Source organism: methanotrophic endosymbiont of Bathymodiolus puteoserpentis (Logatchev) (genome assembly GCF_900128525.1).
Classification (GTDB): Bacteria; Pseudomonadota; Gammaproteobacteria; order Methylococcales; family Methylomonadaceae; genus Methyloprofundus.
This window is the reverse complement of record NZ_FQTQ01000108.1, coordinates 56,022-111,875: the sequence shown is the minus strand read 5'-3', so window position 1 is coordinate 111,875 and position 55,854 is coordinate 56,022. Positions and strand designations below refer to the sequence as shown.

General features: G+C 39.6%; 62 protein-coding genes and 1 pseudogene (1 of these 63 cut by a window edge). 40 read left to right on the top strand and 23 right to left on the bottom strand.

Annotated features, from left to right (window positions below):
* From infB to BQ7314_RS09250, 11 genes are all read left to right on the top strand, one after another.
* Positions 1 to 2,566 carry the 3' portion of a translation initiation factor IF-2 gene (infB, locus tag BQ7314_RS09300; protein ID WP_174483420.1) on the top strand. 83 nt of this gene lie to the left of the window's left edge, so 2,566 of the gene's 2,649 nt are visible here — the last part of the coding sequence; the start codon falls outside the window, past its left edge; it ends in the stop codon at positions 2,564 to 2,566.
* Positions 2,566 to 2,943: a 30S ribosome-binding factor RbfA gene (gene rbfA / locus BQ7314_RS09295; protein WP_174483419.1), complete on the top strand. Its 378-nt coding sequence runs from the start codon at positions 2,566 to 2,568 to the stop codon at positions 2,941 to 2,943. Before infB ends, rbfA begins: the two co-directional genes overlap by 1 nt.
* 3 nt (positions 2,944 to 2,946) lie before the next feature.
* Positions 2,947 to 3,855 carry a tRNA pseudouridine(55) synthase TruB gene (truB, locus tag BQ7314_RS09290; RefSeq protein WP_174483418.1) on the top strand — a complete coding sequence of 303 codons (909 nt, stop codon included), beginning with the start codon at positions 2,947 to 2,949 and terminating at the stop codon, positions 3,853 to 3,855.
* An 82-nt stretch (positions 3,856 to 3,937) separates the two neighbouring features.
* Positions 3,938 to 4,207 (top strand): 30S ribosomal protein S15, encoded by a 270-nt coding sequence (gene rpsO, locus BQ7314_RS09285; RefSeq protein WP_174483417.1) that lies wholly within the window; start codon positions 3,938 to 3,940, stop codon positions 4,205 to 4,207.
* Between the two features lie 111 nt (positions 4,208 to 4,318).
* Positions 4,319 to 6,403 carry a polyribonucleotide nucleotidyltransferase gene (gene pnp / locus BQ7314_RS09280; protein WP_174483457.1) on the top strand — a complete coding sequence of 695 codons (2,085 nt, stop codon included), beginning with the start codon at positions 4,319 to 4,321 and terminating at the stop codon, positions 6,401 to 6,403.
* A 116-nt stretch (positions 6,404 to 6,519) separates the two neighbouring features.
* Positions 6,520 to 7,116: a Uma2 family endonuclease gene (locus tag BQ7314_RS09275; protein ID WP_174483456.1), complete on the top strand. Its 597-nt coding sequence runs from the start codon at positions 6,520 to 6,522 to the stop codon at positions 7,114 to 7,116.
* A gap of 20 nt (positions 7,117 to 7,136) precedes the next feature.
* Entirely contained in the window at positions 7,137 to 8,987 is a 1,851-nt protein-coding gene (gene uvrC, locus BQ7314_RS09270) for an excinuclease ABC subunit UvrC (protein ID WP_174483416.1), read from the top strand.
* Positions 8,980 to 9,540, top strand: coding sequence for a CDP-diacylglycerol--glycerol-3-phosphate 3-phosphatidyltransferase (gene pgsA / locus BQ7314_RS09265; protein WP_174483415.1), 561 nt, complete (start codon positions 8,980 to 8,982; stop codon positions 9,538 to 9,540). Before uvrC ends, pgsA begins: the two co-directional genes overlap by 8 nt.
* Before the next feature lie 50 nt (positions 9,541 to 9,590).
* Positions 9,591 to 10,184, top strand: a complete 594-nt coding sequence (locus tag BQ7314_RS09260) for a TetR/AcrR family transcriptional regulator (RefSeq protein WP_174483414.1) — start codon at positions 9,591 to 9,593, stop codon at positions 10,182 to 10,184.
* Positions 10,185 to 10,291: 107 nt separating this feature from the next.
* Positions 10,292 to 10,567, top strand: a complete 276-nt coding sequence (locus tag BQ7314_RS09255) for a hypothetical protein (protein ID WP_174483413.1) — start codon at positions 10,292 to 10,294, stop codon at positions 10,565 to 10,567.
* Complete coding sequence (locus tag BQ7314_RS09250; protein ID WP_174483412.1) at positions 10,560 to 10,790, top strand: DUF2283 domain-containing protein; 231 nt, start codon at positions 10,560 to 10,562, stop codon at positions 10,788 to 10,790. Before BQ7314_RS09255 ends, BQ7314_RS09250 begins: the two co-directional genes overlap by 8 nt.
* A 226-nt stretch (positions 10,791 to 11,016) precedes the next feature.
* On the opposite strand, the gene BQ7314_RS09245 is transcribed toward BQ7314_RS09250, so the two are convergent.
* From BQ7314_RS09245 to mobB, 3 genes are read right to left on the bottom strand one after another with little or no spacing between them, the layout of a single operon-like run.
* Positions 11,017 to 11,487 (bottom strand): peroxiredoxin, encoded by a 471-nt coding sequence (locus tag BQ7314_RS09245; protein WP_174483411.1) that lies wholly within the window; start codon positions 11,485 to 11,487, stop codon positions 11,017 to 11,019.
* Positions 11,488 to 11,504: 17 nt separating this feature from the next.
* Complete coding sequence (gene moeA / locus BQ7314_RS09240; RefSeq protein ID WP_174483410.1) at positions 11,505 to 12,740, bottom strand: molybdopterin molybdotransferase MoeA; 1,236 nt, start codon at positions 12,738 to 12,740, stop codon at positions 11,505 to 11,507.
* Positions 12,733 to 13,260, bottom strand: a complete 528-nt coding sequence (mobB, locus tag BQ7314_RS09235; protein WP_174483409.1) for a molybdopterin-guanine dinucleotide biosynthesis protein B — start codon at positions 13,258 to 13,260, stop codon at positions 12,733 to 12,735. Before mobB ends, moeA begins: the two co-directional genes overlap by 8 nt.
* Positions 13,261 to 13,368: 108 nt before the next feature.
* Here mobB and BQ7314_RS09230 point away from each other — a divergent pair, with 108 nt between their 5' ends.
* The 3 genes from BQ7314_RS09230 to BQ7314_RS09220 all read left to right on the top strand — a co-directional run bounded on the left by BQ7314_RS09230 (position 13,369) and on the right by BQ7314_RS09220 (position 15,183).
* Complete coding sequence (locus BQ7314_RS09230; protein ID WP_174483408.1) at positions 13,369 to 13,899, top strand: hypothetical protein; 531 nt, start codon at positions 13,369 to 13,371, stop codon at positions 13,897 to 13,899.
* On the top strand, positions 13,896 to 14,783 hold the full coding sequence (locus BQ7314_RS09225; protein WP_174483407.1) for a DUF5718 family protein: 888 nt from the start codon (positions 13,896 to 13,898) through the stop codon (positions 14,781 to 14,783). Before BQ7314_RS09230 ends, BQ7314_RS09225 begins: the two co-directional genes overlap by 4 nt.
* Before the next feature lie 64 nt (positions 14,784 to 14,847).
* Entirely contained in the window at positions 14,848 to 15,183 is a 336-nt protein-coding gene (locus tag BQ7314_RS09220; RefSeq protein ID WP_174483406.1) for a hypothetical protein, read from the top strand.
* Between the two features lie 64 nt (positions 15,184 to 15,247).
* Here the strand turns inward: BQ7314_RS09220 and hemJ are convergent, their stop codons facing one another.
* From hemJ to BQ7314_RS09205, 3 genes are read right to left on the bottom strand one after another with little or no spacing between them, the layout of a single operon-like run.
* Entirely contained in the window at positions 15,248 to 15,673 is a 426-nt protein-coding gene (gene hemJ, locus BQ7314_RS09215; protein ID WP_174483405.1) for a protoporphyrinogen oxidase HemJ, read from the bottom strand.
* Positions 15,673 to 16,200: a TlpA disulfide reductase family protein gene (locus BQ7314_RS09210; RefSeq protein WP_174483404.1), complete on the bottom strand. Its 528-nt coding sequence runs from the start codon at positions 16,198 to 16,200 to the stop codon at positions 15,673 to 15,675. The genes hemJ and BQ7314_RS09210 overlap by 1 nt, the downstream gene beginning before the upstream one ends.
* Positions 16,178 to 17,386 (bottom strand): chloride channel protein, encoded by a 1,209-nt coding sequence (locus tag BQ7314_RS09205; RefSeq protein WP_245394958.1) that lies wholly within the window; start codon positions 17,384 to 17,386, stop codon positions 16,178 to 16,180. The genes BQ7314_RS09210 and BQ7314_RS09205 overlap by 23 nt, the downstream gene beginning before the upstream one ends.
* Positions 17,387 to 17,829: 443 nt before the next feature.
* On the opposite strand from BQ7314_RS09205, the gene BQ7314_RS09200 reads away from it, so the two are divergent.
* Positions 17,830 to 18,471 (top strand): HAD-IB family phosphatase, encoded by a 642-nt coding sequence (locus tag BQ7314_RS09200; protein ID WP_174483402.1) that lies wholly within the window; start codon positions 17,830 to 17,832, stop codon positions 18,469 to 18,471.
* A gap of 52 nt (positions 18,472 to 18,523) precedes the next feature.
* On the opposite strand, the gene BQ7314_RS09195 is transcribed toward BQ7314_RS09200, so the two are convergent.
* A complete protein-coding gene (locus tag BQ7314_RS09195; RefSeq protein WP_174483401.1) occupies positions 18,524 to 18,730 on the bottom strand; it encodes a hypothetical protein in 207 nt (68 codons plus the stop codon).
* 283 nt (positions 18,731 to 19,013) lie between these two features.
* Here BQ7314_RS09195 and ruvC point away from each other — a divergent pair, with 283 nt between their 5' ends.
* From ruvC to hrpA, 15 genes are all read left to right on the top strand, one after another.
* Positions 19,014 to 19,514: a crossover junction endodeoxyribonuclease RuvC gene (gene ruvC / locus BQ7314_RS09190; protein WP_174483400.1), complete on the top strand. Its 501-nt coding sequence runs from the start codon at positions 19,014 to 19,016 to the stop codon at positions 19,512 to 19,514.
* Positions 19,511 to 20,122 carry a Holliday junction branch migration protein RuvA gene (ruvA, locus tag BQ7314_RS09185; protein ID WP_174483399.1) on the top strand — a complete coding sequence of 204 codons (612 nt, stop codon included), beginning with the start codon at positions 19,511 to 19,513 and terminating at the stop codon, positions 20,120 to 20,122. Before ruvC ends, ruvA begins: the two co-directional genes overlap by 4 nt.
* Before the next feature lie 104 nt (positions 20,123 to 20,226).
* Positions 20,227 to 20,478, top strand: coding sequence for an AbrB/MazE/SpoVT family DNA-binding domain-containing protein (locus tag BQ7314_RS09180; protein WP_174483398.1), 252 nt, complete (start codon positions 20,227 to 20,229; stop codon positions 20,476 to 20,478).
* A complete protein-coding gene (locus tag BQ7314_RS09175; protein ID WP_174483397.1) occupies positions 20,475 to 20,861 on the top strand; it encodes a type II toxin-antitoxin system VapC family toxin in 387 nt (128 codons plus the stop codon). Before BQ7314_RS09180 ends, BQ7314_RS09175 begins: the two co-directional genes overlap by 4 nt.
* An 82-nt stretch (positions 20,862 to 20,943) precedes the next feature.
* Entirely contained in the window at positions 20,944 to 21,978 is a 1,035-nt protein-coding gene (ruvB, locus tag BQ7314_RS09170) for a Holliday junction branch migration DNA helicase RuvB (RefSeq protein ID WP_174483396.1), read from the top strand.
* Positions 21,979 to 22,098: 120 nt separating this feature from the next.
* Positions 22,099 to 22,503, top strand: a complete 405-nt coding sequence (ybgC, locus tag BQ7314_RS09165) for a tol-pal system-associated acyl-CoA thioesterase (RefSeq protein ID WP_174483395.1) — start codon at positions 22,099 to 22,101, stop codon at positions 22,501 to 22,503.
* Positions 22,496 to 23,170 (top strand): protein TolQ, encoded by a 675-nt coding sequence (tolQ, locus tag BQ7314_RS09160; RefSeq protein WP_174483394.1) that lies wholly within the window; start codon positions 22,496 to 22,498, stop codon positions 23,168 to 23,170. Before ybgC ends, tolQ begins: the two co-directional genes overlap by 8 nt.
* On the top strand, positions 23,170 to 23,601 hold the full coding sequence (gene tolR / locus BQ7314_RS09155) for a protein TolR (RefSeq protein ID WP_217423838.1): 432 nt from the start codon (positions 23,170 to 23,172) through the stop codon (positions 23,599 to 23,601). Before tolQ ends, tolR begins: the two co-directional genes overlap by 1 nt.
* Positions 23,598 to 24,515, top strand: coding sequence for a cell envelope integrity protein TolA (tolA, locus tag BQ7314_RS09150; RefSeq protein WP_174483393.1), 918 nt, complete (start codon positions 23,598 to 23,600; stop codon positions 24,513 to 24,515). The genes tolR and tolA overlap by 4 nt, the downstream gene beginning before the upstream one ends.
* A 180-nt stretch (positions 24,516 to 24,695) precedes the next feature.
* Positions 24,696 to 25,952: a Tol-Pal system beta propeller repeat protein TolB gene (gene tolB / locus BQ7314_RS09145; protein ID WP_217423839.1), complete on the top strand. Its 1,257-nt coding sequence runs from the start codon at positions 24,696 to 24,698 to the stop codon at positions 25,950 to 25,952.
* 42 nt (positions 25,953 to 25,994) lie between these two features.
* Positions 25,995 to 26,585, top strand: coding sequence for a peptidoglycan-associated lipoprotein Pal (pal, locus tag BQ7314_RS09140; protein ID WP_174483392.1), 591 nt, complete (start codon positions 25,995 to 25,997; stop codon positions 26,583 to 26,585).
* A complete protein-coding gene (gene ybgF / locus BQ7314_RS09135; protein WP_174483391.1) occupies positions 26,585 to 27,379 on the top strand; it encodes a tol-pal system protein YbgF in 795 nt (264 codons plus the stop codon). The genes pal and ybgF overlap by 1 nt, the downstream gene beginning before the upstream one ends.
* 5 nt (positions 27,380 to 27,384) lie before the next feature.
* On the top strand, positions 27,385 to 28,032 hold the full coding sequence (queE, locus tag BQ7314_RS09130) for a 7-carboxy-7-deazaguanine synthase QueE (RefSeq protein WP_174483390.1): 648 nt from the start codon (positions 27,385 to 27,387) through the stop codon (positions 28,030 to 28,032).
* Positions 28,033 to 28,286: 254 nt separating this feature from the next.
* Positions 28,287 to 29,195 (top strand): 23S rRNA pseudouridine(2605) synthase RluB, encoded by a 909-nt coding sequence (gene rluB, locus BQ7314_RS09125; RefSeq protein ID WP_245394962.1) that lies wholly within the window; start codon positions 28,287 to 28,289, stop codon positions 29,193 to 29,195.
* Positions 29,196 to 29,558: 363 nt separating this feature from the next.
* Complete coding sequence (hrpA, locus tag BQ7314_RS09120; protein WP_174483389.1) at positions 29,559 to 33,461, top strand: ATP-dependent RNA helicase HrpA; 3,903 nt, start codon at positions 29,559 to 29,561, stop codon at positions 33,459 to 33,461.
* 95 nt (positions 33,462 to 33,556) lie between these two features.
* Here hrpA and BQ7314_RS09115 read toward each other — a convergent pair whose 3' ends face one another.
* Together BQ7314_RS09115 and BQ7314_RS09110 are read right to left on the bottom strand one after the other, a co-directional pair.
* The gene (locus BQ7314_RS09115) at positions 33,557 to 34,294 is read right to left on the bottom strand and encodes a response regulator transcription factor (RefSeq protein ID WP_174483388.1); all 738 of its coding nucleotides are present in this window, start codon (positions 34,292 to 34,294) and stop codon (positions 33,557 to 33,559) included.
* Positions 34,255 to 36,186 (bottom strand): sensor histidine kinase, encoded by a 1,932-nt coding sequence (locus BQ7314_RS09110; RefSeq protein ID WP_174483387.1) that lies wholly within the window; start codon positions 36,184 to 36,186, stop codon positions 34,255 to 34,257. The genes BQ7314_RS09115 and BQ7314_RS09110 overlap by 40 nt, the downstream gene beginning before the upstream one ends.
* An 889-nt stretch (positions 36,187 to 37,075) precedes the next feature.
* On the opposite strand from BQ7314_RS09110, the gene BQ7314_RS09105 reads away from it, so the two are divergent.
* The gene (locus tag BQ7314_RS09105; RefSeq protein ID WP_174483386.1) at positions 37,076 to 37,750 is read left to right on the top strand and encodes a PEP-CTERM sorting domain-containing protein; all 675 of its coding nucleotides are present in this window, start codon (positions 37,076 to 37,078) and stop codon (positions 37,748 to 37,750) included.
* Positions 37,751 to 37,911: 161 nt separating this feature from the next.
* On the top strand, positions 37,912 to 38,322 hold the full coding sequence (locus BQ7314_RS09100; protein WP_174483385.1) for a rhodanese-like domain-containing protein: 411 nt from the start codon (positions 37,912 to 37,914) through the stop codon (positions 38,320 to 38,322).
* A gap of 234 nt (positions 38,323 to 38,556) precedes the next feature.
* On the opposite strand, the gene BQ7314_RS09095 is transcribed toward BQ7314_RS09100, so the two are convergent.
* Together BQ7314_RS09095 and BQ7314_RS09090 are read right to left on the bottom strand one after the other, a co-directional pair.
* Positions 38,557 to 39,150, bottom strand: a complete 594-nt coding sequence (locus BQ7314_RS09095) for a DUF4136 domain-containing protein (protein WP_174483384.1) — start codon at positions 39,148 to 39,150, stop codon at positions 38,557 to 38,559.
* A 379-nt stretch (positions 39,151 to 39,529) separates the two neighbouring features.
* Positions 39,530 to 39,766, bottom strand: coding sequence for a TIGR02647 family protein (locus BQ7314_RS09090; RefSeq protein ID WP_090717828.1), 237 nt, complete (start codon positions 39,764 to 39,766; stop codon positions 39,530 to 39,532).
* Between the two features lie 134 nt (positions 39,767 to 39,900).
* Between BQ7314_RS09090 and ftsH the strand changes: the two genes are divergently transcribed.
* Positions 39,901 to 41,826 (top strand): ATP-dependent zinc metalloprotease FtsH, encoded by a 1,926-nt coding sequence (gene ftsH / locus BQ7314_RS09085; protein WP_174483383.1) that lies wholly within the window; start codon positions 39,901 to 39,903, stop codon positions 41,824 to 41,826.
* Between the two features lie 145 nt (positions 41,827 to 41,971).
* Positions 41,972 to 42,730 carry a uracil-DNA glycosylase gene (gene ung, locus BQ7314_RS09080; protein WP_174483382.1) on the top strand — a complete coding sequence of 253 codons (759 nt, stop codon included), beginning with the start codon at positions 41,972 to 41,974 and terminating at the stop codon, positions 42,728 to 42,730.
* Positions 42,731 to 42,809: 79 nt separating this feature from the next.
* Here ung and BQ7314_RS09075 read toward each other — a convergent pair whose 3' ends face one another.
* Positions 42,810 to 43,571 carry a GGDEF domain-containing protein gene (locus tag BQ7314_RS09075; protein WP_174483381.1) on the bottom strand — a complete coding sequence of 254 codons (762 nt, stop codon included), beginning with the start codon at positions 43,569 to 43,571 and terminating at the stop codon, positions 42,810 to 42,812.
* A gap of 126 nt (positions 43,572 to 43,697) precedes the next feature.
* Here BQ7314_RS09075 and tnpA point away from each other — a divergent pair, with 126 nt between their 5' ends.
* Positions 43,698 to 44,126 (top strand): IS200/IS605 family transposase, encoded by a 429-nt coding sequence (tnpA, locus tag BQ7314_RS09070; RefSeq protein WP_174482603.1) that lies wholly within the window; start codon positions 43,698 to 43,700, stop codon positions 44,124 to 44,126.
* Positions 44,127 to 44,139: 13 nt separating this feature from the next.
* On the opposite strand, the gene BQ7314_RS15820 is transcribed toward tnpA, so the two are convergent.
* The 8 genes from BQ7314_RS15820 to ubiG all read right to left on the bottom strand — a co-directional run bounded on the left by BQ7314_RS15820 (position 44,140) and on the right by ubiG (position 50,105).
* On the bottom strand, positions 44,140 to 44,337 hold the full coding sequence (locus BQ7314_RS15820) for a hypothetical protein (RefSeq protein ID WP_245394957.1): 198 nt from the start codon (positions 44,335 to 44,337) through the stop codon (positions 44,140 to 44,142).
* A gap of 157 nt (positions 44,338 to 44,494) precedes the next feature.
* Positions 44,495 to 45,796 carry a dicarboxylate/amino acid:cation symporter gene (locus BQ7314_RS09060; protein WP_174483380.1) on the bottom strand — a complete coding sequence of 434 codons (1,302 nt, stop codon included), beginning with the start codon at positions 45,794 to 45,796 and terminating at the stop codon, positions 44,495 to 44,497.
* Positions 45,797 to 45,945: 149 nt separating this feature from the next.
* Positions 45,946 to 46,269, bottom strand: a complete 324-nt coding sequence (locus tag BQ7314_RS09055) for a hypothetical protein (RefSeq protein WP_174483379.1) — start codon at positions 46,267 to 46,269, stop codon at positions 45,946 to 45,948.
* A 227-nt stretch (positions 46,270 to 46,496) separates the two neighbouring features.
* Positions 46,497 to 47,285: a pentapeptide repeat-containing protein gene (locus tag BQ7314_RS09050; protein ID WP_174483378.1), complete on the bottom strand. Its 789-nt coding sequence runs from the start codon at positions 47,283 to 47,285 to the stop codon at positions 46,497 to 46,499.
* A 146-nt stretch (positions 47,286 to 47,431) separates the two neighbouring features.
* Entirely contained in the window at positions 47,432 to 47,980 is a 549-nt protein-coding gene (gene sufT, locus BQ7314_RS09045) for a putative Fe-S cluster assembly protein SufT (protein ID WP_174483377.1), read from the bottom strand.
* Positions 47,981 to 47,991: 11 nt separating this feature from the next.
* Complete coding sequence (locus tag BQ7314_RS09040) at positions 47,992 to 48,720, bottom strand: SDR family NAD(P)-dependent oxidoreductase (protein WP_174483376.1); 729 nt, start codon at positions 48,718 to 48,720, stop codon at positions 47,992 to 47,994.
* Positions 48,707 to 49,393, bottom strand: a complete 687-nt coding sequence (locus tag BQ7314_RS09035; protein ID WP_174483375.1) for an HAD family hydrolase — start codon at positions 49,391 to 49,393, stop codon at positions 48,707 to 48,709. The genes BQ7314_RS09040 and BQ7314_RS09035 overlap by 14 nt, the downstream gene beginning before the upstream one ends.
* 4 nt (positions 49,394 to 49,397) lie before the next feature.
* On the bottom strand, positions 49,398 to 50,105 hold the full coding sequence (ubiG, locus tag BQ7314_RS09030; RefSeq protein ID WP_174483374.1) for a bifunctional 2-polyprenyl-6-hydroxyphenol methylase/3-demethylubiquinol 3-O-methyltransferase UbiG: 708 nt from the start codon (positions 50,103 to 50,105) through the stop codon (positions 49,398 to 49,400).
* A gap of 153 nt (positions 50,106 to 50,258) precedes the next feature.
* Here ubiG and BQ7314_RS09025 point away from each other — a divergent pair, with 153 nt between their 5' ends.
* The 3 genes from BQ7314_RS09025 to fae all read left to right on the top strand — a co-directional run bounded on the left by BQ7314_RS09025 (position 50,259) and on the right by fae (position 52,650).
* Positions 50,259 to 51,173: an ATP-grasp domain-containing protein gene (locus tag BQ7314_RS09025; RefSeq protein WP_174483452.1), complete on the top strand. Its 915-nt coding sequence runs from the start codon at positions 50,259 to 50,261 to the stop codon at positions 51,171 to 51,173.
* On the top strand, positions 51,167 to 52,015 hold the full coding sequence (locus BQ7314_RS09020) for a triphosphoribosyl-dephospho-CoA synthase (RefSeq protein WP_174483373.1): 849 nt from the start codon (positions 51,167 to 51,169) through the stop codon (positions 52,013 to 52,015). The genes BQ7314_RS09025 and BQ7314_RS09020 overlap by 7 nt, the downstream gene beginning before the upstream one ends.
* A 119-nt stretch (positions 52,016 to 52,134) precedes the next feature.
* Positions 52,135 to 52,650 carry a formaldehyde-activating enzyme gene (gene fae, locus BQ7314_RS09015; RefSeq protein WP_174483451.1) on the top strand — a complete coding sequence of 172 codons (516 nt, stop codon included), beginning with the start codon at positions 52,135 to 52,137 and terminating at the stop codon, positions 52,648 to 52,650.
* 67 nt (positions 52,651 to 52,717) lie between these two features.
* Here fae and BQ7314_RS09010 read toward each other — a convergent pair whose 3' ends face one another.
* The 3 genes and pseudogenes from BQ7314_RS09010 to BQ7314_RS16100 form a co-directional block, all read right to left on the bottom strand.
* Positions 52,718 to 53,389 (bottom strand): DUF3047 domain-containing protein, encoded by a 672-nt coding sequence (locus BQ7314_RS09010; RefSeq protein WP_174483372.1) that lies wholly within the window; start codon positions 53,387 to 53,389, stop codon positions 52,718 to 52,720.
* Positions 53,386 to 53,766 (bottom strand): CZB domain-containing protein, encoded by a 381-nt coding sequence (locus BQ7314_RS16105; RefSeq protein ID WP_425356641.1) that lies wholly within the window; start codon positions 53,764 to 53,766, stop codon positions 53,386 to 53,388. Before BQ7314_RS16105 ends, BQ7314_RS09010 begins: the two co-directional genes overlap by 4 nt.
* Before the next feature lie 45 nt (positions 53,767 to 53,811).
* Positions 53,812 to 54,144 (bottom strand): annotated as a pseudogene (locus BQ7314_RS16100) (methyl-accepting chemotaxis protein); the annotation flags it as partial.
* A 590-nt stretch (positions 54,145 to 54,734) separates the two neighbouring features.
* Between BQ7314_RS16100 and BQ7314_RS09000 the strand changes: the two are divergent.
* Together BQ7314_RS09000 and BQ7314_RS08995 are read left to right on the top strand one after the other, a co-directional pair.
* Entirely contained in the window at positions 54,735 to 55,337 is a 603-nt protein-coding gene (locus tag BQ7314_RS09000; protein ID WP_342590403.1) for a rhomboid family intramembrane serine protease, read from the top strand.
* Between the two features lie 100 nt (positions 55,338 to 55,437).
* On the top strand, positions 55,438 to 55,761 hold the full coding sequence (locus tag BQ7314_RS08995) for a hypothetical protein (protein ID WP_174483369.1): 324 nt from the start codon (positions 55,438 to 55,440) through the stop codon (positions 55,759 to 55,761).
* Positions 55,762 to 55,854: the final 93 nt, after the last annotated feature.

Here is a 55,854-nt window from a genome sequence, read left to right as displayed (position 1 = left end):
TATTTCGGTGCATAATGAGGTAGATACCGTTACTGAAGATGAAAAAATGGCTTTATTAGCGCATTTACGTAAGCGACATGGTAAAGGTGAGGGGGCTGATACAGCAGTTACGAAGAAGGTAACGTTAAAGCGTCGTACGGTGACTTCACTTAAGCAAGGAACTACGCCTGGAAAAGACACTAAAACGATTAATATTCAAGTTAAAAAGGAAAAAACGTATATTAAGCGTGAAGATGCAATAACGGAGGAGGCGCGAGTTGAACTGGCTCGTGTAAAAAAAGATCTTGATGAGCATGCACAAAAGCAAGAAGCTGCAGAAGAGTTGCATCGAGAAGCATCGGCAAGAGAAAAAGCTGAGGCAGATGCAAAAATAGCGGCTCAGAAAAAAGTGGATGATGACGCTCGTGCTGAGCTGGAAAAGAAGAATAAAGTTTCTGATGAGGAGCGTCTTGCTGCTGAAAAAGCAAAAAGACTGGAAGAGTCTGTTGAGCGTAATGCAGCAAAAGTAAGAAAACAAGCGGCAGCTAAAAAAGCAGCAGCTGAAAGAAAGGCAGGCGGTGGTGCGGCACGAAAGCCGACGGCTGGCGGTGCAGCAAGAAAATCTGGAGTGGCAGCGGTACCCGGTGGTGGCCGAAATGCAGCTAAGCCTGCGACAACTGTACACAGAAGAGCAGATAAACCGGCAGGCGGTACTAAAACGTCCTACGGTAAGAAAGGGCGTAAAAGAACAGGTCGTGGAAAAGGTGGAAATGAGCACCAATTCGTTGCTGAGGCTAAGCATGCTTTTGCAATGCCGACTGAAGTTGTTGCTAAAGACATTAAGATTCCAGAAAATATTGTTGTTTCAGAGCTAGCTCTGAAAATGAGCGTTAAGGCTGCTGAGGTAATTAAGCACTTAATGAAGTTAGGCATTATGTCTACTATCAATCAAAGTATAGACCAAGAAACTGCGGTCATTTTGGTAGAAGAAATGGGCCATAATCCGATTATGACAAGTGAAGATGATCATGAGACTGGAATGCTGGCTGAGCATACTGAGGCTGATGAGCGTGAAGAATTTGCTAGAGCGCCTATTGTTACGATTATGGGACATGTTGATCATGGTAAGACTTCATTGTTAGATTACATTCGTAAAACGCGTGTTGCTGATGCTGAAGCTGGAGGGATTACCCAGCATATTGGTGCTTATCAGGTGGTTACCGACCATGGTTCAGTTACTTTTTTGGATACGCCAGGACATGCCGCCTTTACAGCAATGCGTGCGCGTGGTGCTGATGTAACTGACGTTGTTATTGTGGTCGTCGCGGCTGATGATGGTGTGATGCCGCAAACAAAAGAAGCGGTTGAGCATGCGCGTGCAGCAGGTGTGCCTATTATTGTGGCGATGAATAAAATGGATAAGCCTGAAGCCAACCCTGACAAAGTAATGCAAGAGTTAGCGGCACTGAATGTTGTGCCTGAAGAATGGGGTGGCGATGTACAATTTATTAAGGTTTCTGCTAAAACAGGTGAGGGCGTTGATAATTTAATTGAATCATTGATTTTACAAACTGAAATTCTTGAATTAAAAGCGCCTAAAGAAGGTAAGGCATCTGGTTTAGTCGTTGAATCAAGACTTGATAAAGGTCGAGGTGCAGTGGCTACTGTTATGGTGCAAAAAGGTACTTTGGAACAAGGCCAAATTATTTTATGTGGTCATGAATACGGGCGTGTTCGAGCGATGTTTAATGAGTTGGGAAAAAGTGTGAAGGTTGCAGGCCCTTCTACTCCAGTTGAAATTCTTGGCTTATCAGGCACACCTAATGCAGGGGATGATTTTATTGTTGTTACCAATGAAAAAGCAGCCAGAGAACTTGCTGAACATAGAGAAGATAAAAGCAAATTGATGCGTAATGCCGCTCAGCAAGCTTCTAAATTAGATGAGGTATTCTCTAAGATGGCAGCGGGTGAAACCTCCAACTTAAATATTATTATTAAAACGGATGTGCAGGGTAGTTTAGAAGCTTTACGTGCCTCATTAGTTGGTTTGTCGCATGAAGAAGTTGAGGTTAAAGTTGTTTATGGTGGTGTCGGTGGTATTAATGAAGGGGATGCTAATTTAGCATTGGCTTCAGGTGCTATTTTAATTGGTTTTAATGTGCGTGCCGATGCAACAGCGAGGAAATTGATTGCTGAAAAAGAACTTGATGTGCATTATTACAGTGTCATTTATGATGCAATTGATGAAGTTAAGAAGTCGATTAACGGCATGTTAGCTCCTGAGATTAAAGAGAAAATTGTTGGTCTGGCTGAGGTGCGTGATGTATTTCGCTCGCCAAAATTTGGTGCGATTGCTGGTTGTATGGTCGTTGATGGCTTTGTTAAGCGTAGCCTACCTATTCGTGTTTTACGCGATAACGTGGTGATTTATGAAGGGCAACTAGAGTCATTGAGACGCTTTAAAGATGAGGCTAGCGAAGTCAAAATGGGTATGGAATGTGGTATCGGTGTGAAGAATTACAACGATGTTAAAGCCGGTGATCAGATTGAGGTTTTTGAACGCATTGAAGTGAAGCGTGAAATATAATGGCTAGAGAGTTTAAGCGTAGTTCGAGAGTTGCAGCGCAAATGCAAAAAGAATTGGCTATTATTTTGCAGCAAGGCATTAAAGATCCGCGTATTGGGTTTATCACGGTTAACGAGGTTGAGTTAAGTAAGGACTTAAGTTCTGCGAAAGTTTTTATTACCGCTTTAGGTGCGGATGAGCAAGGCCAAAAAGATAACTTGAAGCTTTTGAATGAAGCGGCACCTTATATACGTTCAGAAGTGGGTAAGCGTATGCGTTTGCGTAGTGTGCCTTATATCAAGTTTCATTATGATACTTCTTTTGAAAATGGCATGCGGGTATCGGAGTTATTGGCTCAATTTCCTGCTGTTTCTGATGCAGAAGAGGATAAAGATTAAGTTATGGCTAGGCGTAAAAAAGGACTTGATATACATGGTATTGTCTTATTAGATAAGCGGCAGGGCATTTCGTCGAATAAAGCAATGCAAGAAGTTAAGCGCCTCTATAATGCTAATAAAGCAGGTCATACCGGTAGTCTAGATCCTTTAGCAACAGGTTTATTACCCATTTGTCTGGGCGAAGGCACTAAAGTGTCAGCTTATATGTTGGCAGATGATAAGCGATACCAAACCGTTATTCAGCTAGGTGTGATGACTGATACGGGTGATGTTGATGGTACAGTTTTAGAAAACAAACCTGTTCCTGTAATAAGTGACCAGCAATTAGCAGAGTGTTTGGCCAGCTTTGTTGGTGAGATTGAGCAAGTTCCACCTATGTATTCGGCATTAAAGCACCACGGTAAGAAATTGTACGAACTTGCTCGTGAGGGCATTACTGTGGAGCGTAAGGCGCGTAAAATTACAATTTATGCACTTGAATGTCTTGCTTCTACGGGTAATACATTAACACTGGATGTGCGCTGCTCTAAAGGTACATATATTCGTACCTTAGCTGAGGATATTGGCCATTATTTAGGCTGTGGCGGTACTGTAAAAGAGTTGCGCCGCACTGCCGCAGGGCAGTTCTTATTGGCAGATGCACGTACTATTGAGCAATTACAGGCAATAGAGGCTGGCGAACCATTATACTCTATATTAATACCTGTTGATCAGCCTTTACAGGCTATGCCCGCTATTCATGTCTCACAGTTGGAGGCGGATTTAATTCAGCAAGGACAGCAAATATCTTGCTCCCTAGATATAGCAGAGTCAGAGATATGCAGAATATATCATGATAAGCAATTTTTAGGCTTGGGAGAAATGTTAATGAATGCTAAAATACAGCCTAGAAAAATATTTAATTTGAATTAACTATTTCATGTTTCTACACCCTATCGTGGAAACATATTTAACCTGAGTGAAAGCTCTTAATACATTAATCATAGGGATTAAAATGCCATTTACAGCAGAACAGAAAAAAGCAGTTATTGAAGAATATCGTTTAACTGAAACAGATACGGGGTCATCTGAAGTACAAGTTGCTTTGTTAACCGCTCATATTCTTCATTTAACTCCGCATTTTGCAGCGCACAAAAAAGATAACCATTCACGTCGTGGGCTATTAAGAATGGTTAACCAGCGCCGTAAATTATTAGATTATTTAAAAAGAACTGACGTAGAGCGTTATAAGTCTCTAATCTCACGTCTAGGCTTACGTAAATAAGATTAAGAGTAGGTAAAAAAGCGGTGTAATGACCGCTTTTTTATTGCCTTATTCATGGACTGAATACCTAATTAAACCCAATTTTTAACACGTAGGAAAACAATAGTGAATCTGAAACCAATCAGAAAAGAATTTCAATACGGTCAACAATTAGTCAGCATTGAAACAGGTGAAATTGCCCGTCAAGCTAGCGGTGCAGTCATGATTGATATTGAAGGTACATCGCTTTTAGTTTCTGTTGTTGGTAAAAAAGAAGCCAGTCAAGGTGATTTTTTCCCACTAACAGTGAACTATCAAGAAAAAGCGTATGCGGCAGGAAAAATCCCCGGTGGTTTTTTTAAACGAGAAGGGCGTCCTACAGAAACAGAAACGTTAACGTGCCGTCTTATTGATAGACCGATTCGTCCTTTATTTCCGAAAGGCTATACGAATGAAGTTCAAATTATCATCACTGTTGTTTCATTGAACCCTGATGTAGACCCAGAAATTCCAGCGCTATTAGGTGCATCGGCAGCTTTAGCTGTTTCAGGACTGCCTTTTAATGGTCCTGTTGGTGCTGCTCGTGTTGGTTATATTGATGGCGAATATATTTTAAATCCAAATAAGGAACGTTTAGTTGATTCATTATTAGATTTAGTCGTTGCAGGTACAAGCCAAGCGGTATTAATGGTGGAATCTGAAGCGGATAATTTAAGCGAAGAAATCATGCTGGGTTCAGTGTTATTTGGTCATGAACAGATGCAAGTAGCAATTACTGCAATAAATGAGTTTGCTGCAGAAGTTAATACGCCTTTATATAACTGGGTTGCTCCTGTTGTCAATACAGAATTAGAAGCGCTTGTTGTGGCTGAAGTAGAAGCATCTATTGTTACTGCTTATCAAATTGCAGAAAAATTAGTACGCCAAGATACATTGAGTGATATTAGAGCCGCCGCTGTTGAAAAATTAACAGCTGATGAGCAATATGTTGAAGCAGATATACGCGATATTATTGAAGAGATCGAAAAACGTGTTGTCCGTTCAGCGATTTTAAGCGATAGAAAACGTATTGATGGTCGTGATTTAGATGTTGTTCGCCCTATTGCTGTACGTACAGGTGTTTTACCGCGTACTCATGGCTCAGCATTATTTACGCGTGGCGAAACGCAAGCTTTAGTGGTTGCAACCTTAGGTACAGAGCGCGATGCGCAAATTATTGATGCATTGGCTGGTGAATATAAAGAGCCATTTATGTTGCACTACAATTTTCCTCCATACAGTGTAGGCGAAACAGGTTTTGTTGGTTCTCCAAAACGTCGTGAGATTGGTCATGGTCGTTTAGCAAAGCGTGGTGTTGCTGCTGTTATGCCAGATATGGCTGAATTTCCATACACGATTCGTGTGGTTTCTGAAATTACTGAATCAAATGGTTCAAGCTCAATGGCTTCTGTTTGTGGCACAAGCTTAGCATTGATGGATGCGGGCGTGCCTCTTAAAGCACCTGTAGCAGGTATTGCCATGGGTTTAATTAAAGAAGGCGATGCATTTGCAGTGCTTTCTGATATCGTGGGCGATGAAGATCATTTAGGTGATATGGATTTCAAAGTAGCAGGTTCTGAAAAAGGAATTACTGCTTTGCAAATGGATATTAAAATTGATGGTATTACCTCAGAGATTATGAGCAATGCCTTGGATCAAGCGAAAGCAGGTCGTTTACATATTTTAGGTGAAATGAATAAAGCATTATCGACAACTCGTGAAGAGATGTCTGACTTTGCACCTAGAATTATTACTTTTAAAATTGACCCAAGCAAAATTCGTGAAGTTATTGGTAAAGGCGGGGCAACAATTCGTGGCATTACTGAGCAAACCGGTGCGACAGTTGATTTAACAGATGAAGGCGTGGTTAATGTTGCTTCTGTTGATAAAGCAGCGGGTGAAGCAGCTAGAAAAATTATTGAAGAAATCACTGCTGAAGTTGAAGTGGGTAAAACTTACGAAGGTAAAGTAGCTCGTTTGATGGACTTCGGTGCTTTCGTTACTATTCTTCCAGGTAAAGATGGCTTAGTGCATATCTCGCAGATTACTGATGAGCATGTTGATAAAGTGAGTGATAAGTTGAAAGAAGGCGATGTTGTCAAGGTTAAAGTTCTAGAAATTGACCGCCAAGGTCGTGTAAGGTTAAGTATGAAAGAAGTAGGTAAGGCAGAAAGTTAAGTTTTAGCTTCCTAAAGCGACATAGAAAGGGCCGAAAGGCCCTTTTTTTATGGTTCATTTTTATAGAAAGGATTACAATTTACTTATCTATAAATTTGTTAATTGAGGTTAATGAGATGGGGTTAGCACTAAAAGATACAGAACATCATTGTTATGGTGATTATTTACATTGGTCAGATAATAACTATGAATTAATTGATGGCGAGGCTTATTTTATGGCGCCGGCACCAAACTTAGAACATCAAGAAGTTGCTGGTGATGTTTATTTTCAGTTACGTTCAGCTTTAGCCGGTAAAAAATGTCGTGCATTTATAGCACCAATTGATGTGCGTTTACCCAAAAAAGATGAGGCCGACGAGTCTATTGATACAGTCGTTCAGCCTGATGTACTTGTTGTTTGTGATAGTCATAAATTAGATCGGCGTGGTATTCGTGGCGCACCTGATTGGATATTAGAGGTTTTATCACCTTCTACAGCAAGCCATGATCAAATTAAAAAACGCGAATTATATGAGCATCATGGCGTGCGTGAATATTGGCTTATTCACCCTATTGACCGAGTATTAACTATTTATCGTTTACAAAATGGGGAATATGGGAAAGCCGAAATTTTAGAATTAAGGGGTAGTACACCTATTTCTATCTTAGATAATGTGCAAATTGAATGGGATGATTTACTGACGCGTCTACCCTCTGTGGAAGAGTGTTTGTAAAGGTTAATGAGGTATTGTAAATGACGGAAGTGGAGGCTACGAAGTCAGATAAGCAGCATTTTGATAGTGATGAGTTTTTAAAAAATCTGACGCGTTTACCAGGGGTCTATAAAATGTTAAATGATAAAGGCGATATCATTTACATTGGTAAGGCTAAAAATATAAAGAATCGCGTTACCAGTTATTTTAGAAAAGGTGCTGCATCACCTAAGCAACAAGTGATGGTTGCTAAAATTGCGCATATAGAAGTTACTGTAACGCATACAGAAGGCGAAGCGTTGCTTTTGGAAAGTCAGCTGATTAAGCGACATAAACCTCGTTATAATATTTGCTTAAGGGATGACCGTTCCTATCCTTATATTTTTATATCTACTGAACAAGACTTTCCGCAAATTACTGCGCATCGTGGTGCTAAAAAGAAAAAAGGTAGTTACTATGGGCCGTACCCTAGCGCAGGAGCCGTGCGCGAAACCTTAAAGTTATTACAAAAAATATTTCCTATTAGGCAGTGTGAAGATTCTTATTATAAAAATCGTTCTAGACCTTGTTTGCAGCATCAAATAGAGCGCTGTACAGCGCCTTGTGTGGATTTAATTAGCCAAGAAAAATATGCAGAAGATGTGCAAAATACCACGCTATTTTTAGAGGGTAAGGGCAGTTTATTGATCGATAAGCTTATTGTACGTATGGATACTTTAGCGCAGCATTTGGCGTTTGAGCAAGCTGCGTTAGTTAGAGATCAAATTAGCCAATTACGTACTATATTGGAGAAAAATTATGTTTCAGGTGAGTCTGGGGATGTGGATATTGTTGCTTGTGCCACTAAGGCGGGTATTGCCTGTGTACAGGTATTTTTTATTCGTAATGGGCAAAATTTGGGCAATAAAACTTTTTTTCCTAAAATAAGCAATGAATATACACCTGAAAATATTTTGCAGGCTTTTATTCCGCAATATTACCTAGATAAAAATATCCCACATGAATTAATTGTTAGTCATAGACCCGAAGAGATCGAGCTATTGGCAGCAGTGTTAACTGAGCATGCTGGGCATAGTGTGAGTATTTCACCTAACGTACGCAGTGATAGAGCTAAATGGCTACAAATAGCCAGTGTTAATGTAGAAAATTCATTAATGACTAAATTAGCTGATAAACAGGGTATTTATGCGCGCTTTTTAAGCTTACAGGAGGAATTAGGCTGTCAGGAAGTACCTAAGCGCTTAGAGTGTTTTGATATCAGCCATACGCAGGGAGACTATACGGTTGCCTCGTGTGTCGTTTTTGATCGTGAAGGTCCAGTAAAGTCAGCTTATAGACGCTTTAATATCGAAGGTATAACACCTGGAGATGATTATGCTGCTATTTATCAAGCAGTTTCTAGGCGTTTCAAGCGTTTAGTCAAAGGAGAGCATGAAACACCGGATATTTTATTTATTGATGGTGGCAAAGGACAGGTGCATCAAGCTGAAAAGGCATTAGCTGAATTAGCCGTAAATAGTGTTATGATAGTCGGTGTTGCAAAAGGGCCTGATAGGAAAGCAGGCATGGAAAAGTTGATTTTACCGGGGCAAGAATGTCCCCTTGATGTCACGCCTAATGCGAGTGCTTTATTATTAATTCAGCATATTCGAGATGAGGCGCATCGTTTTGCTATTACTGGGCATCGGGCACGTAGAGGTAAGGCAACAAAAAAATCCGTGCTAGAAACAATAGCTGGGCTAGGGCCTAAAAGGCGACAGATTTTATTAAAGCAGTTTGGCGGCATGCAAGGAATTTCTCGCGCAGGTGTTGATGCACTTTGCAGCATAGAGGGAATTAGCCGACAATTGGCACAACGAATATACGATACATTCCATCATCAAGATGATTGATACAATAAATTTACCGACATTATTAACGCTGCTACGCATTGCATTAATCCCCGTGTTAGCTATTTTTTTCTATACGCCTTGGGAGTATTCCAATATAGCAACGACCGTAATTTTCTTTATTGCCGCTATTACAGATTGGTTAGATGGCTATTTAGCCAGAAAAATGCAGGTAGAAACAAAATTTGGTGCTTTTTTAGATCCTGTTGCTGACAAGATTATGGTGGCTTTTGTTTTGGTTTTATTAGTCGAAGCAGAGTCTAGTATTTGGATGACTTTACCGGCTGCGGTCATTATTGGTCGAGAGATTACTATTTCATCGTTACGCGAATGGATGGCCGAGTTAGGTCAACGCGCTGCGGTGCAAGTTTCACAAATAGGAAAATGGAAAACGACAGCGCAAATGTTGGCCATAGGCTGTTTGTTATACCACGATGACATCGCTGGCATGTCAATGAGTTTATTTGGTTTGGTAATGATGTATATTGCAGCAATTTTAACTTTATGGTCAATGATGAGTTATTTAAAAGCGGCATTTACTTCGATAACTGAATAATTTCATTAATAAAGCATAGCGTTAACGAAGAGCTAGGATAAAAGAGCAACATGGATCAGGAATTACAAAAAGATAAAGAAGAGCTGCATAATGATATTTTAGTAGCAGCATTAAAGTTATTTACTGAGAAAGGATATTTTAATACCTCATTAACAGATATTGCAGAACTTTCCGGTGTTAAAACAAGTGCAGGGATTTATAAACACTTTAAGAATAAACAAGAAATTGCTCAAGCATTGTATCAGTGGATTACCGATCGATTAAGTGTTTCTATCGATGATATTCGCCGTAGAAATCGTAAAGCCTCTGAACAATTAAGGGAAATTGTGGATTTATGGTTTCATTTAGCCGAGCATGCACCGGAAATAATGAAATTCCTCTTAGTGTTAAATGTCAGTGAGTTTTTACCGGAAGAAAAGCCATTGATGGCAACGCCGCCGTTTACCAAGATATTAAGAATCTTACAAAATGGTATTAAAGAGGGTGAAATTAAAGCGCTGGATGCACCGCGTGCTTATTGTCATTTTTTTGGCATTATCGAGATTACATTAAAACAAGTGCTTATAGGAAATTTAACCAAAAAAGCGAGTTATTATCAGTCTGATGCATGGTTATCTGCCTGGTCTACTATCGTTAAAAAATAACAAAAGTCTTTGTTTTTATCAACAGCCTATAGACCCATAAAAGGTTCGCCAGTAAAAGTTACGCTCTTATATTGTGCTACAAAATGTAAGGTATTAACATATAGAAAATGATAGAAATTAGTTGGACAGAGTATTTCAGATATAGAGTGAAACTTCGCGGTTTCAATTTGTCAAATGTCGAAGAGATAATCAAATATAGCACTGAAAGATACTATGATACAGCTACCGAAAGACTAGTAATTGTAGGAAAGGACGCTAATATCTTGGTTATGATTCCGCATGAAATTCACAAAAAAGATATAATTACTCCAATTACAATTCATGCTACTACCCGTCAGCAAATTAATTATAGAGTAAAAAGTGGGAGGTTTGAAAATGAATGATTCAAAGTTGTCTTATTTTAAGGAAGAAGATATTTTACATCTTGCTATCTCAGATGAGCGAGAGTTCGATAGTGTTGAAATTAGTCCAAATATTACGGCAGAATTGAATGATGAAGGAGAACTTATCGGTATTGAAATAATTCAGGCAAGTTCTTTTCTGAGGGATTCAATATTAGAAACAACCCAAGCGAAATTACTACAACTAGGTAAAAAAGTAGCATAACCAGTGTACCCAGCCGACCGCAGGAAGCGCAGTTCGCTTAAAAAAGTTGTTTTTATATCAAAATTTAGAGGCATTGTTGAAGTTCGTTGTGTATCTTCCAGTGTCGGCTGATGCAGTCGTTGGCTTTGAGTTATTAAGTTAAGAAAATAAGTCGTCGGGTAGCTGACCAAGAATACGCATCATACAAGTGATGCGTATTCTTGTGTTTGATTTGGAGAGAGGGCTACTATTGCCTGTTAAATTCAGCTTGTAGTTGTTGTAAATCATCGATTAATTCTTGACTATGTGTACTAGGTGAAACGGAGCGATAAATTTTTGCTATTTTTCCAGTAGGGTCGATGATAAAGCTATGACGCTTGCTAAACTTGACTGGACCTAGTTTGAATAATGCCTCATATGCTTTACTTACTTCACCTTTAGGGTCAGCGAGTAAGGTGAAATTTAAGTTTTGGTTTTGGCTAAAGTTAAGGTGACTTTTACTGTTGTCGGTACTAATGCCAATAATTCGAGTGTTTAAATCTTCAAATTTGGCACTATTATCACGTAATGCGCAAGCCTCTTTAGTACAACCTGGGGTATTATCTTTGGGGTAAAAGTAAATAACTAGCCAGTGACCTTTATAATCATCTAGCTTATGTAAAATGTCATGGGCATCATAAAGTGAGAAATTGGGCGCCGATTGGTTAATAGTAAGCATAAGAGTTCCTCTGTGGGTTATAAAAATAAACTAAAAGGTTCGACTAGAACTTCAGTTCCAACTTCTACGTTCGTTTGTTCGCGTGTTAAGACTATATAACAATTTGCACGGCTACTAGCGCTTAATATATTAGAGCCTTGCTTACCTGCAGAAATAACTGCAAATTTTCCATTTTCTGTTTGCTGCACAATACCGCGCTGAAATTCTTGGCGTCCAGCTTGCTTGCGTAGCGGGCTTTGACATATTGCTTTGAAGCGTAGTGGTGTACGATTACTTAAGCTGCTTAATTGACGTAAAGCCGGCGTTACGATTTGTTGAAAAGTTGCAATCACTGAAATTGGATTACCAGGTAAACCAAAAAAATAACATGCTTGAATGCGCCCAAAAGCTAAAGGTTTTCCTGGTTTAATGGCTAGCTTCCAGAAATTTACCTGACCTATTTCAGCTAAAATTTCTTTAATAAAATCAGCATCACCGACAGAAGCACCACCGGTACTGATAATCACATCATTACTTTTCGCTGCGTCTAATAAACAAGCATGTATACGGGCTTTATTGTCGCGAATAACACCTAAGTCAGTAACGGTGTAGCAAGGGTTGTTTAATAAGGCAGCTAAAGTATAGCGATTACTATCGTAAATTTGTCCAGCGGCTAAAGGGTTGCCAATCGCACTGAGTTCATCACCTGTAGAAAAAAAAGCAATACGAATTCTGCGTTTAACGCGTACTTCATAAATGCCTGCTGAAGCGAGTAAGCCAAGGTCAATCGCTGATAATTGCTTAGGCGCTGCTAATAGGCAATCATCCTGTCGAACATCCTCGCCGATATAACGGATATTTTGTGTTGCTTGAACATTGCCAGGGAAATGAATGATTTGGTCACTGGCGGTAACGTGCTCTTGCATAACTACGCTATCAGCTCCTTTTGGAAGCACAGCACCAGTAAAAATACGCACGCATTGCCCTGCTAATAACTCGCCAGTAAAAGGCTTACCTGCCCAAGAAATGCCAACTTGCTCTAAAGTAAACGGTGTACTTTTTATATCAGCACTGTTAAAGGCATAGCCATCCATAGATGAGTTGGGAAAAGCTGGCAGGTGAAAGGGAGCGGTACAGGGTTGAGCTAATGTTCGGTTTAAAGCCTCATGTAAGTTAACGGTTTCTTCCTCTTCAATAGGAGAAAGCGCAGCTTTAATATTATCCAAGGCATCCTTAATGCTAATTAAGGAGTTAGAGTAGCATTGATTAGTCATGATGTTGCAACAATGTCTGCATAATGAAATGCGTAATTTGAGGGATATTATTTAAGTCCATTTGCACTAAATCACGTTCCAGCGATAGCTTTTGATCGGAGGCAATAGCAATAATTGAATGATCGTCAAGATAACGTAAAGGCTTTTTCAAGCTAGGGCGGTGTAATTCAATTTTAGGGAAATTTTCACTCTTAAAGCCTTCAACTAAAATTAAATCTAAACAAGATTGGTCAAAATGGCTAAGTTGCTCATTTAATATGGGTTCTTGTGGGCTAGGAAATTCGGTAATAATCGCACGTCTATGGCTTGAAACCAGCATGACTGGTGTTGCACCTGCTTCACGTAAACGAAAGCTATCCTTTCCTGGTTTATCAATTTGAAAATTATGATGGCTATGTTTTATTAAGCCAATCCGAATGCCTAGCTCTTTAAGTTGTGGAATAAGTTGCGTTAATAAAGTGGTTTTTCCCGTACCGCTAGGTGCGGCAAAGCCTAAAATTGGGACGAGCGCATTTTTCATGGTAAATTAAACTGATAAATAACAAATAATAAAAAACTATTATTACATTTTCCCATCAGTAAAACAGTATGCTGGACACTGATTATTAATACTTTGACAAGAGCCTTTATGAGTAATTTCCTTTTAATTAACGAAGATACTAAAATAAATTTAGATTTAGTGCGTTCGCTCAGATATCACAAAAGTACGAATTCGATTTATATCACTTTTAGTGATGGTGCAAGCGAGAAGTATTTTGTACCCGATGATTTTGAGTTTGACTCGGTTGCTAATATACACCATGTCAATACGATACCTGCTGAAGAAAACCGTTATATCGTTGTTTTTAACGTTGATCTTGAAAATAACTCAAGTGATGCTGTAGGCTGGATGGAGAGGCATCAAGTGATTGGCTGGGAAACCATTAATCATAAAACCAAGCCAATTACGACGCAATATTTACAAAAAAAACACTATAATAAAAAGAAATATATATTGGATCTAAAAGAGCATACAGTGCGAGAAATTGGCACAGAAGGAGGCTTGGAAAAAACCAAAGTAGTTAACTTAGATTTACAGGTTCATCAAGGTCACTTACTAGAAGATCATGCTGAATATATTAGAAATGTATTTTTAGAATTAGATCCGGATAGCGAATGATAAGGGTAAGTATTGGTCAACTTAAAGAGTTAGCTGTTTTTGGTATTGCGGGTAATTTCGCCGAGCACCTAAGCCAAGCCGGTGAAGATGCAGATTTTGTCAATGTAATTACCGAAGAAAAAAATGCTCCCAAAGGTATTTTTCCTATTTATTTGCCTCAGTATCCCACTTTCCTAAGCACGTTTCCTCTGTCGCATACTCATATTGACGCTGATTTTTCCACGCCAGTGAATTTGCATATGGAACCGGAAATGTGTGTGCTATTTAATGTTAGTTACACGGACGGGCTAGTCGAGTCTATAGAGCCATTAGCCTTTACCACTTTTAATGATTGCTCGATTCGTAAGCCCAATGCGAAAAAAATCAGTGAAAAAAAGAACTGGGGCCTATCGTGTACGGGCATAGGGCAGCAATGGATCGAGATTGATCAATTTCAAGCAGGTGGAATTTTAGATCATATCCATATTTCTTCTTTTTTACGTCGTAATGGAGAGGTGATTCAATATGGCGTCGATAGCCCTGTAACGGGTTACCAGTATTTTTACGGTAAACTTCTAAACTGGATTATCAAAACCTTTAATAGTCAAAATGATTTTGGCCCTTTAGAGCATTTAAAATATTATTTAACTCAACTTAAACAGCCCAAACAAATTATTATTTCTTTAGGTGCGACGCGCTATACTGAATTTGGTGAAACTGGATTTTTAAAGCCTGAAGATAAAATTGGTGTTTTTGTATATGATTCCAGAGAGGTGGCAGAAGCGGATGTTGAAGGCTTCTTTAGAGTCGAAAAGTCCGCCGCTAGTTTTGCAGCAGGCGTAGCGCTAATTCAATCTATACGGCAAGCCAGTCAAGTAAGTATGAACCCAAGGGGAATGGTATAAATTCAGTTATGGCTTATAGTGTTTAGTTTTAAAAAAATGTTCATTAATAATGAGGATCTTAACTATGATTGCAAAATACCGGCCGTATGCAGTGGCGTGTAGATTATTTCTATTGGTTTTATTCGTCTTGCCATCAGTACATCCCGCTCTGGCTGATGATGACGGGCGATATCGGGCGGTCGTTTTACATGAAGGAGGTCATTCAGGTCAATCGGGCAGTTTGACACCCAAAGTATTTGTTATTGATTCTCGTGATGGGCATATGTGGATTTTGGAGCAAAATACTAAGCTGCATGACCCGGAGGGTGGTTTTACTATTGGTTCGGTGTTGACTTATCAGGGGCAAGTTAAGCCAGGAAAGAAAATGGGTGAAATAGTTGAGCAAGGTGCTAGGTGGTAGATGTCTCTATAAGTGGGGCAGACTTTGTAGTCCGCCCTACAACCATAGCTCATAATAAAATACTTTAAAAAGGCTTAACTACCGCTAAAATAATAATAATTACCAGAAATAACACAGGCACTTCATTAAACCAGCGATAAAATACATGGCTACGTTGATTGCGGTCAAATTTAAAGTCCAGTAAATAGCGATAGCAATAATAATGGTAAACCACTGCAAGCGCTAATACGGCTAATTTTGCATGTAACCAACCCATTGAGCTGTATATCCCCCAAGCATAATCAACCAGCATCCAGATACCAAAGATAAAAGTGATAATCATGCCGGGTGTCATGATGCCGTAGAATAATTTCCGTTCCATCACTTTAAAGCGTTCATTGCTGATTTCATCATCACTCATAGCATGATAAACGTATAAACGCGGTAGATAGAATAAGCCCGCAAACCAAGTAACCATAAAAATAAGATGTAGCGCTTTTAACCAGAGCATTATTTGTTTCCTTGTATAGGTAATAAAGATTCAATAAGAGTTTGCATGGCCTGTAAGTCAAAAATACCGGTATTTTGATAGATAATTTCGCCATTTGAATTTATCAGTAAAGTCGTCGGTGTCAGGCTTATATCACCAAAGGCCGAGGCTAACTGCCCCTGTAAATCTAGCACTATATCATAGGGTATTTGGTAGGCTTTACTGGCATTAACAACATAATTAGGTCGGTCGTAGTGCATGGCAATGGCAAATAGTTCTAGTCCACGTTGATGATAGTCGTTATATAGGCTGATGAGGTGTGGGATTTCCTTTAAGCAACTTGGGCAATTACTCGCCCAGAAAGTGACTAATACCACTTTTCCTTGTAATTGTTTGAGTGAGACTTGCTTATTAGCAATGGTTTTAAAATGGGTGCTGGATGCTGGTGTTGGAAATGTATGCGTTAACAGCCCGTAAAGTGCAGTGCCAATAATAATTAAACTTAGCAGAGAGAGAAACAGGTATTTATTTGTTTTGTTGTTGATCATAATCTAGTGGCTGGGTGGGGTACTGTTGATAGGCATCGCATAGAGCTCTATATAAGGGCTGTGGGTTAATTAACTTGGAGACACCTGAGGCAATAAAAGCTGCCGCCACTATGGGGATGGAAATTTCGTGGCTATGGGTTATTTCTAGCACGATGGCAAATGAAGTAAGTGGTGATTGCAGCATGCCAGAAAAGTAGGCTGTAATCGTTAGTAATATCATGACTGACGTAGGTGCGATAGGAAACCAGTGTGCTAAGTTTGCACCAAAACCTGCGCCTGTTGCAATGGCGGGAACAAAGATACCGCTAGGAATGCCACTAAAAAATGTCGCGCAAGTCGCAAGCATTTTATAAACGGGGAAGAGAGGATCTATAGGGATATTATCGTATATAATGTTTTTTGCTAATTGATAGCCCGTGCCAAAACTATCACCGTGAGACAAAAAACCGAGTAAAGCAATGATGAGTCCGCAAACAAAAGCGACTAAAACGAAGGGCAATTTTAGCTTTTTTAGGAGGTGATTGCCGCTGACAATAATACGGCTAAAAACGCCTCCTAACAGACCACCAACAATACCGCATAAGGGGACGGCTAGCCAGCTTTCACCGCCAGGAAAAACTAATGAATTATCAGCAAAAAAAACGTTGTGATGTAAAATGGAATAGGCAGTCACACCGGAAAAGATAATAGCCGTTAAAACAAGGCTACTAACGCGCTCTTCTAGGGTTCGCCCCATTTCTTCAATGGCAAACATAATTCCGGCTAAAGGTGCGCTAAACATAGCGGCAAAACCTGCAGCACTCCCCGCTAATAGTAAGCCTTTGTGCATATAATGAGGGGGGAAATTGGCCGCCTTACCTAGTGATGACATTAATGATGCACCTACATGGGTCGCTGGTCCGCCAAAACCTACCGATGCACCTGATAAAAGCCCTAGAATTGGTAAAAAGGTTTTACCAATTGCAATACGTAGAGAAACTAATTTGGAACGCTCATCTAAAGTATAAGGAATTTCTATGGCAGTTTTAACTTGTGGAATGCCACTTCCCTGGCTACCTGGAAAGAAACGAAAGGTCAGCCATGCGGTAAAAGCGAGCCCAAAAGGGGCGACAACAAAATTAAACCAAGGGTAAGTCAGTGAAGTTGTACGATACAGTTCCGCAGCCTGCTCACTGAGTAAGGTCATTGTAGCGATTAATAAGCCTATAAAAATAGCGCCAAGCCAAAACACTAGCCGATATTTCCAAATGTTAGCGGATAAAAAGGGTCTGCTGGATTTAAACATAGCGCATTTATTAATTAATTTTCACTGTAGTGATTATAGCAAAGCAGGTAAACTGTGATGCTTACTTATACTTAGCGCGACCACCGTTGCGGATTTCTAACGGCTGATTTTTGCCGATAGCTGTGTTGCTGAAACAGTTGCATAGCCAGCTATGCAACTGCTTCAGCGCCTTGCTCTCGACAAAAATCAGCGCATTATAAATTCCGCATCCGTAGCCGCGCGAAGTATAGCTGTACTTAATATACAAGGATGTGTTGATGATAGGAAGCGTACATGTAAACGCTACAACTTGTTTAACTTAATGGCAGTGCGATTTAGGGGGGATTTATGGAGTTTTTTAAAAAATGAGTTTTGATATTGTTTGTTTTGATTGTGATAGTACTTTAAGTGAAATTGAAGGGATTGATGAGTTAGCTAATCGTGCTGGCTGTGGTGCTGCTATGGCAGCATTAACTAATGCTGCCATGAATGGAGAAGTGCCATTAGAATCCGTTTATGGTCAGCGGTTGGACTTGATTTGCCCTGATAAAGCTGCGATTAATTGGGTGGCTGGTTTATATATAGAAAGAATAGTATTAGGTGTACAAGAAACTTTTCAGCAATTGCAAGCTCAAGGTAAGCAAGTACATATAATCAGTGGCGGTTTAAAGCAAGCGATTTTACCTTTGGCAAAGTTATTAAACATAGATGAGCAGCATGTACACGCAGTTGATGTGTTATTTGATGAGCAAGGAGCTTATGCAGGATTTAACCAGCAATCACCTTTAGCGCGTAATGGTGGGAAAGCAGAGGTTTGTTTGCAACTCAACCCCCATAAAGTAAAGCTAGCTATGGTGGGTGATGGTAATACCGATATGGAAGCTAAAAAAGCCGGGGCATTTTGTATAGGTTTTGGTGGTGTGGTTGCACGTAAAATTGTTCAAGAACAGGCGGATGTATTTATTCATGAGCCTGACTTGCAAGCGGTATTGGCGTATTTAGTGTAGAGCTTAGAGCTTACTATAAGGTAGGGTACGCACCGCGTACCTTTTGGTGCAACTATAAACGTACAAAGTACGGTAGGATCACTAATATCATACCTGTGAAGACCAGGGCGTAGATATTTTCAATAAAATAAGGAAAGACAAACAGGGTGACTGCAGTGCATAAGGGAACGATTGCTTTTTGCCTTGTACCGTAAGTAAAGAAACCTAAGCCTATAGCGCCAAATAGTGTACTCCAAATAAGATGTGATGTGCCTTCCATTGTTTCTCTCCGCGAGTGAATTTTCTGCTGTTGCAAATATTGTATTGGATTAGTTCGATAACTTTAAGGCAAAATGTTAAAATTTGCAGATCTTTTTTGAGGCTAAGTTCTGGTTGCTCATTTAAGGCGAAATAGTCGATATACTTGTAGGGCGTGGCTTTAGCCCACTTATAGAGTAGGTGATTGGTATTGGCGAGCTAAAGTCACGGCCTACAGTTTTTAATATGTTTCCGTTTTAAGTGAGTAGCTACAATTTTTAAGGGTATTAGAGTTTGTGGATTAAATGGCTAGAATTTTAGGGATAGACCCAGGTTCACGCCTGACAGGATTTGGTGTTATTGATGAGACAGCCACTGGCTATCAATATGTAGCGAGTGGCTGTCTGCGTATTAAAGGCGATGATTTCCCTCTACGCTTAAAGCAAATTTTTGCGGGTATCAGTGATGTAGTGGAAGAGTATCAGCCCACTGAAATGGCAATAGAGCAGGTATTTATGCATAAAAATGCAGATTCTGCTTTAAAATTAGGGCAGGCGCGAGGTGCGGCTATTTGCGCGGTACAGTTATTTGATATTCCCGTATTTGAATATGCTGCGCGGCAGGTAAAGCAAGCGGTCGTAGGGAAAGGATCGGCTGACAAGTTACAAGTACAGCATATGGTTAAGGTTTTATTGGGGATTACTGGTGAATTACAAATGGATGCCAGTGATGCTTTAGGTATTAGTTTGTGTCATTCTAATTTTCAGCAGACACAACAACGATTAACACAAGGAACACGTTCTTGATTGGATTTTTACGCGGTAAATTAGTGGCAAAAGTGCCCCCGATGTTGGTTTTAGATGTGCAAGGTGTGGGCTACGAAGTGGAAGCACCGATGACCACTTTTTATAATTTACCAGCGATGGGGGAAATCGTTCAATTACACACACATCTTGTGGTTAGAGAAGATGCACATATTTTATTTGGGTTTTCAACTGAAGCTGATAGAGTGATGTTTCGTACTTTAATAAAAGTGAATGGGGTTGGGCCTAAATTGGCATTGACGATTTTATCAGGGCAAAGTTCAGATGAATTTTATCGTTGCATTCAAGATAATGACACCGCGACTTTAATACGTTTGCCAGGGGTGGGTAAAAAAACTGCTGAGCGGTTGATTGTTGAGATGCGTGATAAATTACCTACCGCTAGTGACTCGCCTGCTGAGCAAACAAGCGTAACTGATGGCGCTACTGCGCAACCACGCAGTCATGCCAAGCAAGAGGCAATAAGTGCTTTATGTGCATTAGGTTATAAGCCAGCTGATGCCAATAAAATGGTGCAAAATATCGCACAAGAAGATAAAACCTGTGAAGAGATTATCCGTTTGGCTTTGCAGGGTAAAATTAAGGGATGAGTTATGGTTCTAACTTAAGATGTGATAGTTATTTTAAGTGTTTTGACTTTTTAGATGCTCGGTATTACCGTTAAGAATATTTACGATTAAAGTAAGGAGTCGATGTGTCATTATCTACTGTCACCACAAAGGGGCAAGAAACTATCCCTAAAGATATAAGAGAGTCTATGGCAATAGATGCTGGGGATAAAATTGAATTTATTATTAATGCTCAGAATGATGTTGTTATAAAACCGATTACAAAAAAAGCAATCGATGTTTTTGGGCAACTCAGCCAATATAACAAAGATAAGCCACTCTCTATAGAGGAAATGAACGAAGCGATTACCACGCAATGTAAAAAAGAATTTTCATGAAAGCCTTAGATACTAATGTTCTAATACGATTTCTTGTTCAAGATGATGTCAATCAAGCTGATAAGCTATTTTCCAAGGCAGAACAGAATAAAGAGGTTTTGTTTGTGCCTTTATTGGTAGTGCTTGAGGTAATTTGGGTATTGCAATCAGCTTATAGCGTTACTCGGGAAGATATTATTTTGGCAATAAATAACCTTTTACAAATGCAAGTATTGGAGTTTGAAAGTCAAAGCGTTGTACGGAATTTTATCTGTTGTGCTAATCAATATTCGTATGATTTATCTGATATTTTGATTGCTCAGTCTGCAGTCGTCGCAAATTGTGCAACAGCATTGACGTTTGATAAAAAGGCGAGCCGATTTGAGTTATTTACTATGATGTAGGTTTTTTTAGCTCCCCTAGGCTCTGTGTAAGAATGGGGCTTTAGCATTAAGAATGAGAGTTTTAGGAAAAGTGATAACTTAAATGATTGAAACGGATCGCGTAATAACTGCGCATGAAAATACAGACGAAGAACGGCATGATCGTGCGATAAGACCGAAAACACTAAAAGATTATGTGGGGCAACAGGCTTTATGTGAGCAGATGGAAGTGTTTATTCAAGCTTCCACTGCGCGTAAAGAAGCGTTAGATCATGTATTGATTTTTGGCCCACCGGGGCTAGGTAAAACGACATTGGCGAATATTATTGCCAATGAGATGAATGTTAGTTTACGCCAAACTTCAGGCCCTGTACTGGATAAAGCGGGAGATTTAGCTGCTTTATTAACTAATTTAGAAGCACATGATGTGCTGTTTATTGATGAGATTCATCGCTTAAGTCCTGCAGTCGAAGAGATTTTGTATCCTGCGATGGAGGACTATCAGATTGATATAATGATTGGTGAAGGCCCGGGAGCAAGGTCAATTAAACTGGACTTGCCGCCATTTACTCTAGTAGGTGCAACGACAAGAGCAGGTTTATTAACTTCGCCTTTGCGGGATCGATTTGGCATTATTCAACGTTTGGAGTTTTATTCGGTGGAAGAGTTACAATTTATTGTCACTCGCTCGTCAGGTGTTTTGGGTATAAAAATTGATCAACGTGGCGCGCATGAAATTGCTAAGCGCTCGCGTGGTACTCCACGTATCGCCAACCGTTTACTGCGGCGAGTGCGTGATTATGCTGAAGTAAAGGGCGATGGTTCGATTAGTGAGGGCACGGCTCAACAAGCTTTAAGCATGCTAAAAGTGGATCATTGCGGGTTTGATCAGTTAGACAGGCGTTTGTTAAAAACGATTATTGATAGCTTTGATGGTGGCCCTGTGGGTTTAGATACTTTGGCTGCAGCGATTAGTGAGGAGCGAGGCACAATAGAAGATGTTTTGGAGCCTTATTTAATTCAGCAAGGCTTTATTATGCGTACGCCAAGAGGGCGCGTGGTGACTGGCAAAACCTATCAGCATTTTGGTTTAAAAGCACCACAAGTTCCTAATATAGAAGTCGATGATGTTGTTTAAAAAAATAAGTAGGATGACAATAGGAAGTGCATCACATACAAACAATGCGCTTCGCTCCTACATCAATTTATTTAGCTTAATGGTAATTATATCGAGCATGGGAACAAGGATTTTATAATAATGAACAAACAATTTACTTGGCCGGTACGGGTTTATTATGAAGACACGGATGCGGGTGGCGTGGTTTTTTATGCCAATTATCTCAAGTTTTACGAACGTGCACGTACTGAAATGTTGCGTGCGATGGGCTTTGAGCAAGATGAACTAATGGCGCAACAAAATATCCTATTTGTAGTTCGCTCAGTGCAAGTTGATTATTTGCAGCCTGCTAAATTTAATGATTTACTCGACGTTAGCGCCGCTCTAAGTCGAGTGAAAAGCGCTAGCTTAATTTTTGCCCAAACTGTCATGCGTCAAGATGAAATACTCAGTAAAGCAACGATTCGGATTGCTTGTTTAGATTCTAATTCGATGCGTCCTCAATTGATTCCCGATTCTCTAAAGCAAGCCTTAAACAATGAATAATGATTTATCTATTTTCTATTTAATTAGCCAAGCGAGCTTAGTTGTCCAGCTGGTTATGTTAATTCTTTTGGTTGCTTCGGTGATGTCTTGGACTTTTATTTTTGCTAAGCGCAAAGAGTTAGCCGCGACTTTTCAAGTGACTGAGCAATTTGAGCAAGCCTTTTGGTCGGGGGGTGATTTAAGCGAGTTGTATGCAAAAATTACGGAAGAAGGTCGAGAAGTAGAAGGCATAGAAAAAATATTTATAGCGGGTTATAAGGAGTTTTCACGCATGCATAAAGTGGTTAGCATGCCTGCTTCTGATAAGGTAGAAAATGCACAAAGAGCGATGCGTATAGAATTATCGCGTGAATTGGATAGATTAGATGAGAGTTTACCTTTTTTAGCAACGATTGGCTCAACAAGTCCTTATGTGGGCTTATTTGGTACCGTCTGGGGGATTATGAACTCCTTCCGTTCCTTATCTACCGCTAAGCAAGCGACCTTAGCACAAGTTGCTCCGGGTATTGCAGAAGCATTAGTGGCGACAGCGATAGGCTTGTTTGCTGCTATTCCAGCGGTTGTTGCTTATAACCGATTTTCCACACGAGTTGATCGTTTAGCGGGGCGGTATGAAATATTTGTCGATGAATTTGTCGTCTTATTACAGCGTCAGGCGCATTCGTAATGGCTAGACGTAATGTTCGCAGAAAACCTATGGCAGAAATTAATGTCGTACCGTATATAGATGTAACATTAGTTTTACTGATTATTTTTATGATTACTGCACCCCTGATTCAGTCGGGTGTTGATGTTGATTTGCCGCAGGCAAACTCTCAGCAAGTAGATCAGGATAATGCGCCAACGCCAGTTATTATCACTATTGATAAGTCGGGACAATACTTTATAGACTTAGGTAATGGGAGTGATGAACAGCCAGTAAGTGCGAGTGAAGTGCTATTATTAACGGCGGCGGTACGTAAAAATAAACCTAAGACACAAGTTTATATACGCGGCGATAAACAAGTGGCATACGGTAAGGTTGTTACTGTTATGGCAGCTTTAAAAAATGCGGGCGTACCCAATGTGGGTTTAATGACGGAAAACTTTGCCCAATGAGCCTATTACAAAAATATGCACTGGCTTTTATTTTAGCGCTAAGTTTGCATTTTTTAATTATCGGCTTGTTTGCATTTAATTTTATCAGTGAGCCAGTGCCTATGCCTAAAGCGCAAGACAAGGTACCTGAAATTATTGAGGCTTCAATTCTAGATGAAAATGTCGTTGCAGAAAAAGCCAAAGAACTGCAACAAGTCGAAGAAAAAAAACGCAACCAGCAGCAACAGCAAAAAGAGCTACTTGCTAGACAACTAAAGCAAGAAAAATTACGTATTAAGCAGGCAAAAGCTAAACGTTTAAAGGCTGAAAAAACAGCTAAAATAGAGGCGCAGCGCTTGCAAGAAGTAGCCAAGAATGAAGCAAAAAAATTAGCCGCTATTAAGCAGGCGCTTGTATTAGAAAAGCAAAAACAAGCAGCGATTAAGCAACAAAGAATAGCACAAGAGAAAGCTCTGGCAGTAGAGAAAAAACGCAAACAAGAGGCTGAACGAATTGCAGAGCAACAGCGTAAAGCAGCAGCAAAGAAAAAAGAAGCTGCACGTAAAGCAGCTGAGAAGCAGAAAAAAATGATAGCTGCCAAACGGGCAAAAGAAAACAGAATACGTGCAGAAAATGCTAGAATTGCAAAAAAAGCAGTGGCAGATGCCAAGGTTTTAATTAAGCAGAAAATCATGCAGAACTGGAATCAGCCCAATACTGTTCCTGATGGACTTTCCTGTAGAATTCGAGTTAATCTGATTCCTTCCTCTGGCGATGTTATGGCCGTTAACGTAGAAAAAAGTAGTGGTAATCGTTTGTTTGATGAGTCGGCTGAGCGAGCTGTTTTAAAAGCAGCCACTTTACCGGTACCTAAAGACCCAAAGATTGCTGAGCAGTTTAGAAGCTTTACTTTACTATTTGACCCTAAAAAATAGCGCTGAGTTTAAATATGGTTTTTGTAGGGTGCGGCTTTAGCCCGCTAATTTGAAACAGAAGCTTTAAAGGCCGAGCCAAAGCCTCGCCCTACTGTTTGTATCTAAATAATTAATTTTAAAGAGTGAAAAGTGATTAAAATAGCGAAAAAAATAGTGTTTATATTATTTGGCTGCCATTTAATGGTATATAGCCATTTATTACGTGCTGAACTGACTATAGAAATTACTGAAGGTGTGCAAAGTGCGCATACGATAGCGGTTGTTCCTTTTGCAAGCCCTATGGGTGAGCAATTAAAAGAAGATGTTGCACAGGTTATTGGTAATGATTTAGCCAGAAGTGGCTATTTTAAAGTATTGGATAAGGCGCAAATGTTAACACGCCCTAGTCAGCCAGCGCAGGTTAAATTTCGTAATTGGGAAGCATTAGGTCAAGATTATTTAGTCATCGGTAGAGTAAGCAAAGATAATAACCTTTACCATGTACAAATGAGTTTGTTCGATGTTTATAAAAAAGAACAATTAAAAGGTTTACGGGTAACGGTTGAAGCTTCAGCATTGCGTATGGCGGCACATTATTTAAGTGATGCGATTTATGCAAAGTTAACCGGAATTCCAGGCATATTTACTTCACGAATTGCTTATGTAACTAGTGAGTTAAATGGTCAGCATAAAACTAAATATAATTTGTATGTGGCTGATTATGATGGGGCTAATGCAATCTCTATTGCACAATCTAAAGAGCCAATTATGTCGCCGGCATGGTCTCCTCATGCAGATAAAATTGCTTATGTTTCTTTTGAAAATAAAGTTTCTGAGATTTTTGTGCAAACATTAGCAACGGGTGAGCGTAAAAGTATTGCTAAGTACAAAGGCATTAATGGCGCACCTGCTTGGTCGCCTGATGGTAAACAATTAGCTTTGACTTTATCTAAAGGGGGGAACTCAGATATTTATATTTTGACCTTGGCGAATAAGTCTTTACGTCAATTAACCAAATCGTTAGCGATTGATACCGAAGCGGCTTGGTCACCGGATGGTAAAAAAATACTGTTTACTTCTGATCGTGGCCGCCGCCCACAATTATATATTATGGCAAGCAATGGCCAGGGTGTTGCAGAGAGAATTACTTTTGATGGGGATTACAATGCGCGTGGCAGTTTTTCTGCTGATGGTAAGTCAATAGTTATGGTGCAAGGTGTGCAAGGTAATTACCGGATTGCAGTACAAAACTTAGCAAGCCGAACAACAACAGTGCTAAGCAATGGTCCAAATGACGAGTCACCCAGTTTTGCGCCTAATGGCCAAGTGATTATTTATGCGCGGCGTAAAGGGAATAATGATATTTTAGCAACCGTTACGCTTGATGGGGCAAGCAAGCAAGATATACGGCATAGAGGTGGTATGGTGCGGGAGCCAGCGTGGGCTCCACGTAAATAAGGGTAGTTGTCCATAAATATTTATCAAGCAGAGGTTAGAAATATGAAACTTAAAACAGTTATAGTCGCTTTTTTTATCACAACATTATTATCAGGTTGTAGCCTATTTAATAAAGATTCTTTAAGTGAGGAAGATAATGCTGCACAGAATGTGATGAACTCTCTTAATGATTCTTCGGGCGTTGATAGCAATACTTATAATGCTGATGGTCTACAGGTAACGGAACTTGGTGTAGATAATCAGATTAGTGAAGGTATTGATGCGCTTATGCAAAGTCCTGAGTTTTCTGATCCAAACAGTCCTTTGTCTACACGTACTATTTATTTTGAATATGATAGTAGCCAAGTGAAAAATGAATTTGTACCGATACTAGAGGCGCACGCCAATTATTTAATGGCTAACCCGAATCAACGTATTACTTTAGAAGGGCATTCAGATGAACGCGGTACGCGTGAGTATAATATTGCTTTAGGTGAGCAACGCGCTAAATCTGTCTTTAAAATACTGCAACTGATTGGTGTTATGACGAGCCAGATAGATATTGTGAGTTATGGTGAAGAAAAACCAGCTGCCTCAGGGCATACTGATGAGTCTTTTGCGCTTAATCGCCGCGTTGAAATAGTGTATAAATAATGAAAAAATTATCTTTAATCTTGGTTTTATCCGCAGTAGGCATCGTGCAGGCCGAAACGAGACCTTTACCACCTATTATTAATAATTCAACTTATGCCAGCGGTGCTGCTTATTCTAGTCGAGCAACATCCAATCAACCTATGTTAGAAATGTTAGGCTGTGTCGAGCGCCTGCAAACTGAGTTGCAGGAGTTACGCGGTTTGGTGGAACAACAAAATTATGAAATTACGCATTTAAAGCAACGGCAGAACAATATTTATGCTGATATAGATGCTCGCTTACAGCGCATAGAAATGGGACGAAGTGCAACAACAACTAACTCTCAGCGCTCAACTCAAGGAAACTTGGCTATTCCGGCGGCGCAAAGAAAGGCGGCAATTGAGGCGGCTAAACCTAAGCCTAAAGTCAAAACAACAGCCACTGAAAAAGCAGATTTTGATAAAGCGTTTGCCAGTGTAAAAAATAGCCACTATCAGCAAGCGATCAAATTATTTAAGGCATTTTTACAAGATTATCCAGCAGGAAAATATACGGATAATGCCACTTTTTGGTTAGCTTCTGTCTATTCTGTTGTTAAGGATAAGGCTGCGGCTAAGAAGAATTTTGCAGCTGTTTTTACTCAATTTCCAAAAAGTGAAAAGGCCGCAACCGCTATGTTAAAGTTGGCTGATATTTATTTAGCAGAAAATAATACCGCACAAGCAAAGCAATTGTATACACGAATTAGTACTGATTACCCTAGCAGTACATCCGCACATATGGCAGAGAAAAAATTACAGAGTATGAGGCAGTAAGTTTAGTGAGACATGATGATTTACGCATTAGTGAAATTTTTTATTCACTACAAGGTGAGTCTAAATCAGTGGGTAGACCTACTGTTTTTATTCGCCTAACCGGTTGCCCTTTACGGTGTCAATATTGTGATACCAGTTATGCTTTTTCTGGCGGTGAAATGACCAGTATCGCTAATATTATGGCGCAAGTTGCACAATATAAAACGCAATATATTACGGTAACAGGCGGTGAACCTTTAGCGCAGCCAGCTTGTTTAGAATTACTTAAGCAATTAGCGGATAAAGAGTATATTGTATCTTTAGAAACCAGTGGTGCGCTTGATATCTCTCAAGTTGATTCGCGAGTTGTTAAAGTGGTGGATTTGAAAACGCCAGCTTCGGCTGAAGAGGCGCGCAACCTCTATACTAACTTGCCTCATCTCGATGCTAAAGATCAGTTAAAGTTTGTCATTTGTAATGCGCAAGATTATGTATGGTCTAAAGAAAAGTTAGATGAATATCAGTTAGATAGACAGTGCGAGGTTTTATTTTCTCCGAGTATGGGTGAGCAAGATCCGACAGAATTGGCTGAATGGATTTTACGTGATCAATTACCAGTACGCTTTCAATTACAATTACATAAAATACTCTGGGGTAATTCGCCAGGTAAATAGATAAATATAGGCAGGGCGTGACTTTCGTCCACCTTTCGTGGCATGACGGACTGAAGTCCATCCTACACATTAAATTATTAGCTACAGATAGCTGATTTACACAAATCCAGAAAAAGATAAAATACGTGAAAACACAAGCCCCCGTTATTAATATAAAGCCTTATCAAACAGATGAGGAGAATGCTAAAAATACCACTCAAGACCTTGTTGTACCAACTAAGCCTAAAAAAGAGGCAGATGCCGCAGGAGAGAGAATTCAGAAAGTTTTAGCGCGCGGTGGTGTCGGTTCGCGTCGTGAAGTCGAACGCTGGATTACTGAAGGCCGCTTGCTTATCAATGGCAATAAAGTTCAGTTAGGCGACCATCTGAAAGCAGGTGATAAATTACAATTAAATGGCCGACATTTAAAGTGGGAAGTTTTTGGTGTGCAGCCGACTCGTGTACTGATTTATCATAAACCTACGGGTGAGGTGGTGACGCGCAATGATCCTCAAGGGCGTAAAGTGGTTTTTAGTCAATTGCCTAAAATTCTAAAAGGTCGCTGGATTGCGGTAGGTCGCTTAGATATTAATACCCAAGGTTTATTATTAGTGACTAATAATGGTGAGTTAGCTAACCGTTTAATGCATCCCTCTTCAGAGATTGATCGTGAGTATGCCGTGCGTATTTTAGGTGAAGTAACGGCAGACAATATTGCCCAATTAAAAAAAGGCATTGAGCTGGAAGATGGTATCGCTAAATTTGATGATATTCAGTTTAATGGTGGAGAGGGCGCAAATAGCTGGTATCACGTAACCGTTACTGAAGGGCGTAATCGCTTGGTACGCCGTTTATGGGAAGCTTTAGAGTTTCAAGTAAGTCGTTTAATGCGAGTGCGTTATGGGCCTATTTTTTTGCCAGACGGTTTAGGTGCTGGGCAGTGCTATGAGCTTAATGCAAAAGAATTAGATGATTTATTAACTTTTGTTAAATTACCACTAGAGCGGTTTAATAGTACCAGCCCTAAAATACCACCGAACAAAGTAAGGACGAGTAAATCAAAAGTTACTCATGCGCCACAAAGTAAGTCAAAAGGCGCACCTGATAGGCGTAATCACGAAAAGCAAGATCCGTTTGCAAGAACTAAAAGAAAACCTGGCCCGCCAAGAGGTCGAGGTCGGTAGTTTTTACCACTAAATTATAAAATTTCATTATCCATCTTCTCATACCTAAACTTCGTTTAGGTATGCATGGCTAGTAATTTCTGCTTAGGAACGCGCATGAAATAATTTATACACTGTCATCTGGGGTGCAGGCCTTCAGCCTGCATTTTAAAGGGCAGACTAACGACTGCTTCCTATTGTGCTCAAGTTATTTCGTGCATGCCCCTTACTTAAAGTCGCAGCTGAGCTGTTGCTACATGTGTTCCCAAGCAGGAACTTCACTGCAATTAAGTTAAACGAGTTTTTGTGGGAGGGGGGTTTAGCCGCGATTTCATACAAGTCGCATCTAAAACCCCTCCCACGACGTATTACACAAAATCCCCTATGTCTTCTCAAGAATTAATCCAACAAATTTCTAAAAACTTACCTAAAACACTTAATAAAGATCGTCAGCCGATTAAACGGCAATTAGATCGTTTACGTAGTGAATTAAGGAAAGGTAAAGACATTAAAGAAAAGCTACTCGCGTTAGAGCTAAAGCTAAAGCAATCTATTGAAAAGCGTCATGCACGTTTACAAAGCTTTCCGAGTATAGAATACCCAGACCTACCCGTTACCGGTAAAAAAGAAGCAATAGCAGAATTAATCCAGAAAAATCAGGTAGTGATTATTTGCGGTGAAACGGGTTCAGGAAAGACCACGCAATTACCTAAGATATGTTTATCTATTGGTCGTGGTGCGGCAGGTTTGATTGGCCATACGCAGCCGCGACGTATTGCCGCAAGAACCGTGGCCGATCGTATTGCCGAAGAATTAAAACAGCCTTTAGGGCAAGCGGTTGGTTATAAAGTTCGGTTTCACGACCAAACGCGAGAAACATCGTTAGTTAAACTGATGACGGATGGAATTTTACTCGCTGAATCACAAAATGACCCTTATTTAAATCAATATGACACGATTATTATTGATGAGGCACACGAGCGTAGTTTAAATATTGATTTTCTTTTGGGGTATATGCGCTGGTTGCTACCACGCCGCCCTGACTTAAAACTGATTATTACTTCTGCGACGATTGATCCTGAACGGTTTTCGACGCATTTTTTTGATGCCCCGATTATTAATGTTTCAGGGCGTACTTTTCCTGTGGAAATGCGTTATCGTCCTATAGAGCAAGAGGAGGAAGAAGATGAAACCACTAAGGATGTACAGCAGGCCATTTTAGATGCAGTAGATGAGTTATACCGAGATATTAGTGGCGATATATTAATTTTTCTTAGTGGTGAACGCGATATTCGGGAAACCGATGAATCTATACGCAAGCATAATAATGGTCGATTTGACGTGTTACCGCTGTATTCTAAACTTAGTGTCAGTGAACAAGAGCGCGTGTTTAAACCTAAAGGTGGCAAGCGGCGCATTGTTTTAGCGACCAATGTGGCGGAAACTTCTTTAACTGTCCCAGGTATTCGTAGTGTTATTGATGTTGGTCATGCACGGATTAGTCGTTATAGTCATCGCAGTAAAATTCAGCGTTTGCCGATTGAAAAAGTTTCCCAAGCGAGCGCCAACCAAAGAGCAGGGCGTTGCGGTCGAGTTGCCGATGGTATTTGTATCCGCTTGTATTCTAAAGAAGATTATCTAAGTCGTCCTGAATTTACTGAGCCAGAAATTAAACGTACTAGTTTAGCCTCCGTTATTTTGCAAATGTCATCATTAAAATTGGGTGATATACGTGATTTTCCTTTTGTTGAGCCACCTGAAGATAAAATGATTCGCGATGGTTTAACAACGTTGCAAGAAGTTAATGCGCTGGATAAGTCAGGAAAACTAACGCCTATAGGACAGCAATTATCCAAACTACCCGTCGATCCAAAATTAGCGCGAATGCTAATTGCAGCCAATGAAATGTCTTGTTTAAATGAAATTGCTATTATTGTTTCTGGGCTAAGTATTCAAGATCCGCGCGAAAAGCCAGCCGATAAAATGCAACAAGCCGATGCTAAGCATGTTGAATTTGTCGGTGTTGATTCTGATTTTATGAGTTATTTAAAAATCTGGAATACCTTTGGCGAGCGCAAAAAACATTTATCTAATAACCAACTGCGCAAATGGTGTAAACAGAACTTCTTATCTTATATTCGCCTAAAAGAATGGCAAGATGTACATACGCAAATCTTACAAGTGATTAAAGGCGAGTTAAAACTTAAGGTTAATAGCACTGAGGCTTCTTATGAAGCGATACATCAAGCCTTATTGCCTGGATTATTATCCAATATCGGATTTAAACATGAGCAATATGAGTATTTAGGTGCACGTAACCTAAAATTTTATATTTTCCCAGGAGCGGGGCAGCATAAATTACGCCCTAAATGGATTATGGCAGCGGAACAGGTGGAAACCAGTAAGGTTTATGGCCGTTGTGTCGCTAAAATTGAACCGGAATGGATTGAGCGTTGTGCAGGGCATTTGATTAAGAAAAATCATTTTGATCCGCATTGGGAGAAAAAATCTGCGCGCAGTGCTATTTATGAACGCACGCTATTATTTGGTTTAACTTTACAAAGTCGGCGCAAGATTCCTTATGAGCATGTCGATCCAAAAGCGGCACGTCAATTTTTTATTCGTCATGCGCTAGTTGAGCATGATTACCATACACGCGCGCCCTTCTTTAAAGCGAATGAAACTTTATTAGAAGAAGTGGGCTATATTCAGCATAAAGGTCGCCGTGTTGATTTAATCGAAGATGAAGAATGGTTATATGATTTCTATGATAAAAAATTACCTGAAGAAGTGGTTAATGGTATTACTTTTGATCAGTGGCGTAAAAAAGCAGAGCGCAAACAGCCAAAGTTACTGTTTTTAACCAAAGAAGATTTAACCCGTCAAGATGAAGGACATATTAGCTCTTGGGAGTACCCTGATGAGAAAAAAGTGGGGCGTTTAACACTGCCTTTACAATATCGGTTTGAGCCAGGGCACGAAGAAGATGGAGTAACGGTCATTATTCCAGTACACCAGATTAACCAACTCACAGAGCAGCCATTTGAATGGCTAGTTCCAGGTTTACTGAGTGAAAAAATGACTGCTTTAATTAAAGGTTTGCCTAAACAACTACGTAAACATTTTGTTCCTGTACCTGCTATGGTTGAGCGCTGCCTTGAAGTTGAACCAGATGGCACAGGCTCTTTATATGAGTGGATTGCTATGCGCTTGCGTAAATTGACGGGCGAAGCGATTCCTTTAACAGCATGGAATAAAGAGGTACTAACCGACCATCTACGCATGAATTTCCGAGTGGTTGATGAACAAGGTAAGCACTTAGATAATAGCCGTGATTTAAAAGCTTTACAGCAAAAATACACAGAAAAAGCAGGGGATAGCTTTAATCAACTCGCTGAAGATGAGCTTAACTACACGGGTTGTATTAAATGGGCGTTTGATGACTTACCTGAAGTTTATCAATTTGAACAGGATGGGCAAGATTTTGTCGGTTATCCGGCAATTATTGATGAAGGTGAGACGGTTGGTGTGCGTATTTTAGATACACCAGAAAAGGCGGCCTTACAACATGAAGCAGGCTTAGCACGTTTATTTCAGATACAGTTAAGAAAGGAGGCCAAATATATTTTAAAGAACCTGCCATTCTCGCCAGAAGCGGAATTAGCTTACAATCGGCTCGTGCAGCATCCTGAATTAACTAAGGATATTTTAAGCCGCAATTATAAAGAAGATATGCTCAGCTTAATTATTAAATCCGTGTTTGTCAGTGGCCGCACCATTCGTAGTGAACAACAATTTGAGCAGTGCTTAAAAGATAACAAGTCGGAACTAATGACTATGTCGACTAAAATTGGCGACTGCGTAGTCAGTGCATTAGCGCATTATGCCAAGCTTAAACAGCAAGTGGATCGCATGCCTCAGCAAGATAAGTCGGTACAGGATGTGCAGTTACAATTAGCCCGTTTGTTTTATCAGGGTTTTTTAACCAAGAGCGCTTATGAACATTTGAGGCATTATCCGCGCTATTTAAAAGCCCTAGAAGCACGCTTACAAACAATGTTACAGCAGCCAGCTAAAGACCAGCAAAAAATGCAAGAAATAGCAAAATTTCAGCAATGGTTTTGGCAGCGTACCGAAAAGCGGCAGAAAAATGAAATTGTTAACCCTGATAGTGAGGCCTTTCGCTGGATGCTTGAAGAGTTTCGAGTGTCACTCTTTGCTCAGCAGTTAAGAACACCTTATCCCATTTCGGCTAAAAGGCTAGAGAAGGCTTGGGGTGATTTGTAGGCTTTAACTAAATTGAAAAAGTAAAAATACAAAGTACTGCTCCTTAAAGGGCTGACCATGCTGTTTAGCCTAAAGCTGTAGACTGTGTGCATTGCTTAATCGTGAACTTGGATCGGTATCATCAGGTGATAGCCTTGATTTCGTATGGCGCGAACAGGGTTTAGTGAGTCATCACTTATATTTTTAATTTTTCTTCGTAGTCGAGATAGTGATAATTCAAGGCGGTTTTTTTCATAGTGGAGCCAGCTTTCCCCCCAAGCTTCAATAATCTGTTTTGCAGAGACAGGAGCATTAGAGCTTTGTGCAAGTTCACGTAATAATATAAATTCACGGTGAGATAAACTCAGCACTTCACCTGCTGGGGAGTGTAGGGCTAAGGTTGTACTGTGTAATTGCCACGTAGATTTAGCCGTTTTATCTGGGCTAATAGTTGCTGACCTACGATTAATACTATTAATAATGGCTCCCAGCTCCTGGTAATCAATCGGTTTTATATGGTATGCATCGGCAAATTCTAGGCCTGCGATACGATCAGTAATATTGCTACGAGCCGTCAGGAAGATAATGCCAATTTTATTTGTTTGATCGTTATTGCGTAACTTTTGCGCGATATCTAGGCCGGACTCATCAGGTAACATCCAGTCTAAGACCACTAAGTCTGGAAGTTGCTCTGAGATTAAGGTATTTAGGCTTTGAGCATCAGACGCACCATAACAGTCAAATCCTTGAGCTTTTAAACATAAGATACCATTTTCTAATAAATCTGCATTATCTTCTACAATATAGATTCGAGTCATTTCTTGTCGTCCTTCACGTTGTTGCTTGGTAGCCATAAGTGGATTGAAATTGACCATTGATTGGCATGAGATGTGGGCGTTACGGAACAATTAAGAGTGCCTGCATGAGCTTGAGCGACTTGTTGTACCAAATACAGCCCTAAACCTAAGCCATCAATATTGGTTTGATTATTTTCTCGGTAATATTTAGTGAACCATTTTGTTGTATCGGGTTTTACTAGGGAGGTGTAGTTATTGCTAATAGTGAATAGTGTGCCATCTTTTCCATGCTGCATGTTCTTGCTAGCTTGTAAAGTGACGAGTGTATTTGCTGTTTTATATTTTTCTGCATTTACAAAAAGATTACTTAAAGCTAAATTAAGTAATCTTCGATCAGCAATACAGCGGTGATCATGAGCTACTTCGAACTCACAATTGCTATTGGTTGATAAGGTATGAATAGTTTTCTTAACAAAGGGGGCAAGTAAAAATTGTTCGCTATGGGTAAGTAGCAGTTGATTATCATAGTCACTAGAGAGTGTATTTTCCAATAAATTATTGAGATGTGCGATAGATTGACGAATTCTATGGTGATGTTCAGACACGAGTTCCTTAGACAGGGTAGGGTATGCTTGTAAGGTCTGTATGGTGCTATCTATAACGGCTAGTGGCGTTTTTATTTCATGAACAACAAGGGTGAAAAAGGTCGATGATTCTTTGTGGTGCTGTTTTTCTATAGTGATTAATTTTTCGGCAATTTCACTACGGATATTAGCTTCCTCTTGGGTTAGCTCGAGTTTATGAAAGCGTTGGTATAGTCCAAAAAAAAGGAATATTGCGAGCACGCTCATTTGAGCAACTAATAATTGCATGATATTAATGGAAATTAAGCCTAATATAAACAGCAGCAAAAGCATAGAAAATATTAAGTTTAATAAAGAGCCATAAAAAATAGCTTTATCTCCTAACTGTTCACGGTAGGCTCTTACCCAACTGATATACAGCTGAGCAGGTAAAGATAAAAGGGTAGCTAACATTGCAATAGGTGCAACAGTAATAAACTGGCCAAAAGGCATGCTTAGTGCCGCTAATACTGTGAAAGCCATTACGCCATAAAAAATAAACGTTAGGCGTGGAAAATAGCGCGGAGTATCAAAAAATAGGATGCTGAAAGCAGCAAAACAGAATGCCATGATACCGCCTCCAAGAGGCGACATTAGCATAGCAATTTCAGGATGATAAGGAAATAAGTAATCAGTGATCATGCCATCGATTGCAGAGAGAGACATGCTCCAGCCAATGATATAACTGATGAGTACGATATAGATCAAATGGTGTTTCTTATTCCACATTACTAGAGTCAGGAATAAGATAACTAGTAAAATACCTAATATAAGTCCAAGCAGTAATTTATTCTGGCTATTAGTTTGCGCAAGGTTTGCTGCTGTAGCTATTGAAAGGTTCAGTGTGAAAGTGGATTGTGTTTGTAGTCGAAGATAAAAGGTGGTCGAAGTGACATCCGTTAATGTGATTGGAAAGGTAAAGGCTCCGAATTGTTTATCTATTGGGCGCAATGCTGCTGCCACCTGATTGCCTGATTGATGTAGAGTAAAACCGCCATTGTCATTAGGGGTATACAAACGTAAATTATTCAAGGTGGCAGGCGTGACTGATAATAACCAGTTTTTTTGAATATCTTTTATACCTTGAACAGTAATGCAAAACCAATAAGCATCCCGGGTGTGGCCTCGATTAAAGGGGAGTTTTACTAAGTTAAAGTCGTTTTTTAAGGCTAGCACATTAGCTAGTGTTTTATCACCTGCTTGGTCACGTAATACCCTGACTTCCATGCTGAGTTGCTTAGAATTCTCGCCTGCTGCGACAGGTATGTTTTGTTGAGCATAGAGTAGCTGAGGTATAAAAAAAAATATCAGTAATAAGGAGTGCATCAAAACAAAATGTATTTTCTGGGTAGTGATGATATTTATCTAAGCCAGTATAAAAATCAAGTGTGTCGTCACAGTTAATGATAGTTCAATATGCTTATTAAGCTACTTAGTTATGCAATTAAAATAAGATATAAGCCATTGTGTTAAAGCAAAAGCACTGTAACTGTGAAATCCCCTTCTTTATTGTCAAGTATTTTTACAGTCATTAAGGACGAAGTCGTTCTGATGACCGGTGTTTTTTTAAAAAATCATGGTACAACGTGGTGAAACCTGACAATTATATACCTATAGCAGCGTTGGAGACTAAGTTATTACCTTAATTTCCCTGTATCCCGTAAGCGATATAGGCAGGTTGAGATTTTAGTAATTGGGTGATTTTATGTAATGACGCACTACCCAATGGCATTTGAGCTATTAAGTTGAAGGTAGTTTATTAGAGTGCCGTGCTTTAGCTTGCTATTTTCCGCTATAAAGACGGGCTAAAATACGGCATTCTATTAATAATGATAAGTTATAATCTTACATGTTAAGTATCTAATAGTATTGAAAGAACTTCAGTAGTTGTATTTTTATAAGAGGAGTATTTGAGGGGGGGGCGTAGTAATAAGGGGCTGTATGAGGTGACAGAAAATGACAGTTTTATGGCAGCAAATGACAGTTAAAGGCACTAAGGGTACGTAAAATACACCGGCAAAAACAAAGAAAAAGGGTGTCAGTTTTTTTTACATAAATATTCTGTTACTTATTTCTTTTGTATTTTGCATTATTTGCCTCATATTCTGCGAAGTAGCATCTGAAAGCTTCAGATATCTATTATAGAGTCGATTGGGGGCACTCCACTACGGAATGTTCCGTGATGACTTTAAACTTTAATTTGGAGTATAACAAAATGAACAAACATATTTTAGGATTGACTTTAGCGGTTAGCGCTTTAGTAATGGCATCAAATGCTCAGGCTGCATTTATAATTGATGATTTTTCTGCAGATCTAACTGGCGCTATAAATGCACCTGGCATTGAGACAACGACATTAGGTTCCAGCTCTGACTTTTCTTTGGATCGTGTACTAAGCATTGTAGAGAATCCTATAGGCACCCGAGCTCATGCTAGCACAGATGTTTTTGGAGGAATTTTATCAATCAGTACACCTACAGCTCTCCAGTCAGATACAACAAGTGCATATGCTAATGCTGGGGGATTTGATTTTACTGTCGCAGAAACGGGAGCCTCAATATTTAATGATGCATTTGTTCTTAGTTTGTTAACTATAGATCAAGGTGGGGTAGATGTAACTTTAGTAGTTGATGGAGTGAGTTCTTCACAGTTTGTAAATGCTGTGGGTGATATAGTGTTTGCACATTCTCTTTTTGGTGATCTAACTAGTGTAAATACCATAAATCTATTAATTCATAATAATATTGCTGTTGATGCAACTTTTGATTCATTTGCATCTTTTGGTAGTCAAGCTTTTGTTCCTCCTACTGTTCCAGAACCTACTTCTTTGGCTCTATTAGGCATGGGTTTAGTGGCATTTGGTTTGGGCCGTCGTAAGAAATCTGCTTAATTTATAAGTAAGTATTTTTAGAGGAGCGGCTCACCTTTTAGGTGAGCCGCTTTTTTTTTGCGAAAAATTTATAAAATCCTGAAAGTTATTTGATATTTTTAACAAAAATACTGTCAAATATGTTAAAAGTAAACATAAATCATTCGTATTAGGAGTTTATTATGCAAATTCGTTATTTAATTATGTTGGTCAGTTTTTTATTTGTTACTGAAAGTGTGTTGGCGAAATCACCGGCTCCAGAACAAGTGGATGGCGCGGTAACAATAAGCACTAAACGTGCAAAATCCTTGATGAACCAAGGCGTTACTTTTATTGATGTGCGTCGAGTTACGGATTACCAATCCAGTCATATTCAATGGGCGGTGTATTTGGATTTGGTACTGGATTTAACGGAAGAATCTTTAGCGGCAGTTGTGAAAAAGCATCAGCCAGTGGTGTTTTACTGTAATGGTGACATGTGTCAGCGCAGTGCAGTAGCCAGCGAAAAAGCAGTGGCTTGGGGTTGGACGAAAGTCTTTTATTATCGCGGCGGTTTCCCAGATTGGGTAAAAGCCGGGCTACTCGTAGAATGAATTTTGAGTATCGCTTTCATATAGTGCCAAAAGTAGTTTGCACTATTTAATAGGTTTCGTGGGAGCGGCTTTAGCCGCGATAGTTCATGCCACTATCGCGGCTAAAGCCGCTCCCACTTAGAAAGTGTAAACCGCGAAAAATGAAGGATGCTCGGCTAGACACTACGTCTCATGACGTATTACTTCTGCCTCTCAATGGCTGTGTACCGCCAAATTTGACACTCAAAAACGCTATTATTTTTTGGGCGGAAAATCGGATAATATTTTTGTCACATATTGTTGGATAAGCTTGTCTTTTTCTGCTTTGTTGGCACTTTTAGGTAAGCGGCCATCAGCAGCCCCTCGCCACATTAATTGGTCTGTTTCTGGGTTAATGATGTCAATTATTAGTGTGCCCTGTTGGTAATAAATGACTTGTATATCAGATGCTGAGCTATATCCTATGCCCATACTATGCCCGTAATATCCAAAGCCTGTACCGTAGCGAAAACCTGGATAATAACCATTGTAATTATTATAGGTATGTATATCGGTCTTATCTTCTATAACAACACTGTAATTGACTAAAAAATCGACCTTTTTTGTGCTTTCTAAGATATAGCCTTGAGTTTTTAACTGCTGATTGATGGTAGATCGAATGCGCTGATCCATTAAGTTGTTAACTTTTAAATATTGTTGGCTCGCAGTATTGTATTTATTTTGAGCATGCCAGCGGTAAGTTTTAAGGCTGGAAAAGTCTATAGATTTATCGTAATCAGTATCTAGGGTAAGTGAAGAGCAGCTGGTTATAAATACTATAACGATAAATGATAAGAGGTATTTTCTCATTTTAGTGTCCTGTTAGAGTGAGAGACAGTAGCAAAATTTTCGCTTCTAAGTATTTCAATAGTAGCTTATGTTGTATGTTTTTAATAGCAGTAAACGATACGTATCTATTTCATTGTATGCTAATATAGTGTTTGGTTTTTATGCGAGAATTTGAAATATGGATTCTCTGTATTTATTCTTATCTCTTTAGGGGAAGGTTGGTAAGATTAAAAGTGAGTGGGGGAGGAGGCTTTTCAGTATAAAAAAACAACGGCTACGAACTAGGTAACCTAAACAGCTATAAGTATTTTATAGCTGTTTGCATGGGCTAGAAAAGTCTAACAAGTAAGGAAAATTTTGAAAATTTATTAGCCTTACTTTTTTTGATAAATAAAGAAGCTTATTTGGATGTTAATATAGTTAAGGCTCTTTGTATATGCTCAGCAGTTTCAATGCCTAAGTCAGTTAAATAGCCGCCATCATCTCGAGAGATTAAGCCTTTATCAAATAAACGCTTAACGGCAGCAATGGATTCTGGTTGTGCTGTGTCGTGTACTTTAATACCGGCTTGCGTTGATGCTTGGTTGTAACGTGTTAAAATGGTAATTTCTTCAACAAGATTTGATGAGATTGGCATAGTTTAGTTCCTTTGGTTGTATAAATTAATTTTAGCATTATACAAAGCTCATGGGGTACAGAGAAACAAAGAATAAAAAATAATAAAAATTAGGAGTTTTAGTTCCTGGTTTTTGATAATAATAGAGAAATTATATGATGAAGATTTTAGTAAGAATTGCTATGTTCGTAGTGGTTGGTAGTGTACTTTTTAGCATGATGGGACGAATGCAACCGACCTATGAGCAGAACTATACAATTCTGTACTCTGATTTTATTGAGGATATCCGCAATGGGGTGGTATCTGAAGTCACCATTGAGGGTGAAAAGGTAAAAGGCAAGTTAATTAATGGTGAACCCTTTATAACTTATAATCCGGATGATACCCATTTAATTGATGACCTTATTCAATATGGTGTAAAGATTAAAGTTGCAACACCTGAAAAGCAGTCAATGCTGACGCAAATTTTTATTTCTTGGGCGCCAATGTTGCTGCTTATTGCTGTTTGGGTTTATTTTTTCCGCAAGCAGCAAGGTGGTGCAGGCGGTGGCGGCGGTCAAATGGGCATGGGAAAAAGTCGTGCTAAGCTACTTGAAGAGGATCAAATTAAAGTCGGTTTTTCTGATGTTGCAGGTGTAGAAGAGGCAAAAGAAGATGTGATGGAAATTGTTGATTTTCTAAAAGACCCTTCTAAATACGAATTTGTTGGCGGTAAGATTCCTCATGGTGTGTTATTAGTTGGTCCTCCAGGAACAGGTAAAACTTTATTAGCGCGGGCAATTGCCGGTGAAGCTAATGTGCCATTTTTCTCTATTTCAGGTTCTGATTTTGTAGAGATGTTTGTTGGTGTAGGTGCGTCACGTGTGCGTGATATGTTTGAACAGGCTAAAAAACGAGCGCCTTGTATTATCTTTATTGATGAGATTGATGCGGTAGGTCGCCAGCGTGGTGGGGCTGGTACTGGGGGAGGGGGTAATGATGAACGTGAGCAAACCTTAAACCAGTTATTGGTGGAAATGGATGGTTTTAGTGGTAATGAAGGTATTATTGTTATCGCCGCAACTAACCGTTCAGATGTTTTAGATAAAGCTTTATTAAGGCCTGGGCGCTTTGACCGAGAAGTTCATGTTGGCTTGCCTGATATTAAAGGTCGCGAGCAAATTTTGAAGGTCCATATCCAAAAAGTTCCTCAAGCAGAAGATGTGAGTATTAGAGATTTAGCGCGAGGTACGCCTGGTTTTTCAGGAGCTGAATTAGCTAATTTGGTTAATGAAGGTGCATTGTTAGCGGCTCGAAATAATAAGCGTATAGTGACCATGGATGATTTAGATCGTGCGCGGGATAAATTACTAATGGGGGCTGAAAAGCGCTCGATGGTAATGCGTAAAGAGGATTTATTGATGACGGCTTATCATGAGGCGGGGCATGCTATTGTTGGCCGTCATGTGCCTGAGCATGATCCGGTTTATAAGGTGAGTATTATGCCGCGTGGTGGTGCTTTAGGGATCACTATGTTTTTACCTGAGCGCGACACTTATAGTGCCAGTAAAGATAAATTAGAAAGCCAAATATCTGGATTGTTCGGTGGGCGTATTGCTGAAGCATTGATTTACGGTAAAAATAAAGTAACCACTGGCGCATCTAATGATATTGAGCGTGCTACGCAGCTGGCACGTAATATGGTGACTCGATGGGGTTTGTCTGATAAATTAGGACCTATGGATTATGGTGATAGTGAAGGCGGCTATATGGGGGCTCAAGCGAAACCAATGTCAGAGCAAATGGCACAGGTAATTGATGATGAAGTGCGCAGTGTTATTGATAAAAACTATCAGCGTGCGGAAGAGATTTTAAAAGATAATATCGAAGTTTTACACAATATGGCGCAAGCTTTGATGGATTGGGAAACAATTGATAAACATCAAATTGAGCGACTTTTGCAAGGTGAGAAAATAGATCCGCCGGAAGAAGAGCCAGAAGATATTGAAATAAAAACGGATTCTAAGCAGGAAACGAGTCAGGATGACGACGATATTCCGGTATTGGATAAAGAGCAGGATTTAAATAAAAAAGAGGTTTAATTCAGCCTTTATCTATTCACCCAGCTTGTAAATTTTAAAATATACATTTCTAAACCACTCAATCAGTTATTTGATTGAGTGGTTTTTTTATGAGTTTGAAAAAATGACATCATTATTTACTTGGTAGTAGCTAAGGTTCGCATTTATGGATACAGAGATTAGCAAACGAATAAAAATAGAAAGTTCATGGAAAGCCGTATTATTGGATGAGTTTGATCAAGAGTACATGCGTGCTTTGCGTCGTTTTTTACGGCATGAACAGCAGCTAGGTAAGGTAATTTATCCACAAGCAAAGCAAATTTTTTCTGCATTGAATTTAACACCTTTCGATCAAGTTAAAGTTGTTATTTTGGGTCAAGACCCCTATCACGGTCCAGGTCAAGCGCACGGGCTTTGCTTCTCTGTGCCGCCCGGCATTGCTTTGCCGCCTTCCTTGGTTAATATCTATAAAGAATTAAGTAGTGACCTTGCAATTGATCGCGCAGAGCATGGTTGTTTGGTTAGTTGGGCTATGCAAGGCGTGTTGCTATTGAATAGTGTTTTGAGTGTCGAAAAAAATAGTGCTGCTGCTCATCAAGGGCAGGGTTGGGAGCGATTTACAGATAAAATTATTGAGTTAATAAATGCGCAAACTGAGCATGTTGTTTTTATTTTGTGGGGAGGCTATGCACAGAAGAAAGGTGCTTTTATTGATAGTGCAAAACATTTAGTACTGCAAGCGCCACATCCAAGCCCTTTATCTGCATATCGTGGTTTTTTTGGGCAAAAACCTTTCTCTCGTAGTAATGAGTATTTGCAGAGTGCCGGGAAAGCACCTATTAAATGGCAGCTTCCGGATAGAGCGACAACGCAAAAGCAGTTTGCTTTAGCGCAAGAAATTAATCAAAAAATAGCTGAAAGTTAGTGAGTTGGTGCGGGAGTCATACTTATTCTCAATCAATAATATTGCTAAATAATAGTATTTTGTGGGTTTTGTTTTGCTTTTATGCCGCAGCTTGTACTCTATTTCTACCCATTTCTTTGGCTTGATACATGGCATCGTCAGCTCTTTGTACAAAGCTATCAACCGTATCATTACCACGTAGGCTACTAACGCCTAAGCTAGCAGTCAATTTTATCACTTCCATTCCGTAGGCTAGGGTATGGTTGGCGATTTTTTCACGAATTCGTTCAGCTAGTAACTTAGCCCCTTCTAAATCTGTATCGCTAAGTAATATGACAAACTCTTCACCGCCGTAACGGTAGGCTATATCACAGCCGCGAATACTATCTTTAATGCTCTGCGCTGCTGATTTTAATACTTGATCACCGCAGTGATGCCCGTAAGTGTCATTAATGGCTTTAAAGTGGTCAAGATCCACAAAAATAAGAGAGAGGTGGTTGGCATGGCGCTCAGCTAAAGTCATTTCCCGTATTAGTGAGTCATTAAATGCTGTTCTATTATTCGTTTGAGTTAATGCATCAGTAAATGCCATTTTTAATGCGCCATTAAATAAAGTCGCATTTCTTAAGGGATAAATTAGACAGCAAAGTAAGGTTTCTAATAAATCAATTTCATGTTTGCTAAAGCGAGTATGACGCATGAGTGTTAGTTCGCCTAAGTCTTGATCTTCAACTTTTAGTGCGTAACTACATGTATTTTTCGTTTGAATGCCTTTTTGGATGTTAAGGTCAAATTCAGTATTGGTATAGATAAAACCATTATGCGGCACTAATTCTTGAATCTTAGTGCTAAAAATATGCACTAATTATTTCTAATAAGTAAACCCCCAGCTTTGCTGGGGGACTCATAAAGTTTGACAATTACGGGAATCATCGTGAGTCTCCCTATCTGTGAACCGCCGAAAGTTCAAAAGATAAGGAAACAAACGATGAATACAGAAAATAGTTTAAATCATACTAAATGGGAATGTAAGTATCATATAGTCTGGATACCCAAATATAGAAAGAAAAGCCTGTATAAGGATTTGAGGCAGTATCTGGGTGCTACTCTCAAGGATTTAGCCCGTCAGAAAGAATGTAAAATTGAAGAAGGACATTTGATGTCGGATCATGTGCATATTCTAATATCGATCCCTCCAAAATACTCGGTGTCACAGGTTGTGGGGTTTATTAAAGGAAAGAGCGCCATATCTATAGCTCGAACTTATATGGGGCGAAGAAAGAATTTTACGGGGCAGAGTTTTTGGGCCAGAGGATATTATGTTTCAACCGTGGGTAGAGATGAGGAGACCGTGAGAAATTATATTAAGCATCAAGAAGATGAAGATAAGCGAATAGAGCAACTGGATCTATTTTAAAGCACCGCTACCTTTAGGTGGTAAATGAATTAACCCGCTTCGAGCGGTTCACGGTTTTCAAGCCTCCGGCTTTGCCGGAGGTATTTGACTCATGGAATTCTAGTGTTGTTTGTAGCGCACTGCTGATGTCATAGTGATTTAAATTAGACGCTTTTGTTGCTTCAAAAGTATTATTACTAATAATGGCTAGATTATCTATTTTTGCTGTCATCATCTTTCCTCATGCCGTGAGTCTTTATGTTATTAAGCATGAAGCGATTAATGTGCCATTATTATAATTTTTAATTAAATCAGTGTGTTGCGTGTGTTTTTAAGCGGGGGTAATATAACGCGTTAGTCCGTTTTTGGGTTGTGGCAATTTTGTGCCGTTATTCTGGCGTTTTATGTGGCAAATGAATATCAAGCAGAGATCCTGCTTCTGGGTCATTAAAAACAATATCATCAATAGTGTTTTCACCGCGTGCGACGATACAGGTTACCATTGCATCGCCAGTAATATTAACCACGGTGCGCATCATATCTAATAAGCGATCTACGCCTAAGATTAGCCCAATGCCTTCAACGGGTAGGCCAACTTGATTGAAAACCATGGCTAGCATAATTAGACCAACCCCAGGAACACCAGCAGTTCCTATAGAAGCTAAGATAGACATACCGACAATAGTGAGATATTGACTGATATCAAGGTCGATTTGATAGACATTGGCAATAAACACAGTAGCTACGCCTTGCATAATGGCTGTGCCATCCATATTAATGGTTGCACCTAAGGGGACGGTAAAAGCAGCAGTCGTATTGTTGACACCTATTCTTTTTTCAAGTGCGTATAAAGTGACAGGAATGGTTGCATTGGAGCTTGCTGTGCTAAAAGCAAAAATATGAGCAGGGCGCATTTTTGTGAAAAAAATGAGCGGGTTCAGCTTAGCAAAAAAGGCTAAAAGTACCGAGAAGGTGCCTAGCGCATGCAATAACAAGCAGAGAATGACAACTGAAAAATAGCCTATCATTGGCACAATAAGTGCGAGTCCTTGTTCTGAAAAAGTTTTTGCCATCAGGCAGAACACCCCAATTGGAGCAAAATCCATCACCAAAGTCACTACTTTCATCATCACTTCATTTAGTTTTTCTGCAGTGTCAGCAAGTTGACGGCCTATTTCGCCTGTCATTAACATGGCAATAGAAAACAGAATAACAAAGAAGATAATTTGTAGCATATTACCTTGAGCAAAGGCTGCTACTGGATTGCTAGGGATTAGATTAATAAAAATATCGGTTAAAGCTGGAGCTGGTTTTGTGATAAATTCGCTGGATGTTTGTTGCTGAATAAAATCTTTACCTGGAGCCAAAGTGATGGCTACAACTAAAGCGAGAGTAATAGCTAGCCCTGTTGTTAGTAGATATAAAAGAAAAGACTTTAATCCTACACGGCCCAGTGCCTTAATATCACCTATGCCGCAGACACCACAAATGAGTGAAAAGGTGACTAGCGGGACAACCAGCATTTTTAATGCATTAATAAATGCAGAACCAATAACGTGAAAGATGCCATTAACAAAATAGTTTTGAATAATGGCTTGATCTGCTGCAAAGTAATTAATTAGACTACCTAATAGCAGGCCGGTCGCCATAGCGATGAGGATTTTGTTAGTCAGTGATATTTTTTTTGTCATGGGGTTTGGCTTGGTTGACTTAAGGGGATATCAGGCTATACATTTAACACGGAACAAATTTTCGCCCTCTCTAAAGCCCTGCTACTCCTTAGAGGGCTAGTAGAAGTTATTGAGTTTTAATTTCCTTAGTCAGCTATGGTAAGACCGACTTAAACCGGTTTATTGGTTGCTGCTGTTGATGGTTGCTCCGTATCTTCAGTTACGGTGTTACGTAGTAGCATTCTGTTAAAATTAGCCATGGTTAAACCTAAGCATTTATTACGTAAATCGGCTCTGGATGATTTTATCCGTTTACCGCCACCTGAGTCGCTAGGGGTGCTGAGGTTTTCTTGGTTTAGCCATTCTTCAAGTTGTTGTTTGCTATTGAAAACGATACACTCGCCGGCAATGGATACATTGCCAGATTGCTTGTGTGGCTTACCTGCCGTTGTCTTATCGCTACTGAAATACCTAAAACCAAAATATTGCTTCATTTTATTGCCTTATTATCATTTTTTGGCCAATTATAGCAGTGTTTAGATATGGCTTTTATATCTAAAACTTTTGTGGGGGAAAGTAGTGGTAAGGTAATCTATCGCTTATGGCAGTTTTAAATAAGCTAAAATTCAATAATTTTTCTGTTGCCAAGAGTTGCTAGGGTTAGAAAAGTCACTGATCGAAGGGCAGGAGGAGATATTGTGGTTTATCTATAAGTTAGAGCTTAATCAAACTTAGCTGCGCTTTTAGTTTTGTTGTTTTTTAAGTCGCGGGCGCTCTCTTGACCTTGTACGGCTTTGAATATAGCGCCGTTCAGTATGGCATTGGTAAAGATTGCTTCACGTAATTTAGCAGAAGTGAAATCGACTTTGCTAAGATTGGCTTTGGTGAAGTTCGCTGACGTTAATTCTGCTGACAATAGACTAGCATTTGTTAAATTGGCATTTGTTAAATTGGCAAAGCGCATGCTGGCACGGCCTAAGTCCGCGTTTTGTAAGTTAGCATTAGTTAAATTAACTTTATTTAGATTAACGCGCATTAGACCCATAGGTTGGTTTTTCATATCAGCCCCCCACCTAACATTAGATAGGTTGGCATTGGTCATATTAGAATTATCTAAGTTAGCGATAACTCGGCTATCGCTAAAGTTAGTATTACTTAAATCTGAGCGCATCATGCTAACGCCAAAAATACTGACTTTTGTTAAGTCCGCGCCGGATAAATTGATGCCGGTCATTACGGTTAAATCTAAAACTAAGCCTGATAAATTACTTTTGCTTAAGTTGGCACCGCGTAAATCTGCGCCCCATAAATCAGCTTTGCGCAAATCCATATTGGATAAATCAATGCCTTTTAAATCTTTGCGCCTTAAATCTGCAGGTTTATCTTGGCTAGCTTGGTTTAATAATTGTTCAACTTGCTGGCGTGTTAAATCAGCGCTGTAGATAATGTTAACAGCTGTACTAGATAAGAATAGGCTAAGTGCTAATAGTATTTTTTTCTGATGTTTCATGAGTGATGCTCCGGTATGAAATATGAGTGTAAGTAACTAAGGAACTTGTGTGCTAGTTTAACCTGTAGGGCGAGGCTTCAGCCCACCAATATTCAGCTGCAATGTTAAAGGCGGGCTGAAGCCTCGCCCTACAGTTTTATTATGCGTTAAAAAAGACCTAATTGAACCTGTGCAGTTTCGGACATCATTTCGCGTGACCAAGGTGGATCTAGTACAATTTCGACATTCACTGATTTAACACCGGGTAATGCGCGTATTGCTTTTTCTACGTCACCTTGAATAACAGGGCCCATGCCGCAGCCTGGCGCGGTTAGAGTCATCATAATATGGACATCATTTTCACCTTCAGCGACACTTTCGACTTGGCAATTATAGACCAGTCCTAAATCAACGATATTGACGGGTATTTCAGGGTCATAAACAGTTTTCATGACTTCCCAGCAGTTTTTTTCTACTGCTTCAGCACTATTTTCAGAGACTAAAGTATGTAGTTCATGAACTTCTTTACCCAAGGCATCAGCATCGGTGCTGGCAATTCTGACCATATGACCGTGTTCAGTAACAACGGTATAGTTATTACCTAATGCTTGGTGAATGGTTACTTCTTTGCCTTTGCTGAGCGTACCATGGTTTCCGTCAGGAATAAGTACAACGTTTACATCACGCGTTAAGGTAATAGTTTCTCTTTCAGACATGGTCGTATTTTCTATAGTTTAAAGGTTCGAGCATCAATAGTTTGCCCTGTTGTGCCGATACTTTTATGACTAAACAAATACAGATATGCAGGCATTATTTCAGTCATAGTGGGCAGTTTATGTTTATCTTCAGCAGGGAAGGATTTTTTGCGTAATGGCGAATCAACGGGGCCAGGAATTAAAGTGTTTACTCTAATTTTTCCGGCATCTTCGAGCTCTTCCGCTAAAATCTTTGCAAAGCCATCTAGGGCGATTTTAGAAACCCCGTAGGCTCCTAAATAAGCCTTAGGTTCACGAGTAAAGGAGTCACCAGTGAAAACAATGGAAGCGTGTTCAGCTTTTTGTAGTAGGGGTAATAGCACTTGCGTTAATAAAAATGGCGCATTTAAATTAACATTGATGGTATGCCCCCAAGCGAAAGTGTCATGAATAGACAGAGGGGTAAAAGCGTTTAATTCGGCAGCAGAATGTAATACGCCATCTAACTGACCATATTTATTTTCAATGGTAGCGGCTAGCTCATGATATTGCACTTCCGAAGCACCGGCTAAATCAAAGGGATATATGATGGGTGTAGGTGCATTTGTAGCAATGATAGCATCATAAACTTTTTCCAGTTTAGGAATGCTTTTGTCTAATAAAATAATCGTTGCACCTTGTTGAGCAAGCGCAAGTGCAGCGGTGCTACCTAAGCCACCGCCTGCACCTGTAATAAGGATGGTTTGCTTAGTTAAAGGCATAGGTGTAATTTTTTATCCAGTGTGAAATGTCATCAGGGTGATGTACTAAAGCATCAGCCCCCCAGTCTTGCGGTTGATCATCAGGCCTTAAATAACCGTAGGTTGCTGCCAGCGTTTTCATATTCGCAGCTTTGCCAGCGCTGATATCGTGTGCGGCATCACCAATATATAGGCACTCTTCAGGAGTGACTTGTATTTGTTGGCAAGCTGTTAGCATGGGTTCGGGGTGTGGCTTACTATGTGCAGTTGTATCGCCACAAATAATGGAGGCAGCACGCTGGGTTAGGTTTAATGTGTTCATTAATGGGTGAGTCATGCGTTCGCGCTTATTAGTTACGACTCCCCAAGGGATGTTTCTTTCTTCAAGGTTAGCTAGTAACTCAGGGATACCAGGGTATAGATAAGTGTGATCTGCAATATGATCTTCGTAATAGTCTAGTAGCCACTCTAAAATTTCTGCTTTTAGGCTGTCAGAGCAGGCTTGTTCTAATGACTGTTCGATCATAACTGCGGCACCATAAGAAATATATGGTGTAATAGCAGCCGCAGAGACGCTAGGAAATTGGAAGTTCTCTAGCGCTTTGTTTAGAGCGGTAGTTAAATCAGGCGCGGTATTAAGTAAGGTGCCATCCAAATCAAACAGTACGCAAGATAAACTAAACGAGTTGTTCATAGAATTATTCGGGGCGTTTAAAAGCCGCTATATAATTAATGTCAATATCATCACTTAAGCTAAAGTTCTTAGTTAAAGGGTTATATTGAATGCCGGTCATGCCTTGTAGTTCTAAACCTGCATCGCGTGCTGATTGACTGAGTTCAGAGGGCTTGATGAAAGTTTTATAGTCGTGCGTGCCAGCAGGGAGCATTTTTAGAATATGTTCAGCGGCAACAATCGCTAATAAATAAGCTTTAGGCTTGCGGTTTAAAGTCGAGAAAAAAACATAGCCACCTGGCTTAACCATTTTTGCACATGCTGCAACAACGGAGCCAGGTTCTGGCACATGTTCTAGCATTTCCATGCAGACTACATGATCAAAACTGGCAGGTTCTGCTTCTGCTAGTGCTTCAGCGCTGATTTTTTGGTAATGCGTTTTTACGCCTGACTCTAAGCCATGCAAATCTGCAATATCAATTAAGTCTTCACTTAAATCAATGCCTAGCATATTAGCGCCTTTTTTAGCTAAGCCTTCAGTTAATATGCCGCCGCCACAGCCGACATCAACAATACGCATATTTTGCGGATTGATAAATTTTTGGATAAAATTTATGCGCAGTGGGTTAACGTCATGTAGAGTTTTAAACTCTCCATTTTTATCCCACCAGCGTTCTGCTTGTGAGCCAAATTTATTGATTTCGTGTAAATGTACGTTTTCAGATGCTGTCATGATGTTAGAACCGAATTGATTTTGGCTATAGTATACTAGAATACTAGGTTATTAAAATATGCCATTTAATAAAAACCGTAAACTCTTATAAGAGGCAAATTTTGATTAGCGGTATAATGTTTGATTTACTATTTTACAGGTTTTAACTATATAGTGGGACGAATAGCGATATTTACCGATGATCCGGGCTGGCACGGTAAACAATTAAGACTAGCCTTTGCTGCTCGCGGTTATCTGGCCGAGTATGTGTCGTTGACTGAATGTCGCATTATTGTCGAAGAGGGGGCTTTGCCGCTTTATATTCCGGGTTTTGAGTCGGCTTTACCAGATGCAGTCTTTGTGCGCGGTGTACCAGGTGGCTCGTTGACTGAAGTAGTGCTTTATCTGGATATTTTGCATGCGCTGAAAATAATGGGTATCCCTGTTTATAATGATGGGCATGCGATAGAGCGTAGTGTTGATAAGGGCATGACCAGTTTTTTATTGCAGCAGCAGCAATTGCCTACGCCGCAGACTTGGGTGTTAAGGGATAGGGGAAAGGCACTAGAGATTGCTGAGCGAGAATTAAGTCAGGGGTATCAGCTGATTAGTAAACCTATTTTTGGTTCGCAAGGTGAGGGTATACGCCGCCTTGAGAAAATGACTGATTTATTTTGGTTGGCGCATAGTCAAGGTGTTTATTATTTACAGCGTTTTGTACCGTGTGCGGGTGAAGGCTATTCTGACTGGCGTGTTTTTGTTGTTAACGGTAAGGCTATCGCTGCGATGCGTCGATGTGGCATTCATTGGTTAAATAATGTTGCGCGCGGCGCATCTTGTGAAGCTTTGCCATTAGATAATGTCATGGCTGAACTAGCAATAAAAGCAACAGCGGCATTACAGATGAACTATGCCGGTGTGGATATTATTTGTACCCGTGAGGGCGGTTATAAAATCATTGAGGTCAACAGTATTCCAGCCTGGAGAGGGTTGGAGAGCGTTTGCGAAGTCAATGTGGCTGAAATTTTAGTCGATGATTTGCTTAATTACTGTCAACTGGAAGGGCAAGGAGCTGAGGCGGTATGCTGAGTCAACAACAATTAAGTGCCGCTTATCAATATGCATGTGAAGTTGAACTGCAAGCATTTAAACCTGGGAATGTCAGTGTTTATGCTGATGGTCATGATATGACAGTTGAGGATTTTCGCGTTAGTGCTGAGCAAAGTGCCACATCTATTAGTAATATTGACTATAGCTTAGGCGAGCGTATTTATTATGCGGTTAAAGCAACGCGCGACGCGGTTGGTTGTAATACTAATTTAGGTATTATCTTATTAAGTGCGCCTTTATTAATTGCTGCACAAAAGGCACATACTGCCAATGAATTAAGAGTCCAACTTGCAGAAATTTTAGCGAATACAACAGTGGCTGATGCGGAATGGGTTTTTCGTGCTATCGCTTTGGCAGCGCCTGGAGGTTTAGGAGAGTCAAAGCAGCAGGACGTAGCGGAAAAGCCTGATGTAACACTAACTCAAGCAATGCAAATAGCCAGTGAAAAAGATAGAATAGCGTTACAGTTCACAACAAATTATAAAGATGTTTTTGATTTTTTAGTTTTAAGGTATAATTCAGTCTTCAATCGATGGGGTGATGCAGGTTGGTCTGCTGCGGCGGTATTTAGTGCAATGTTGGCTAAATATCCTGATAGTCATATTGAGCGAAAGTACGGCAATATCCACACTAGGATGGTGATGGATACAATGGCTTTGGTTAATGATAAATTATCTGAAGCTGGAAAACCTGAGCAATTAGTAGGCTATTTGAAAATAATAGATACTAAGTTCAAGTTAGCCGGAATTAATCCAGGGACAACAGCGGATCTAACTGTGGTAACGGTTTTAACTGTACAGTTGCAACAATTACTAGGTTAAAGAAGACTGTTTGTTTGGTTTATGGGTTATTGTCATCCAATAAATAGTAGTATTTGAGGGCATTTTTAATGTCAATTTTAGATAAAGTTTTTTCATTTTTTTCTGAGGATAAAAGTAGCATGGCTAAAATCAACAACTTACGCGTAGGTGAATCTTTAAATGGCGACGGAAACGAAGTTGCTCACATTGACTTAATGATGGGACCTCGTGGTTCAGCTGCTGAGTCTGCTTTCGCAAACTGCTTAACAAACAACAAAGATGGTTTTTCTAGCCTTCTAGCTGTTGTTGCTCCTAACCTTATGGTTAAGCCTGCAACTGTTATGTTTAACAAAGTAACAATCAAAGGTTCTAAGCAAGCAGTACAAATGTTCGGCCCTGCACAACGTGGTGTTGCAATGGCTGTTGCTGATTGTGTTGAAGATGGAACTATCCCAGCTGATGAAGCTGATGATATCTTCATTTCTGTTGGTGTTTTCATTCACTGGTTAGCAGAAGATGATGCTGCTATTGAGAAAAACAACTACGATGCTGTTAAAGCATCTATCAAAAATGCTGTAGCTGGAACGCCAACTGCTGCTGAAGTTGTTGCTCAAAAATCTACTGCACAACATCCTTTCGCAGCTAACAAAGTATAATTTATACCTTGTAACTGTATGGAAAAATGCCTCGGTTTACCGGGGCATTTTTTTGTCTAGCGTTTAGTTATTGTTCACTAAAATAAAGATTAGCATAATAACTGTCTGCTCTTCCTGATGAATTATCAGTGTCAGTCATAATGGCAATAGCATCAATATAGCGTATATCTTCACCAAAAATATTTTTTAGGTCATTGAGTACGTTGCGCTTTTCAGTGTGCCACTGTTTTGTTGGGTTATCGCCTGAGCGAATGGCAAACATCATGACATTTTTACCAGCAAATGGATTTGGCCATACGGTATTTTTGGCTGTATTGTTTGCCCATACATAGTTGATTGCTTTACTTTGCCAAAAAAACCACTTGTTTTTGCTAATAAGGTAAATTCGGGCAGCAAAGTCATCGCCTTGTTTGCTTTGTTCGTTGTTGATAGCAAGTTTTTTATCAATGCGCCATGACCAGTTTAAATAAGGTGTTTCATGCAAATCTATATGTATTTCCTTATATAAACTAGATGCGCTTGCTCTGCTTTTAGCTTGTAGTGCGGCTTGTTTATCAAGCAGAATTATTTGATATTGGGTTTCCCCTTTAAATGACTTGTGTTGCCAGTCGTTTAATTGCAAGCTTGAAAAGTGACTGATAGGAATAGTTTTATCTTGGGCTTGAAGTGCAGGGCAGATTAATACCGATAAGAGTAGGGCGAACTTTAGTCTGTCATAAGAGTATGAGAAAAATCTCACTGTTCTGCTTCAAGTGCAATAGCTTCTAACTTATTCAGTACGTTCACACTAGCAGTTTCCATTTTTTCGAGTGCGCTTAAAGAGGCTTGTTTATCGCCTTTATGTAATGCGTCAATTGCAGCTACGCCATTCTGATGAACACTTGCATGCGGTGTTTCTAAAGCTTTAAAATTAGGCGAGTGCGAGAAATGGTTTTTACCTTCCCCTTGGTAATACCATTTTCCTAAACGACAATTAAGATGACTAGCGAAGTCAGTTGTTGTTTTTTGAGAAACACCCATAATGACTTTGTAGATTTCCATTTTATAAATTAAATGGTCTAGCTTTACGACCTCAACAAAGCTGCGTAGTGCACTGCCTGTAATAGTCGTTTGCATGCCCTCGGATAAAGTGACTAGTTCCTGCATTTTTCTGCTAGCCTCGGTTCCAGTTTCGCCAAATTGTGCCGAGTCTGTTGCTACTTTGCTCATTTGGTTTTTGGCTGCATCTGTTTCATTAAGAATCGTGCTTACCAAGGTTTCTATATCCGTCGTTGCGTCATTAGTGCGCTTTGCTAATGTTCTGACTTCGTCAGCTACTACAGCAAATCCTCGGCCATGCTCACCCGCACGCGCTGCTTCGATAGCAGCATTAAGCGCGAGTAAATTAGTTTGATCGGAAATATTCTTAATCAGGTTAATAATGCCTTCAATATCCATGGCACTACGATTTAATCCATCGACAGTATTGGCTGTTTGTTGTGTTTCAGTTGCCATATTGGCAAGTGAGTTAGAGATTTTATTGACTACGGAGTGAGTAGACGTTAATACGATTGATGTCTTTTGGGCGTTATCCCGCTCGGTTAGCATGACTGTTGAAAGCGAAGCTAAAGACGTTTGCATCATCAGCATTGATGAGCCAAATTCCTGCAACAAGGCGAACAGGTCATGATGGAAATTTTTAATCTCGTGTGTATTCTCAATATCTTGTAGCAGGCGCGACTTTTCAGTACGTAAATCATTAATTTCTAAGCTTAAGGATTGATTTTCAGTTTCTAGTTGAGCAATTTTTTGTTCAGCATCAAGTAAAGGTTGTTTATTGGAAAAAAACACGTAAAGCCCCAAAAAAGTAAATTATATTATACTTATATTACGCGCCGTCTCATTTTATAGCAAGCATTGAAAGACTGGATAGGCGGTATAATTATCTTAATAAATAAGAGGTTGTTACCTTACCTGTCGATCATGTACAGTGCATTTAAATAAACTGAATTATCCTACTTATGATACCCATTAGAGATACTGCGCCATGTTATTCCAAGCCCTATGTTAGTTGGGCGCTAATTTTTATTTGTAGTAGTCTATTTGTGTTGCTAGAAGTATCGCCAGAGCGCTATCATCGCTATGTTATTTATATTTATGGCATGGTTCCCGCGCGCTATACTAACCCTGAGTGGGCTGTGGCTATGGGCTATCCTAGCGACTATTACTTGTCTTTTTTGACAAATTTATTTTTACATGGCAACTGGGTGCACTTAATCATGAATATGTGGTTTATCTGGATTTTTGCCGATAATATAGAAGATAGAATGGGGCATGGCCGGTTTATTGTTTTTTATTTGTTGTGCGGACTTTTTGCTACTTTTGTGCAATGGCAATATACACCAGAGGTTGTTAACCCTGTTGTCGGTGCTTCGGGAGCAATAGCAGGCGTTTTAGCTGCCTATTTTTTTCTTTATCCTTATGCAAAAATTGTACTTTGGGTGCCAATTTTATTGTTACCCATCTTTATTGAAATTCCTGCTATTGCTTTTATAGGTGTTTGGGTCATCTTTCAAATGAAAAATGCAAGTACGGCAGCTTTGTTCTATGGTGGTGCAACAGATGTCGCATTATGGGCGCATTTAGGGGGATTTGTGGCGGGTATTGTTTTATTTCGCTTCTTTCTTAGAAAAGATTATCCTGAATAATTTCCTTTAAGGTATAATTCACGGCTAAAATTATTATAAAAAACTCAACGAGTGGATTGCATAGTCTACTTTAAAGTTATTATTAGGAAGTTGAATTCAAATGAAAAAAATTAATGTTGCTTTAGTTAGACTTATTCAGTTTGTCGTGTTTGTTATTTTTACCTTTATGGTTATTGCGTATTTTGGTGCAATGGTCTTAATTCCATTAGATGCACTGGTAATGATTACTAAGTTATTGGGTGCATTTGGCTTAAATACGTTTATTGGGGCATTAATCGGGCTTCCTATCGTTGGTTTTTTAGGCAAGATAGTCTATCAAACACCTGGCTTAATCGCGATGGTGACAGAAACGGGTATGGATCTTATTAAAGTCGGTAAAGATAAAGTTGAAGCTTTCAATCATATTGCTGAATCAATTAAATAATTTCTAATAAGTAAACCCCCAGCTTTGCTGGGGGACTCATAAAGTTTGACAATTACGGGAATCATCGTGAGTCTCCCTATCTGTGAACCGCCG

Excerpts from the sequence above, each read along its gene's own strand:
- BQ7314_RS09225 (WP_174483407.1), top strand. The coding sequence starts at position 13,896 with ATGATAAGGGTAAGTATTGGTCAACTTAAAGAGTTAGCTGTTTTTGGT.
- BQ7314_RS09035 (WP_174483375.1), bottom strand. The coding sequence starts at position 49,393 with ATGAACAACTCGTTTAGTTTATCTTGCGTACTGTTTGATTTGGATGGC.
- rpsO (WP_174483417.1), top strand. The coding sequence starts at position 3,938 with ATGCCATTTACAGCAGAACAGAAAAAAGCAGTTATTGAAGAATATCGT.
- BQ7314_RS15820 (WP_245394957.1), bottom strand. The coding sequence starts at position 44,337 with ATGACAGCAAAAATAGATAATCTAGCCATTATTAGTAATAATACTTTT.
- BQ7314_RS08995 (WP_174483369.1), top strand. The coding sequence starts at position 55,438 with ATGAAAAAAATTAATGTTGCTTTAGTTAGACTTATTCAGTTTGTCGTG.
- BQ7314_RS09205 (WP_245394958.1), bottom strand. The coding sequence starts at position 17,386 with ATGACCTTACTCAGTGAGCAGGCTGCGGAACTGTATCGTACAACTTCA.
- BQ7314_RS09040 (WP_174483376.1), bottom strand. The coding sequence starts at position 48,720 with ATGCCTTTAACTAAGCAAACCATCCTTATTACAGGTGCAGGCGGTGGC.
- ruvB (WP_174483396.1), top strand. The coding sequence starts at position 20,944 with ATGATTGAAACGGATCGCGTAATAACTGCGCATGAAAATACAGACGAA.
- tnpA (WP_174482603.1), top strand. The coding sequence starts at position 43,698 with ATGAATACAGAAAATAGTTTAAATCATACTAAATGGGAATGTAAGTAT.
- BQ7314_RS09115 (WP_174483388.1), bottom strand. The coding sequence starts at position 34,294 with ATGGCTACCAAGCAACAACGTGAAGGACGACAAGAAATGACTCGAATC.
- BQ7314_RS09230 (WP_174483408.1), top strand. The coding sequence starts at position 13,369 with ATGAGTAATTTCCTTTTAATTAACGAAGATACTAAAATAAATTTAGAT.
- truB (WP_174483418.1), top strand. The coding sequence starts at position 2,947 with ATGGCTAGGCGTAAAAAAGGACTTGATATACATGGTATTGTCTTATTA.
- tolB (WP_217423839.1), top strand. The coding sequence starts at position 24,696 with ATGGTATATAGCCATTTATTACGTGCTGAACTGACTATAGAAATTACT.
- BQ7314_RS09175 (WP_174483397.1), top strand. The coding sequence starts at position 20,475 with ATGAAAGCCTTAGATACTAATGTTCTAATACGATTTCTTGTTCAAGAT.
- ftsH (WP_174483383.1), top strand. The coding sequence starts at position 39,901 with ATGATGAAGATTTTAGTAAGAATTGCTATGTTCGTAGTGGTTGGTAGT.
- BQ7314_RS09220 (WP_174483406.1), top strand. The coding sequence starts at position 14,848 with ATGATTGCAAAATACCGGCCGTATGCAGTGGCGTGTAGATTATTTCTA.
- hrpA (WP_174483389.1), top strand. The coding sequence starts at position 29,559 with ATGTCTTCTCAAGAATTAATCCAACAAATTTCTAAAAACTTACCTAAA.
- BQ7314_RS09020 (WP_174483373.1), top strand. The coding sequence starts at position 51,167 with ATGCTGAGTCAACAACAATTAAGTGCCGCTTATCAATATGCATGTGAA.
- BQ7314_RS09200 (WP_174483402.1), top strand. The coding sequence starts at position 17,830 with ATGAGTTTTGATATTGTTTGTTTTGATTGTGATAGTACTTTAAGTGAA.
- tolR (WP_217423838.1), top strand. The coding sequence starts at position 23,170 with ATGGCTAGACGTAATGTTCGCAGAAAACCTATGGCAGAAATTAATGTC.
- hemJ (WP_174483405.1), bottom strand. The coding sequence starts at position 15,673 with ATGCTCTGGTTAAAAGCGCTACATCTTATTTTTATGGTTACTTGGTTT.
- ruvC (WP_174483400.1), top strand. The coding sequence starts at position 19,014 with ATGGCTAGAATTTTAGGGATAGACCCAGGTTCACGCCTGACAGGATTT.
- pgsA (WP_174483415.1), top strand. The coding sequence starts at position 8,980 with ATGATTGATACAATAAATTTACCGACATTATTAACGCTGCTACGCATT.
- BQ7314_RS09210 (WP_174483404.1), bottom strand. The coding sequence starts at position 16,200 with ATGATCAACAACAAAACAAATAAATACCTGTTTCTCTCTCTGCTAAGT.
- fae (WP_174483451.1), top strand. The coding sequence starts at position 52,135 with ATGGCTAAAATCAACAACTTACGCGTAGGTGAATCTTTAAATGGCGAC.
- moeA (WP_174483410.1), bottom strand. The coding sequence starts at position 12,740 with ATGACTAATCAATGCTACTCTAACTCCTTAATTAGCATTAAGGATGCC.
- BQ7314_RS09060 (WP_174483380.1), bottom strand. The coding sequence starts at position 45,796 with ATGACAAAAAAAATATCACTGACTAACAAAATCCTCATCGCTATGGCG.
- BQ7314_RS09195 (WP_174483401.1), bottom strand. The coding sequence starts at position 18,730 with ATGGAAGGCACATCACATCTTATTTGGAGTACACTATTTGGCGCTATA.
- BQ7314_RS09105 (WP_174483386.1), top strand. The coding sequence starts at position 37,076 with ATGAACAAACATATTTTAGGATTGACTTTAGCGGTTAGCGCTTTAGTA.
- BQ7314_RS09260 (WP_174483414.1), top strand. The coding sequence starts at position 9,591 with ATGGATCAGGAATTACAAAAAGATAAAGAAGAGCTGCATAATGATATT.
- BQ7314_RS09255 (WP_174483413.1), top strand. The coding sequence starts at position 10,292 with ATGATAGAAATTAGTTGGACAGAGTATTTCAGATATAGAGTGAAACTT.
- uvrC (WP_174483416.1), top strand. The coding sequence starts at position 7,137 with ATGACGGAAGTGGAGGCTACGAAGTCAGATAAGCAGCATTTTGATAGT.
- BQ7314_RS09090 (WP_090717828.1), bottom strand. The coding sequence starts at position 39,766 with ATGCCAATCTCATCAAATCTTGTTGAAGAAATTACCATTTTAACACGT.
- BQ7314_RS09250 (WP_174483412.1), top strand. The coding sequence starts at position 10,560 with ATGAATGATTCAAAGTTGTCTTATTTTAAGGAAGAAGATATTTTACAT.
- BQ7314_RS09100 (WP_174483385.1), top strand. The coding sequence starts at position 37,912 with ATGCAAATTCGTTATTTAATTATGTTGGTCAGTTTTTTATTTGTTACT.
- BQ7314_RS09095 (WP_174483384.1), bottom strand. The coding sequence starts at position 39,150 with ATGAGAAAATACCTCTTATCATTTATCGTTATAGTATTTATAACCAGC.
- BQ7314_RS09275 (WP_174483456.1), top strand. The coding sequence starts at position 6,520 with ATGGGGTTAGCACTAAAAGATACAGAACATCATTGTTATGGTGATTAT.
- tolQ (WP_174483394.1), top strand. The coding sequence starts at position 22,496 with ATGAATAATGATTTATCTATTTTCTATTTAATTAGCCAAGCGAGCTTA.
- BQ7314_RS09050 (WP_174483378.1), bottom strand. The coding sequence starts at position 47,285 with ATGAAACATCAGAAAAAAATACTATTAGCACTTAGCCTATTCTTATCT.
- ung (WP_174483382.1), top strand. The coding sequence starts at position 41,972 with ATGGATACAGAGATTAGCAAACGAATAAAAATAGAAAGTTCATGGAAA.
- BQ7314_RS09055 (WP_174483379.1), bottom strand. The coding sequence starts at position 46,269 with ATGAAGCAATATTTTGGTTTTAGGTATTTCAGTAGCGATAAGACAACG.
- ubiG (WP_174483374.1), bottom strand. The coding sequence starts at position 50,105 with ATGACAGCATCTGAAAACGTACATTTACACGAAATCAATAAATTTGGC.
- mobB (WP_174483409.1), bottom strand. The coding sequence starts at position 13,260 with ATGAAAAATGCGCTCGTCCCAATTTTAGGCTTTGCCGCACCTAGCGGT.
- rbfA (WP_174483419.1), top strand. The coding sequence starts at position 2,566 with ATGGCTAGAGAGTTTAAGCGTAGTTCGAGAGTTGCAGCGCAAATGCAA.
- ybgF (WP_174483391.1), top strand. The coding sequence starts at position 26,585 with ATGAAAAAATTATCTTTAATCTTGGTTTTATCCGCAGTAGGCATCGTG.
- tolA (WP_174483393.1), top strand. The coding sequence starts at position 23,598 with ATGAGCCTATTACAAAAATATGCACTGGCTTTTATTTTAGCGCTAAGT.
- sufT (WP_174483377.1), bottom strand. The coding sequence starts at position 47,980 with ATGTCTGAAAGAGAAACTATTACCTTAACGCGTGATGTAAACGTTGTA.
- BQ7314_RS09245 (WP_174483411.1), bottom strand. The coding sequence starts at position 11,487 with ATGCTTACTATTAACCAATCGGCGCCCAATTTCTCACTTTATGATGCC.
- BQ7314_RS09110 (WP_174483387.1), bottom strand. The coding sequence starts at position 36,186 with ATGCACTCCTTATTACTGATATTTTTTTTTATACCTCAGCTACTCTAT.
- ybgC (WP_174483395.1), top strand. The coding sequence starts at position 22,099 with ATGAACAAACAATTTACTTGGCCGGTACGGGTTTATTATGAAGACACG.
- BQ7314_RS16105 (WP_425356641.1), bottom strand. The coding sequence starts at position 53,766 with ATGCAAACGACTATTACAGGCAGTGCACTACGCAGCTTTGTTGAGGTC.
- pal (WP_174483392.1), top strand. The coding sequence starts at position 25,995 with ATGAAACTTAAAACAGTTATAGTCGCTTTTTTTATCACAACATTATTA.